The organism is Niveispirillum sp. SYP-B3756, from assembly GCF_009495745.1.
Lineage (GTDB): Bacteria > Pseudomonadota > Alphaproteobacteria > Azospirillales > Azospirillaceae > Niveispirillum.
Genome location: NZ_WIDQ01000010.1, coordinates 57,672 through 115,342, shown reverse-complemented (window position 1 = coordinate 115,342; position 57,671 = coordinate 57,672). Strand labels below are relative to the sequence as shown.

The 57,671-nt window shown below is 62.8% G+C and carries 39 protein-coding genes (2 of these 39 cut by a window edge); 18 read left to right on the top strand and 21 right to left on the bottom strand.

Features of this window, described 5'->3' with window-relative positions:
- A protein-coding gene (gene fliI, locus GE253_RS18305) for a flagellar protein export ATPase FliI (RefSeq protein ID WP_153205589.1) crosses the window boundary here: on the top strand, positions 1-1,065 show its 3' portion. Its footprint begins 333 nt before the window's first position; 1,065 of the gene's 1,398 nt are visible here — the last part of the coding sequence; its start codon lies beyond the left edge, outside the window; it ends in the stop codon at positions 1,063-1,065.
- Between the two features lie 6 nt (positions 1,066-1,071).
- Here fliI and GE253_RS18300 read toward each other — a convergent pair whose 3' ends face one another.
- The 7 genes from GE253_RS18300 to GE253_RS18270 form a co-directional block, all read right to left on the bottom strand.
- On the bottom strand, positions 1,072-3,531 hold the full coding sequence (locus GE253_RS18300) for a membrane-bound PQQ-dependent dehydrogenase, glucose/quinate/shikimate family (RefSeq protein WP_153205588.1): 2,460 nt from the start codon (positions 3,529-3,531) through the stop codon (positions 1,072-1,074).
- 83 nt (positions 3,532-3,614) lie between these two features.
- Positions 3,615-5,114 (bottom strand): DUF1217 domain-containing protein, encoded by a 1,500-nt coding sequence (locus GE253_RS18295; RefSeq protein ID WP_153205587.1) that lies wholly within the window; start codon positions 5,112-5,114, stop codon positions 3,615-3,617.
- A complete protein-coding gene (locus GE253_RS18290; protein ID WP_153205586.1) occupies positions 5,111-5,425 on the bottom strand; it encodes a hypothetical protein in 315 nt (104 codons plus the stop codon). Before GE253_RS18290 ends, GE253_RS18295 begins: the two co-directional genes overlap by 4 nt.
- A 69-nt stretch (positions 5,426-5,494) precedes the next feature.
- Entirely contained in the window at positions 5,495-5,935 is a 441-nt protein-coding gene (locus GE253_RS18285; RefSeq protein ID WP_153205585.1) for a flagellar biosynthesis repressor FlbT, read from the bottom strand.
- A 323-nt stretch (positions 5,936-6,258) separates the two neighbouring features.
- Positions 6,259-6,612, bottom strand: a complete 354-nt coding sequence (flaF, locus tag GE253_RS18280) for a flagellar biosynthesis regulator FlaF (RefSeq protein ID WP_153205584.1) — start codon at positions 6,610-6,612, stop codon at positions 6,259-6,261.
- Positions 6,613-6,805: 193 nt separating this feature from the next.
- Positions 6,806-7,756 (bottom strand): flagellin, encoded by a 951-nt coding sequence (locus GE253_RS18275; protein ID WP_153205583.1) that lies wholly within the window; start codon positions 7,754-7,756, stop codon positions 6,806-6,808.
- Positions 7,757-8,120: 364 nt separating this feature from the next.
- On the bottom strand, positions 8,121-10,844 hold the full coding sequence (locus GE253_RS18270; protein ID WP_153205582.1) for a TonB-dependent receptor: 2,724 nt from the start codon (positions 10,842-10,844) through the stop codon (positions 8,121-8,123).
- A gap of 499 nt (positions 10,845-11,343) precedes the next feature.
- Between GE253_RS18270 and GE253_RS18265 the strand changes: the two genes are divergently transcribed.
- From GE253_RS18265 to GE253_RS18250, 4 genes are all read left to right on the top strand, one after another.
- Entirely contained in the window at positions 11,344-12,318 is a 975-nt protein-coding gene (locus GE253_RS18265) for a LysR family transcriptional regulator (RefSeq protein ID WP_153205581.1), read from the top strand.
- A gap of 104 nt (positions 12,319-12,422) precedes the next feature.
- Positions 12,423-13,712: a 4-aminobutyrate--2-oxoglutarate transaminase gene (gabT, locus tag GE253_RS18260; RefSeq protein ID WP_153205580.1), complete on the top strand. Its 1,290-nt coding sequence runs from the start codon at positions 12,423-12,425 to the stop codon at positions 13,710-13,712.
- Positions 13,713-13,740: 28 nt separating this feature from the next.
- Complete coding sequence (locus GE253_RS18255; protein ID WP_153205579.1) at positions 13,741-15,201, top strand: NAD-dependent succinate-semialdehyde dehydrogenase; 1,461 nt, start codon at positions 13,741-13,743, stop codon at positions 15,199-15,201.
- Positions 15,202-15,225: 24 nt separating this feature from the next.
- Complete coding sequence (locus tag GE253_RS18250) at positions 15,226-16,128, top strand: LysR substrate-binding domain-containing protein (RefSeq protein ID WP_153205578.1); 903 nt, start codon at positions 15,226-15,228, stop codon at positions 16,126-16,128.
- Between the two features lie 49 nt (positions 16,129-16,177).
- Here GE253_RS18250 and GE253_RS18245 read toward each other — a convergent pair whose 3' ends face one another.
- Positions 16,178-16,612, bottom strand: a complete 435-nt coding sequence (locus GE253_RS18245; RefSeq protein ID WP_153205577.1) for a helix-turn-helix transcriptional regulator — start codon at positions 16,610-16,612, stop codon at positions 16,178-16,180.
- 589 nt (positions 16,613-17,201) lie between these two features.
- On the opposite strand from GE253_RS18245, the gene GE253_RS18240 reads away from it, so the two are divergent.
- The 7 genes from GE253_RS18240 (at position 17,202) to GE253_RS18210 (ending at position 24,070) form a co-directional block, all read left to right on the top strand.
- Positions 17,202-18,878: a methyl-accepting chemotaxis protein gene (locus GE253_RS18240; protein WP_173012715.1), complete on the top strand. Its 1,677-nt coding sequence runs from the start codon at positions 17,202-17,204 to the stop codon at positions 18,876-18,878.
- Positions 18,875-19,078: a hypothetical protein gene (locus GE253_RS18235; RefSeq protein ID WP_153205575.1), complete on the top strand. Its 204-nt coding sequence runs from the start codon at positions 18,875-18,877 to the stop codon at positions 19,076-19,078. The genes GE253_RS18240 and GE253_RS18235 overlap by 4 nt, the downstream gene beginning before the upstream one ends.
- Before the next feature lie 84 nt (positions 19,079-19,162).
- Positions 19,163-19,573 carry a hypothetical protein gene (locus GE253_RS18230; protein WP_153205574.1) on the top strand — a complete coding sequence of 137 codons (411 nt, stop codon included), beginning with the start codon at positions 19,163-19,165 and terminating at the stop codon, positions 19,571-19,573.
- A 72-nt stretch (positions 19,574-19,645) separates the two neighbouring features.
- The gene (locus GE253_RS18225; RefSeq protein WP_153205573.1) at positions 19,646-20,197 is read left to right on the top strand and encodes a cupredoxin domain-containing protein; all 552 of its coding nucleotides are present in this window, start codon (positions 19,646-19,648) and stop codon (positions 20,195-20,197) included.
- 12 nt (positions 20,198-20,209) lie between these two features.
- Positions 20,210-21,901: a copper resistance system multicopper oxidase gene (locus GE253_RS18220; protein ID WP_153205572.1), complete on the top strand. Its 1,692-nt coding sequence runs from the start codon at positions 20,210-20,212 to the stop codon at positions 21,899-21,901.
- Between the two features lie 14 nt (positions 21,902-21,915).
- Positions 21,916-22,629 carry a copper resistance protein B gene (locus GE253_RS18215; protein WP_153205571.1) on the top strand — a complete coding sequence of 238 codons (714 nt, stop codon included), beginning with the start codon at positions 21,916-21,918 and terminating at the stop codon, positions 22,627-22,629.
- Positions 22,630-22,726: 97 nt separating this feature from the next.
- On the top strand, positions 22,727-24,070 hold the full coding sequence (locus tag GE253_RS18210; protein ID WP_153205570.1) for a glycoside-pentoside-hexuronide (GPH):cation symporter: 1,344 nt from the start codon (positions 22,727-22,729) through the stop codon (positions 24,068-24,070).
- A gap of 201 nt (positions 24,071-24,271) precedes the next feature.
- Here the strand turns inward: GE253_RS18210 and GE253_RS18205 are convergent, their stop codons facing one another.
- Entirely contained in the window at positions 24,272-25,897 is a 1,626-nt protein-coding gene (locus GE253_RS18205; protein ID WP_153205617.1) for a tyrosinase family protein, read from the bottom strand.
- A 366-nt stretch (positions 25,898-26,263) separates the two neighbouring features.
- Here GE253_RS18205 and GE253_RS18200 point away from each other — a divergent pair, with 366 nt between their 5' ends.
- A complete protein-coding gene (locus GE253_RS18200; RefSeq protein ID WP_153205569.1) occupies positions 26,264-26,686 on the top strand; it encodes a hypothetical protein in 423 nt (140 codons plus the stop codon).
- 35 nt (positions 26,687-26,721) lie between these two features.
- Here GE253_RS18200 and GE253_RS18195 read toward each other — a convergent pair whose 3' ends face one another.
- Positions 26,722-27,561 carry an IclR family transcriptional regulator gene (locus GE253_RS18195; RefSeq protein ID WP_153205568.1) on the bottom strand — a complete coding sequence of 280 codons (840 nt, stop codon included), beginning with the start codon at positions 27,559-27,561 and terminating at the stop codon, positions 26,722-26,724.
- A gap of 366 nt (positions 27,562-27,927) precedes the next feature.
- On the opposite strand from GE253_RS18195, the gene GE253_RS18190 reads away from it, so the two are divergent.
- Both GE253_RS18190 and GE253_RS18185 read left to right on the top strand, forming a co-directional pair.
- Positions 27,928-28,938, top strand: coding sequence for a sulfotransferase family protein (locus tag GE253_RS18190; RefSeq protein ID WP_247878732.1), 1,011 nt, complete (start codon positions 27,928-27,930; stop codon positions 28,936-28,938).
- A 65-nt stretch (positions 28,939-29,003) separates the two neighbouring features.
- Positions 29,004-30,692, top strand: a complete 1,689-nt coding sequence (locus GE253_RS18185; protein ID WP_153205567.1) for a methyl-accepting chemotaxis protein — start codon at positions 29,004-29,006, stop codon at positions 30,690-30,692.
- A 52-nt stretch (positions 30,693-30,744) separates the two neighbouring features.
- Here the strand turns inward: GE253_RS18185 and GE253_RS18180 are convergent, their stop codons facing one another.
- The 10 genes from GE253_RS18180 to GE253_RS18135 form a co-directional block, all read right to left on the bottom strand.
- Entirely contained in the window at positions 30,745-32,049 is a 1,305-nt protein-coding gene (locus GE253_RS18180) for an oligogalacturonate lyase family protein (protein ID WP_153205566.1), read from the bottom strand.
- Positions 32,046-33,560 carry a glycosyl hydrolase family 28-related protein gene (locus GE253_RS18175; RefSeq protein WP_153205565.1) on the bottom strand — a complete coding sequence of 505 codons (1,515 nt, stop codon included), beginning with the start codon at positions 33,558-33,560 and terminating at the stop codon, positions 32,046-32,048. The genes GE253_RS18180 and GE253_RS18175 overlap by 4 nt, the downstream gene beginning before the upstream one ends.
- Positions 33,557-34,543 (bottom strand): family 43 glycosylhydrolase, encoded by a 987-nt coding sequence (locus GE253_RS18170; RefSeq protein WP_153205564.1) that lies wholly within the window; start codon positions 34,541-34,543, stop codon positions 33,557-33,559. The genes GE253_RS18175 and GE253_RS18170 overlap by 4 nt, the downstream gene beginning before the upstream one ends.
- A gap of 121 nt (positions 34,544-34,664) precedes the next feature.
- On the bottom strand, positions 34,665-35,630 hold the full coding sequence (locus GE253_RS18165; RefSeq protein ID WP_153205563.1) for an alpha/beta hydrolase: 966 nt from the start codon (positions 35,628-35,630) through the stop codon (positions 34,665-34,667).
- Between the two features lie 207 nt (positions 35,631-35,837).
- Complete coding sequence (locus GE253_RS18160) at positions 35,838-37,106, bottom strand: rhamnogalacturonan acetylesterase (RefSeq protein ID WP_211101508.1); 1,269 nt, start codon at positions 37,104-37,106, stop codon at positions 35,838-35,840.
- A complete protein-coding gene (locus tag GE253_RS18155; protein ID WP_153205562.1) occupies positions 37,103-38,014 on the bottom strand; it encodes an amidohydrolase family protein in 912 nt (303 codons plus the stop codon). Before GE253_RS18155 ends, GE253_RS18160 begins: the two co-directional genes overlap by 4 nt.
- Before the next feature lie 190 nt (positions 38,015-38,204).
- Positions 38,205-39,686: an MFS transporter gene (locus tag GE253_RS18150; RefSeq protein WP_153205561.1), complete on the bottom strand. Its 1,482-nt coding sequence runs from the start codon at positions 39,684-39,686 to the stop codon at positions 38,205-38,207.
- A gap of 165 nt (positions 39,687-39,851) precedes the next feature.
- Complete coding sequence (locus GE253_RS18145; protein ID WP_153205560.1) at positions 39,852-40,958, bottom strand: glycoside hydrolase family 88 protein; 1,107 nt, start codon at positions 40,956-40,958, stop codon at positions 39,852-39,854.
- A 230-nt stretch (positions 40,959-41,188) separates the two neighbouring features.
- The gene (locus GE253_RS18140; RefSeq protein WP_211101507.1) at positions 41,189-45,025 is read right to left on the bottom strand and encodes a beta-galactosidase; all 3,837 of its coding nucleotides are present in this window, start codon (positions 45,023-45,025) and stop codon (positions 41,189-41,191) included.
- A gap of 14 nt (positions 45,026-45,039) precedes the next feature.
- The gene (locus tag GE253_RS18135; protein WP_153205559.1) at positions 45,040-45,360 is read right to left on the bottom strand and encodes an L-rhamnose mutarotase; all 321 of its coding nucleotides are present in this window, start codon (positions 45,358-45,360) and stop codon (positions 45,040-45,042) included.
- A 1,124-nt stretch (positions 45,361-46,484) separates the two neighbouring features.
- Here GE253_RS18135 and GE253_RS18130 point away from each other — a divergent pair.
- The gene (locus GE253_RS18130; RefSeq protein ID WP_173012714.1) at positions 46,485-49,415 is read left to right on the top strand and encodes a TonB-dependent receptor; all 2,931 of its coding nucleotides are present in this window, start codon (positions 46,485-46,487) and stop codon (positions 49,413-49,415) included.
- A 148-nt stretch (positions 49,416-49,563) separates the two neighbouring features.
- Here GE253_RS18130 and GE253_RS18125 read toward each other — a convergent pair whose 3' ends face one another.
- Positions 49,564-51,528, bottom strand: a complete 1,965-nt coding sequence (locus GE253_RS18125; RefSeq protein ID WP_173012713.1) for a rhamnogalacturonan lyase — start codon at positions 51,526-51,528, stop codon at positions 49,564-49,566.
- Between the two features lie 143 nt (positions 51,529-51,671).
- Here GE253_RS18125 and GE253_RS18120 point away from each other — a divergent pair, with 143 nt between their 5' ends.
- Positions 51,672-54,434 carry a Tat pathway signal sequence domain protein gene (locus GE253_RS18120; RefSeq protein WP_153205557.1) on the top strand — a complete coding sequence of 921 codons (2,763 nt, stop codon included), beginning with the start codon at positions 51,672-51,674 and terminating at the stop codon, positions 54,432-54,434.
- Positions 54,435-55,058: 624 nt separating this feature from the next.
- Positions 55,059-57,671, top strand: partial view of a non-ribosomal peptide synthetase gene (locus GE253_RS18115; RefSeq protein ID WP_173012712.1) — the 5' portion only. 11,670 nt of this gene lie beyond the right edge of the window; 2,613 of the gene's 14,283 nt are visible here — the first part of the coding sequence; the start codon lies at positions 55,059-55,061; the stop codon falls past the right edge of the window.

Sequence of the window (57,671 nt, the reverse complement as noted above, 5' to 3'; positions counted from 1 at the left end):
ATGGACGGCAAGGGCAGCCTGCTGCGCGGGGATGACAACCGCAGCCTGCGCGCAGCCCCGCCGCCCGCCTTTGACCGCCGCCGCATGGGTGCACGGCTGGAAACCGGCATCCGGGTGATGGATAGTTTCGTGCCGCTCTGCCGGGGCCAGCGCCTGGGTATCTTCGCCGGGTCGGGTGTGGGTAAATCCACCCTGCTGGCCATGCTGGCCCGGTCCAGTGCCGCCCAGGTGAATGTGATCGGCCTGATCGGCGAACGCGGGAGGGAGGTGCAGGAATTCATCCAGGATGATCTGGGGGAAGATGGGCTGGCCCGCTCCATCATCATCGTCGCCACCGGGGATGAACCGGCGCTGGCCAGGCGACAGGCCGCCTATCTGACCATGGCAGTGGCGGAATTCTTCCGCGACGCAGGGCATGACGTGCTGTGCATGATGGACAGCGTCACCCGCTTTGCCATGGCCCAGCGCGAAATCGGCCTGTCGGCGGGGGAGCCGCCGACCACCAAGGGCTATCCGCCCAGTGTCTTCGCCGAGCTGCCCCGCCTGCTGGAACGCGCCGGGTCGGGGCGGGAGGGCCAGGGTGATATTACCGGCGTCTTCACCGTGCTGGTGGATGGCGGCGACCATGATGAACCGGTGGCCGATGCCGTGCGCGGCATCCTGGATGGCCATGTGGTGATGGATCGCAAGATCGCCGAGCGTGGCCGCTATCCCGCCATCGATGTGCTGAAAAGCGTCTCCCGCGCCCTGCCCGGCTGCCATTCGGAAGCGGAAAACGCCACCATGAATGGTGCGCGCAGCCTGCTGTCGCGCTATGAGGCGATGGAGGAGATGATCCGCCTGGGCGCCTATCGCCTGGGCAGTGATGCGGAGGTGGATCAGGCCATCAAGGCCAACCCGTCGCTGCAGGAATTCCTGCGCCAGCGCAAGGGCGAGAGCACGCCCAGCACCACCAGCTTTGAGGTGCTGGGCCAGATCGTGGCGGAAGTCACCGCCCCACCCCCACCACCACCGCCGGAACCGGAAGCGCGCAAGCCGGGTGCGCCAAGGGGCAAGCGGGGGTGACGTATTTTACTGCGGCGGCAGGGCATAGGCGATCAGCTCATCGCCGATGGGGGTTTCCATGAAATGATGACCGCCAGCCATGATCACCAGAAATTGCCGCCCCTCTATCTCATAGGTCATCGGGGTGGCCTGACCGCCAGCGGGCAGCGTATCCTGCCAGACGGTTTCGCCGCTGCGCAGGTCGATGGCGCGGATCAGGTTATCCGTGGCCGCCGCAATGAAGATCAAGCCGCCCCCGGTCACCACGGCCCCGCCATTATTGGGCGTGCCGATTTCAAATGGCAGACCGGAGGGGATGCCGAACGGACCGTTGCGGCGGGCCGTGCCGAAGGGCCGGTCCCACAGGGTTTTGCCGCTGGCAAGATCAATGGCGCGGATACCGCCATAGGGGGGCTGCTTGCACAACAGACCGGTCAGGGGCAGGCGCCAGCCGGCATTGACATTGATGGCATAAGGTGTGCCCGCCTGCGGATCGCCTGCGCCTTCAGCGCCGCTGCCCATATCGCCACCGCGCTCCTGGCCGCGCGGCGCCCAGCCCAGTCGGTCTGCCTCCGCGCGGGGGATCAACTCATTATGGTTGGGCATGTCGTTGTAATTGGCGATGATCAGCCCGCGCACGGGGTCCACCGCCACCCCACCCCAATCCGACCCGCCATTATAGCCCGGATATTCGATGGAATGCCGGCCCGAGGTCGGCGGGGTATAGAAGCCCTGGTAATAGGCTTGGCGGAACTGGATACGGCAGATCATTTGGTCGATCGGCGACATGCCCCACATGTCCCGCTCGGTCAAATCCGCCTTTCGCAATGTGTGATATAGTGAGAATGGCTGGGTCGGTGAGCGCTGTTCCGGTTCCACCCCGCCCTGGGGAACCGGTCGTTCTTCCACCGGCGTCAGCGGCTGGCCGGTGCGGCGGTCCAGAATATAAATATCGCCCTGCTTGCTGGGCAGCACCAGGGCCGGCACAGGCCCATTGGCTGTGTTAAAATCCACCAGCGTGGCCTGCGAGCCCAGATCATAATCCCAGACATCATTATGGACAGTCTGGAATGACCAGGCGACGTGGCCGCTGGTCACATCCAACGCCACCAGGGAGGTAGAGAAGCGCTTTTCCGCCTCCGTGCGCGACCCGCTCCAGTAATCCACGGCGGAATTGCCCAGCGGCAGATAGACCAGCCCCAGTTCTTCATCCCCGCTGGCGGTGGTCCACATATTGGGGGTGCCGCGCGTATATTGATCGCCTTCCACCGGCAGGCCGGTCAGGTCCGGGCGGGCCATGTCCCAGGCCCAGCGCAATTCCCCCGTCACCGCATCATAGCCACGGATGACACCAGACGGGGCCGACCGTTTCTGCCCATCCAGCACCTGATGGCCCAGCACCACCACGCCACGCACGATGGTGGGGGGTGAGGTGACGGAAACCATGCCGGGCACCACCTCCCCCATGCCTGCGGTCAGATCAACCGTACCGTTGGCGCCAAAACCGGTGCAGGGCTGGCCGGTGGCCGCATCCACCGCAATCAACCGGGCATCCAAGGTGCCTTCAATGATGCGTTCGGCGCACAGACCCGGCTGTGCCGGTGTCAGCGGGGCCGGGGTGTTTTCTGCCGTGGTTGCGGGAGGTACCGCATAATAGGCGACACCCCGGCAGGCAGCGGTATAGGGAATGGCGGCATCCGGTACACGCGGATCATGCCGCCAGACCTGCTTACCGGTGGCCGCATCCAGCCGGATCAAGATGTTCTTGGCGGTGCAGAGATAGAGGGCGTCACCGATCTTCAACGGCGTCGTTTCCGCCCCATACTTGTTTTTCGCCAGATCGCTCTGCGGCAAGTCGCCCGTATGATAGAGCCAGGCACGCTGCAGCGTGCCAACATTATCAGGCGTGATCTGGTTCAGCGGGGAATAACGCCGGGCACTGTAGCTGCCGCCATAGGCGGGCCAATCGGCCCCCGGGTGCAGCGGGGCCGGATCGGCCATGGCCTGCCTGCCAGACGGCGGCAGGGCGGCTGGGGCCAGCGGTCTGTCCCACCAGGCGATGCCGGCGCCACCCAACAGGGTCAGCAGCAGAATGGCTGAGACAGCGCCGAACACATGGGAGAACCGGTAACGGCCCGGCGCCAGCCCCGGCAGTGCCAGCACCACCAGGATGAGCAACACCAGCGGGCCGGCCAGACGCGGCACCAGCGCCCATTTGTCCAGCCCCACCTCCCAGAAGGCCCAGGCCAGCGTGCCCAGGAAGACCGGGATATAGAGCCAGGTACCCGCCGCCCGACCGGTAACGATCAGGCCACCGGCCAGCAGCAGCCCAATCCCCGCCGCCAGATAATAGGGCGAACCGCCTAGTGCCAGCAGCCAGCCGCCCCCGCCAGTGAGCACCAGCCCGATCAGAGCCAGCAGCAGCCCCAGTAGAAAGGTCAGCGGATTACCGCCGCGCCCGCGTATCTGTGCATCCCACACCATCATCCATCTCCCTGTCCCGGCAAAGCGATACAAGGGGAAGACAGGGGAAGATGGATCGTTCCATGACCAGGGAGCGCAGCCGCCCCCTATCGCCGTCCGCGCGGCAGGGTGACCGCTGCCATCAGCGTGTCGGCGTTGATCATCGACCGGCCGGAGAAAAGCTGAAGCACCGGGGATGTGCCGGTGCCCACGGCCCCCTTGCCCTGCACATCCCACATCATCATGAATTTCTCCACCAGCCGCTTCACCTCGGTGGGATCTTTCAGCTTCTTGATATCAAGCCGCTTTTCCAGCATTCCCACCTGCCGGTCGATATCGGCGCGCGCCACCTCCTCCGGCAGGCCAAAGGCGGTGCGCACCACCTGGGACAGGGCCTTGTCCGCCAGCACGGAATACCAGTTGCTGATGCTGCCCGCCTTGCGCTCAAAATAAAGCCCCAGGCGCAGCGCCTCGTTGGTGTTGCCGGCGGAGACTTCAAAGCTCATCCGCTCATACCGGCTGACGATATCCTTGATGAAGGGCGGGCTGCCGCGCCGCATGGTACCGGTATTATGGAGGCTGAAACTGACAGCCAGGGCCGTTTCCTTGGCGCCTGCCTTGACCGCGAAGGAATTGCTGTCGCTGGGATTGCTCTCCAGCACCTGGCGCAGATATTTCGTATCCGCCGCACGATCCCCCAGATCGAAGGCGGCCAGCACGATGCCGCGCAGCTTGGCATCCTTCAGCAGTTCATCCGCCCCGGCACCGGCCGACAATTTCTGCTGCACATAGCTGACATCGCTGCGCACCTGCCAGCGGGCGGCAAAGGCCCTCTTCTGCTGATCATAGCTGCGCATCAGCATGGTATATTGGTTGGCGCTGGACAGCGCACCAGTATTGCCCTTGGCCGTGTCCCAGGCGGTGAAGAAGGCATCGCGCAGCCGGCCCTGATCAACATCATTGCCCTTGTATTTGCCAAAGGGCATGGCCTTTTCCAGCGTGGCCGCCTGGGCCTTCACATCGGCCGGACCATAGGGCTCGGGCAGGCCAAAGGCCGTGCGGGCCACCTTGGCCAGCTTTTCATCGGCCAGCACAGCATCCCAATCCGCCTTGCCCGTCACGCGCCGGGTGAAATCCAGCATCATGCCCAGGGCTTCGTTCTTCTGACCCACATCCGCCTCGAACGCCTTGGTGACATAGGCGTCGGAGATCTGGCTGACGAAGGAGCTTTTCACCGTCGATCCGCCAAAATTGAAGGCGGCGGCCAATTGCTTGAAACGGGTATCGTTCAGCCGGCTGGCATAGGACCGGCTGTCCGACAGGTCGCTTTGCAACACCTTGCGGATCAGTGCCTGGGAATTGACCTGATCCTCCAGCCCGAAGGCCCGCATCACATAGGTATAAAGCCGCCGGTCCGCCATCAGATCATCGACGGACGCCACGGTTGGCAGCTTCTTGCGGGCATAATCGGCATCCGCCTTGTTCTGCTGGTCATTGCGCACCAGCCCCATCTGGCGGTCAAGGGTGGAGTTCAGCACCTGCCATTGTGACAGGGTGGAGCCATAACCGGCCGTGATGGTTGCAGCGCCATAGCCGGTGATGCTCACAGCTTGATCTCCCGGCTGGGGCTGTCCGCCGGCTCTTCCTGCAAGGCATAGCCAGGGGGAATGCGCAGCAGGATATCGCCGGTGCGCGGGTCGATCACTTCGGTGAAGATGCGCTGGGTCTGCGGGTCCAGCACCACACGATAGGGGCGGCGCTCGCTGGACGGTTCAGGCGGCGCTGCCGCCGCTTCCTCCTGGGCAGCGCTGGTCCCCCGCGCCTCATCCGCACGCGCCGACGGCTCCACCCGCACCAGCCGGTAAAGGCGGGACGGGTCGGACCCGGAAACGGGTTCGATCGGCTTGGCTTCTCTCATGGTCACTCCTTCCGCAGGCTCTGGCGTGCGGCGACGGGACCGGCCTTGCAGCCCTTCGAATGCGGGCGCCTACGCACCCACCGCCGCTTCTGACGGGGGTTCGACCGGGACAGCCGCCATAGACGGCGGCAGCAACATATCCTCATAGGCAATGACCGGCCGCAGGGCCGCCAGTGCCTTGTAGAAATCGCCTTCCCGCACATGCCGGTCGGCATCCGCCAGATGATGGGTCATCTCCGGATCGCGGATAGCCAGCCGCAGCTGGGTGATGAAGGTGGCATAAAGCGGCAATTGCTCTGCCGCATGTTGCGGGTCCAGCAGCATGGCCTGGATGGTGTAATAGGTGCGCTTGACTGGGGTGACGGCATCCTGCGGCTGCAGGATGCTGCGCCCGGTCATCACCTGGGCATGGTTGGCCACGGTGACCGTGTTGCGGTGGCGCCCGTTCTCGATCACCACCCCATTGACGATGAATTTTTCAAAGGGTTTCAGCTTCAGCTTCAATCCCATGATCTATCCCCCAGAAATCGGCGTCATACCAGGGGGCACAATCTGTGGCCCCTGGTACGGCGGCGACTGCCGCCGCGCCGCTCATGCGGCGTAGCCAAGCCAACGGATGTTGGCGCCGGCGATTGAGGCACTGCGAAGCTTGGCCATCGGTCAAGATTCGCAGCCTTTTGTATCATACCAACGGTCATAATTCATGACCGTTGGTACGGCGGCGACTGCCGCCGCGCGGCACGTGCCGCGTGAAGCCAAGCCAACGGATGTTGGCGCCGGCGCCTGAGGTGCTGAAAATATTGACTGACGGTCAATATTTTCAGCCGCTGGTATCAGTCGGGCCGGCGGTCGGTCAGGCCCTGGATAATCGCCCGGTTGACATCCACCAGGGGTGCCAGCGGCCGATCCGATTGCAGGGCCTGGCCGCTATAGCGATCCACCCACAGGCCCAGCGAGATCAGGTTGGCCCGCAGTTCAACCGGCAGCAGGTTCCCCTCCTCCCCCAGATCAGCGACCAGCGTGTTCCATAACATGCGATTGCGGGAAACGGCATGGATGCGCGCCTGGCGATCCTCCCCCCGCCCGGCGGACTCCAACTGCAGGGTGACCTGCTGGAAAACCCGTCGCTCCAGCTCCCGAGGGGCGGAGGTGTCCTTCATGGACTGTCGATAGGCCGTAATGCTCATGGACGCACCGTCCCTGGTTTTCAAAAAAATGGCCTGATCACCTTACGCGGCACATATTAAATGGCGATAAAGTATAGAATTAATCCGGGATTAAAATCACGGTCAGGAAATTTAGTATCATTCGAAAACGCACAATAAACGGAAAAATGGGGCCACCGTTTCCGGTAGCCCCAGACGCAAGAACAGGCTGCTATTAACGGAACAGCGACAGGATGTTCTGCGGGGCCTGATTGGCGATAGACAGCGCCTGGGTACCCAGCTGCTGCTGCACCTGCAGGGCCTGCAGACGGGCGGATTCTTCATTCAGATCCGCATCGACCAGGGCGCCGATACCGGTATTCAGGCTGTCCACCAGCTTGCTGGTGAAGTCCTGCTGCAACTCCAGACGGGTACCGACAGCACCCAGCTCGGCGGCATAGGCGGTGACCGTATCCATCTGGGTGTCGATTTCGGCCTGGATGGCCTTGGCCATGGCGGCGCGGTCAACCGTGGTGCCGCCGGCCTTCAGCGCGGCAGAAATGCCGGAGATGAAGTCGGTAACGGTCCCACCAGCACCCGCGGTGTAAGCAGCCGTACCGGTGGTAACACCGGTCACCGGATCGGTGGTCTGCTGCGTCACCGTGGGAGCCACCGGGGTGGCGCTGGCACCCAGGTTCTGCGCCTTGATGCTGTCGGTCACGGCCGACACGCCGGTATCGTCACGCTTGACCGAGACGACCAGGGTGGTGGTCTTGACGTTGTCCAGCAGGTTTTCGCCATTATAGCTGGAAGCCTTGATGGTGGACGTCACCTGGGCGACCAAGCTGTCGATTTCGTTGGCGATCTTGTCGTGATCGACCGAGGCGGACGTGGCCAGGGTCAACTGATCGTTGATCTTGGTCATCAGACCATTGATGTTTTCCACACCCACGCGGGCGGTGGAGACCGTGGCGGCGGAGAGCGAGATATTCTCGTTCAGCACCTTCAGGGCCGACACGTCGGACTTCATGGTGGTGGCGATCGACCAGTAGGACGAATTGTCCTTGGCGGTCGACACCTTCATGCCGGTGGAAATACGGTTCTGGGTGGTTTCCAGATTGGCGGTGGTGGAGCGCAGCGTCTGCAGCGCAACCATCGAGCCGACGTTCGTCAGAATAGAAGCCATGATCAATTTCCTTCGTGGATGGATTTGGATCTAGCGCCTTCTGACGCTGCCGCCCTGGCCCTGGGGGCCATCTGGCAGATGCCCACCTGTCTGGGACCGGGGCTGGGGCCTACTCTGGCAGGGAAAGATTAAACCCGGTTAAAAAAAGAAACCCCGCCGGCAAAACCGGCGGGGGTGGGAGGCGGGGAGGGCAAAAAGGCAGAACCGATGCGGAAATTTCTTCGTTTTCCCATCCGTTTAACCGTCATTCCCGCGTAGGCGGGAATCCATACGACAGCGCGGATTTTGGATTCCCGCCTTCGCGGGAATGACGGTGGTGAAATGCTCAGGCCTCGAAAAACACAGCTTATGTCTGGATACCCCCTCAAAACTTGTAGGAGACGCCCAGCAGATAGCGGCTGCCATATTTTTCGTAATTGATGGTGTTGCGGGTATCGTCATTCTCATAGGTCACAAAGGCCTCATCGGTGAGGTTGTAACCCTGGAGAACGATGGACAGCCCTTCCAGATCGCCTTCCTGGAACTCATAACCGATCTGGGCATCAACCAGCGTCTCGGCCTTGCCATTGCGCAGGGTGCGGCCTTCACCAAAGCCATTCACCTCTGCCCGGTACTTGGAGCGGTGCGAGACGGAGACACGGGCGGAGATGCCGTTCAGATCGTAATAGAAGGTGCCCTGCGGAGTCCATTTGGAGAAGCCGGGGATCGGCTGGCTGGAACCGGGGCCATCGGGCGCAATGCTGGTCTTGGTGTAACCGACATTGGCCGTCAGGCCGAACCCTTCCAGGGCCGGGTGAATATCCTCAAACGGCAGGGACAAGGCCAGTTCCACGCCCTTCAGCGTGCCGCCATCGCCGTTGACGGGGTAGGTATTGAGACCCAGATTGGTCGCCGGCGCCCGGTTGCCGGTATAGGCAAAGCCGGTAAAGTCGAAGACCGTCGCCTGCTTGTAGATATAGGTCTTCAAATCCTTGTAGAAGCCGTTCAGGGCAACATAGCCGGCCTTGCTGAAATAATATTCGTAGGTGACATCCAGCGCATTGGCCATCCAGGGCTTCAGCTGGGCATTCCCGCCTTCCGCCTTCCAGGCCGAGACATCGGGGTTGGTGTTATTGACGCGGGTTTCATCAAACGTGACCTTGGTGGAGGCGCGCAGCTCATCCGGCCGGGCACGCGCCATCTGCCGGGAGAGGCCAACGCGGATCTTATGATCCGGGTTGGGCAGGGCAAAGACCAGATTGGCCGAGGGCAGCAGCTCGGTATATTTCAGCCCATCGGTCCGCATGACGAACAGGCCGGGGCCGGTCACGGCAGCGCCATAGCTGCTCTGGTCGGTATGTACCACCTGCAGGCCGACATTCCCGGTCAGGGTGACATCGCCCAAATCCTGTTCGATATCGGCCTTGATGAAGCCGGTGACGATATCCTCGCTGAGATCCCAGGGGCTGACGGCGCAATCCACCCGCGGGCAGGCGATCTGGGTGTAAAAGCCATTGCCCAGCAGATAGCGGGGATCATAGGCAATGACATTGCCCACCCCGATGAAGGAAAGGTCGGCCGACCCACCGACCAGGGCGGCGGCGGGAATGGGGACGGACGTGTTGTGCTTGGGGTCTTTCACATTGGCGGTCAGCGCCAGATAGAATTCATCCTGACGATAGCTCTTGTCGCGGGAGGAATAATTGACCCCCAGCTTGACGGATTTCACCGCGCTGTCATCGAACTCCTTGGTGATGTCGCCACGCACGGCCCACAGCTTGTCATCAACATGCGGCTTGTTGAGATAGCCATCCTGGCCACCGGGCACCACATCCCCACCCCAGCCCTGCGGCCCGGTCAGCAGGATCAGCGACGGGTCGGCATAGTTCAGGCGGCTGGTCAGGCGGTTGCCATCATTGCCAGTGGTGAAATCCACCCGGTCGGTGGCCCCCACCCCGGCACGGCCGGTGCCGGCATAGGTTTCCAGCCGCTCGCTGTCGCGCTTCACCTTGCTGTAGCTGGCATCCAAGGCCAGGGTCCAGCTATCCACCGTATATTTGCCGTTCCAGCCGGCGGAGAACAGGTCGGACTTGGTGGTGCGCATATCGTTGCGGATGACACCCTTCACATTGTTGAAACTGCCCGCCGTCACCAGACCATTATCGACCGAGCCGACCACCGGGGTCAGACCACCCCAGTAGAACGGCATCTCCACGCCGCGCTGAATCTGGTCATCATCGAAATGGGAGTAATAGACATCCAGCGTGGTGGCGAAATTGTCGGTGGGTTCATATTCCACCGTGGCGGTCACGCCGGTGCGCTTCAGCGTTTCGGAATTCACCCGGTTCTCGATCCCGCCCAGCACGCGCGGCGGCGTGTCCTTCGGGCCGGCGAGCGGATAGCCCCAGGCACGGGAATATTTGGTCTGGGTCGGCTGGTTGATATGGGCCACACTGATGGCTACGCCCAGCGTATCATTGGCGAACTGGTCGACATAGGCACCGGTGACGCGATAGCCCAGCTTGTCGCTGTCAGGATTCAGCTTGCCATTGCCGGCCAGTTCGGCGCGGGCTGACATGGCCATCACCCGCTTGCCATGCTGCAGCGGGCGCATGGTGCGCAGGTCCACCGTGCCGGCCAGACCCTGGCCGACCACGCCGGCCTCCGGTGATTTATAGACCAGCACGCTGCTCATCACTTCCGACGGGTACTGGTCGAACTCGACAGAGCGGTTATTACCGGTGCTGACCTGTTCGCGGCCATTCAGCAGGGTGGCGGTAAAATCCGGCCCCAGGCCGCGCAGGCTGATCGACTGGGCGCGGCCATCGACGCGCTGGGCAGCGATACCCGGCAGGCGGGCAATGGCCTCCGCAATGGAATTATCCGGCAGCTTGCCAATATCCTCGGCCGAGACGGCCTCAACGATCTGGCTGGATTCCCGCTTCAGGGCGATGGCATTTTCCAGCGACTGGCGATAGCCGGAGACCACAATCTCATCAAGCGCATCCCCGGCCGGAGCCGTCTGGGCCAGCGCCAGACCGGCCGGCAGCAGCGAAATGGCGGCAACCGTGGCGCCCAGCGCCAGGCGCAGATTCTTGTGCTTGGACATTCCTACTCACTCCCCAAAGCGTCGGCGACGCCGCTTGTTCTTCGTTGAACCGTTGATTGGCCACCTGACACACAGGCAAACCGGCACCATTCCCGCCGGGGAGCGCCCTGCCCCTTCGGCGAATTGTCACGTCTTGTTTGGAAGTTGCTGAACATAACAGGGGTCAGGACCAAATATTACGGCCACCTCTGTTTACTTATTGTCAAACACTCCCCAGATTTCCTTGAATGGTTAACAGGACGGGTCGCTTTCTGCGGCCAGCCTTTGCCATTCCTGTTTCTTTGTCACCCCCGGCAAATGTCGGGGGAACTGGCTTGATCTGGGGGTAGTTTAGATAAAAAGCCCCTTCCATCGGGAGCATGAAAATACGTATGCAGTGATTTGTTGCAATGCGACGCATACGTATTCAGTTACCGACCAGCAATAAACTGGCGTCGGCTTGCAAAGTGCAGCCGGGATGCCCACTCTTCTGCCCTGGTTTCAGCAAGGGGTGGCGGCCATGGACAGGCTTCAGGCGATGCAGGTTTTCGTGCGGGTGGTGGATGCCAATGGCTTCGCCCGTGCCGCCGATACGCTGGGCCTGCCCCGCGCCTCCGTCACCACCATCATCCAGAATCTGGAAGCCTATCTGGGCGTGCGGCTGTTGCAGCGCACCACCCGGCGGCTGAACCTGACACTGGATGGCGCCGCCTATTACGAGCGCGCCCAGCGCATCCTGGCCGACATCGAAGAGGTGGAGGGCTCCTTCTTCGATGAAAAACGCAAGCCGCGCGGACAACTGCATGTGGATATGCCGAGTTCCATCGGGCGGTTGATCGTGGTGCCCTCGCTCTGTGCCTTCAATACGCTCTATCCCGATATCGAATTGAAGCTGGGGATGAGTGATCGGCCCATCGACCTGATCCAGGAAGGGGTGGATTGCGTGCTGCGGGTGGGCGATCTGCCCGCCTCTTCCCTGGTAGCGCGGCGGATCGGGCTGCTGTCACGGCTGACCTGTGCCAGCCCGGCCTATCTGGCGCGTTATGGCGTGCCGGCCTCGCCGGATGATCTGGCCCTGCATAAGGGCGTGCGCAAATTCACCACCCAGTCCAGCCGGCTCAGCGAGTTCCACTTCACCATCGATGGGGAAAACGCGGAACGGCCGATCCGCAGCGCCATCGCCGTCAATGACAGCGAAGCCTATGTGGCCTGTGGGCTGGAAGGATACGGGTTGCTGCAGCCGGGTCGCTTCATGGTGCTGCCCCATCTGCAAAGCGGCGCGCTGGTGGAAGTGCTGGCCCCCTGGCGCCCCGCCCCGGTGCCGGTGCATGTGGCCTATCCGCAGAGCCGGCAATTATCCCCGCGCGTGCGCGTCTTCATCGACTGGATCATCGGTATTTTCCAGGGCTGCCCCCTGTTGCAGGGGGAAGACGGCATGGCGGAGTGCGGAAAGGAGCTGATGGCAGCAAAGGATGAAAGCTGCACATTGGCCTGAATCGTGGTGCATCTGATGCACCACAGATGACGCATTACGCACTTTAAGCGACGGCCGATCCGGCGTGTTATCGGGACATCTTCACCCATCGCCGGACCTGACCGATGCCCACGCCCACCGCCAGCAATGCCGATCTTCTCCGCCGCCGCAGCGCCGCCGTGCCGCGCGGTGTGGCCACCGCCTTCCCCATCTATGCCGACCGGGCGGAGAATGCGGAATTGTGGGATGTGGAAGGCAACCGCTTCGTCGATTTCGCCGGCGGCATTGCCGTGCTGAACACCGGCCACCGGCACCCCAAGGTGATGGCGGCCGTGGCCGCGCAGGCCGAGCGTTTCACCCACACCGCCTTCCAGGTGACTGCCTATGACAGCTATATCGAGCTGGCAGAGGCGCTGAATGCCCGTGCCCCCTTCAAGGGTCCGGCCAAGAGCATCCTGTTCACCACCGGGGCGGAAGCGGTGGAAAATGCGGTGAAGATCGCCCGCTGTGCCACCGGCCGCAACGGCATCGTCACCTTCAGCGGCGCCTTCCATGGCCGCACGCTGATGACCATGGCGATGACGGGCAAGGTGCTGCCCTATAAGCGCGGCTTCGGTTCCATGCCGGCGGAGGTCTATCACCTGCCCTTCCCCGTAGCGCAGAATGGCGTCACGGTGGCCGACAGCCTGAAGGCGCTGGATTTCCTGTTCGCCGCCGATATCGGCCCCGACCGGGTGGCCGCCATCGTCATTGAGCCGGTGCAGGGCGAAGGCGGGTTCCACCCGGCCCCGGTGGAACTGCTGAAGGCCCTGCGCGAGATTTGCGACCGTCACGGCATCCTGCTGATCGCCGACGAGGTGCAGTCCGGCTTTGCCCGCACCGGCCGGCTGTTCGCTATCGAACATAGCGGCGTGGAACCCGACCTGATCACCATGGCGAAGTCGCTGGCCGGCGGCTTCCCGCTGTCCGGCGTGCTGGGCAAGGCGGAGATCATGGACAAGGTCGAGCCGGGTGGGCTGGGCGGCACCTATGCCGGCAGCCCGCTGGCCTGCGCCGCAGCCCTGGCCGTGCTGTCGGTGATCGAGGAAGAGGGGCTGTGCGCCCGCGCCGATGCCATCGGCGCCCAGATCAAGGCCCGGCTGGAAACGTTCGCCACCCGCAATGATCTGGTGCCGATCAGCGCCATCCGTGGCCTGGGCGCGATGATCGGCTTTGACATCGTCACCGACCGTACCGGCGGCGCGCCGGACAAGGAGACGACGGCGCGGGTGACCGCCAAGGCGCTGGCCGAAGGGTTGATCCTGCTGTCCTGCGGCACGCATGGCAATGTCATCCGCATCCTGGTGCCGCTGACGGTGGGCGATGCCGTGCTGGCGGAAGGTCTGGCCAAGCTGGAACGCGCACTCACCCTGTGACCCGCAGCACCTACCGGAGACGATTGACATGAGCAGTTTTCTGAACGATCCGGCGCTGCTGCGCGGGCAGGCCTTCATCAATGGCGTCTGGTGTGATGCCGATGATGGCGGTCGCTTCGATGTGGCCAACCCGGCCAGCGGCGCCGTGCTGGGTCAGGTACCCGCTATGGGCGGGGCGGAAACCGCCCGCGCCATCGCGGCGGCCAACGCCGCCCTGCCCGCCTGGAAGGCGCGCACCGCCAAGGATCGCGCCGCCCTGATGATGCGCTGGCATGATCTGATCCTGGCCGCCAAGGAGGATCTGGCCCGGCTGCTGACCCTGGAGCAGGGCAAGCCGCTGGACGAGGCGCGCGGCGAAATCGGCTATGGCTTGAGCTTTATCGAATGGTTCGCGCAGGAAGCCCGGCGCGTCTATGGCGATATCGTGCCGACGCACAAGCCGGGTGCCCGCCTGCTGGTGCTGAAGGAGGCTGTGGGCGTGGTGGGGGCCATCACGCCCTGGAACTTCCCCAACGCCATGATCACCCGCAAGATCGCCCCCGCCCTGGCGGCCGGCTGCACCGTGGTGCTGAAACCAGCGGAATCCACCCCGCTGTCGGCCCTGGCCCTGGCGGTACTGGCGGAACGGGCGGGCTTCCCGGCCGGCACCATCAATATCGTCACCGGCGATCCGGCGGGCATCGGCCGGGAACTGACGGCCTCGCCCATCGTGCGCAAGCTCTCCTTCACCGGGTCCACCCGGGTGGGCAAGCTGCTGATGGGGCAGAGCGCCGACACGGTGAAGAAACTGTCGCTGGAGCTGGGCGGCAATTCCCCCTTCATCGTCTTCGATGATGCCAATCTCGATACCGCCATTGCCGGGGCCATGGCCTCCAAATACCGCAATGCCGGGCAGACCTGTGTCTGCACCAACCGTTTCTATGTGCAGGATGGCATCTATGATGCCTTCGTGGACCGACTGGTGGCGGCGGCGGAGGCATTGACGGTGGGGGATGGCTGTCAGCCCGGCATCCAGCAGGGGCCGATGATCAATGCGGCCGCCATCGCCAAGGTGCAGGAACTGATCGCCGATGCGGTGGCCAAGGGTGCCCGCGTGCTGACCGGTGGCAGCCCCCATGCGCTGGGCGGCTGCTTCTTCCAGCCCACCGTCATTGTCGATGTGACGCCGGAAATGCGGCTGGCGCGGGAAGAGATTTTCGGCCCCGTCGCCGCCATCCAGCGCTTCCAGGACGAGGGCGATGTGGTGGCCCGCGCCAACGACACGGAATATGGTCTGGCCGCTTATTTCTACAGCCGCAAGCTGGCCCGCATCTGGCGGGTGGCGGAAGCCCTGGAATATGGCATGGTCGGTGTCAATGAAGGGCTGATCTCCACCGAATCCGCACCGTTCGGCGGGGTGAAGCAGAGCGGGCTGGGCCGTGAAGGCAGCAAATATGGCATCGATGAGTATCTGGAGACCAAATATCTCTGTCTGGGTCTGGATGAGTGAAGCGGCTGGCGGGCGGGGGGGGAGATGAAAATCCCGCCCCTGCCCGCCCTGCGTGCCTTTGAAGCCGTGGCCCGGCATGGCAATGTCCGCCGGGCCGCCGAAGAGCTGGGCCTGGACCATACGGTCGTCAGCCGCCATCTGCGCAGCCTGCAGGAATTGGTGGATGCCCAGCTGGTCCGCACCTCCCGCCAGGGGGTGGTGCTGACCCAGGCCGGCAGTGACTATGCCGGCCGAATCCGTTCAGCGCTGGCCGATATTGCCGATGCCACCCGCGATGTGTCGCAGGAAAAGCGGTCGGCCAGCCTGACCATCGGCTGCCTGCCCGGCTTCGCCCTGCGCTGGATGACGCCCCGCCTGCCGGATTTTCAGCGCCTGCACCCGGAAATCGATCTCTCGTTGCGGCCAGGGGATATCAAGCCCGATCTGGCCGATGATACGCTGGATGCCCAGATCGGCTATGGCGCCCCGGCCGCCGGGGATATGCGGGTCGCCGTGCTGGCGCGGCCGCGCGTCTTCCCCGTGGCCAGCCCCTTCTGGCTGGAAAAGCACCCGACCCTGGCCGATGATCTGGGCGGGCTGGCCAATGCCCCGCTGATCCATGAGGAAAGCCATGAGCAATGGCGGGTCTGGTTCGCCGCCGCCGGCCTGACGGCGCCAAAGGAACTGCGCGGCCCGAAATTATGGCACGCGCATCTGGCGGTGGAGGCTGCCCGGCTGGGCCAGGGCGTGGCCCTGGCCAACGAGTTGATCTGCGGCGCCGATCTGGCCAGCGGCGGTCTGGTGGAACTGGGCGCTACCAGCGTGGTGATGCAGCCCTATGTACTGATCGCCCGCCCCCGCCGCTGGAACGAGCCGGCGCTGGCCCGATTCCGGCGCTGGCTGGTGGCCCAGGTACGCCAGGATATGAGCGGCGCGCGGCGCGCGTGATGGGTGCGACGATTTTTCATCCCAATATAGCGGAAAATCGGATTCGGCGTCAGTCGCCCGCCACCGACTCATCCAGACGCGCCGGCCCCTGCGGAATGCTGGCCGCAGCGTGCTGCAGCGTCATGGTGTAAAGCCGGGCAACCAGCTGGCCTTTCTCCTGCGCTGTCAATGGCTTACCAGCACCCTGCTCCCGTCGCTCCACCGTATGGATCATAGCCGCCAGCAGGATATCATCGATCACCACCGGCGCGGTGTCGTTGGGCATCTGGCCGTGCATCATCTCCCCTACTCCTGAGAGCAGCCAGTTAATATCCACCCCCATGGCCGCCAGTTCGGTCAGCCATTCCAGCTTGGGTGGACCTTGGTCGGTTTCGTAGCCATTATAGGTGGAGGCTGGCAAATTCAGCCTTTCCGCCATCTGCGCACGGGTGGAAAAGCCGAAATGACGTCGAATGGCCCGCAGCCGGGCGGCGACTCTGTTCATTGCACGCCCCCCCACGGGTGGTGGCCGAATATATGCCTGCCAATGATTCCTCCCGTTAGGAGGGAGTGAAAATTTAGTTTAAAATCGAAAAATGAATCCCAATTTCCGTTGCGATTCGATTTTTTGGTTTGTAAGCTGCACGCCATGGCATGGATCTTCAACACAGGGGATGTGATGGCATCTGCCAGGTGGCAGGACCGAAACAGGGAGCAATCATCAGTATCGCGCTTCATGAGGCAGCCAGTCACCTTGGCGGCAGCTTGTTGCATTGCCTGCCTTGGCGGTTAGCACGCCCTGGTTTTTCCAACTGCGGTAGAGGCTTGCCGTTGCCAATTTGATGCGTCTATCCCGGTCGCGTGTAAATTGGTCCTGATGCCTATTTCGTATAGCAGCAGGCCGTCTCCTGAATTTAGACCGGTTTTCCGCCCGTTCAAACGGTTAAGCGGTGGCGGACCTCCGTGTCTGGTCAACAAACAAAAATCCAGCCAGTGGGAACCAAGGAAACTTGGAAAAGGCGATGGGGTGCGACCGCATCGACGCCGCAGGCTCCTCCCGTGTCTGCCGTCGCTGCACGAGGAAGGGCTGGAGAATGTTGGACAATATTCGAATCAGATCGAAAATCCTGCTGGTTCTGGTGTTCATGGCCGCTGTGGCGGGCATCATAACCGTGACCGGTACAGTGGGGTTAGGCAATATCGCCGCCGCAGTGGAGGGCATCAGCGTTACATCCGATGAAATCCTCTATGGCGCCCGCTTCCGCCGCATTGCGGTGGAAATGCAGCAGCAGGAATATCGGCTGGCGCTGAAGCCGGACAGCCTGTCGGAAATCCGGCAGAATCTGGTGAAGATCCGCCAGGATTTCATGGAACAGCATCAGGCTGCCAAGGCCACCGGGGATTCTGAACAGCAAAAGAAGCTGGCCGAAATCCTGCGCACCTTCGGCGACTATGAAAAAATCCAACGCAAGACACTGGAACTGGCGGCAACACCGGGAACCCGTCAGGACGCGTTGCTGGCCGCCATTGATGCCGATGCCGGCGCCCAGGCGGAATGGACCAGCGACGTCATGGATTATGTCAATTACACCAACGCCAAAGGCAAAAAACTGGCCGCCTATGCCGATGATACGGCCGACACGGCCTTGCTGTTGATGATCCTGGTGGCGGTCGGCGGCATTGTCCTTGGCATCGCCGGCGGCATCTGGGTGGCGCAGACCGGCATCATCACGCCGATGGCCGCCATTGTCGGCTGTCTGCGCCGACTGGCCGATGGTGACAGCAAGGTGGAGCTGTTCGGCACCAGCCGCCAGGACGAAATCGGCGCCATTGCTGGGACCGCAATCGTCTTCAAGCAGAACGCCCAGGCACGCGAGACGCTGGAAGCGCAACAGCGCCAGGAACAGGCCGCCAAGGAAGAACGGGCTCGCGCCATTGATGCAATGATTTCGCGCTTCGACAACGAAATTTCGCAGGCCCTCGGCGTGCTCAGCGGCTCCGCCACGGAGCTGGAGGCGACGGCGCAGTCGCTCTCTTCCGCCTCTGAACAGGTTTCCCAGCAATCCGGCATTGTTGCCTCTGCCACCGGGCAGGCGGCGGCCAATGTGCAGACGGTGGCCGCCGCCACGGAGGAGATGACCGGATCGATCCAGGAAGTGGCGCGCCAGATGACCGGTGCCCGCGATATCGCCCGCACCGCCTCGCAGGAGGCCGAGCAGGCGCAGGAAAGCATCCAGGGCCTGAACGAGGCCGGCCAGCGCATCAATGACGTGATCGCCCTGATCGAAAGCATCGCCGGGCAGACCAACCTGCTGGCCCTGAACGCCACCATTGAGGCGGCGCGCGCCGGGGAGGCCGGCAAGGGCTTTGCCGTGGTGGCGTCGGAGGTGAAGACCCTGGCCAACCAGACCGCCCGCGCCACCGACGATATCCGCAGCCAGATTACCCTGATGCGCGACAGCATTGACGGGTCGGTGCAGGCGATCAGCCGCATCGCCGAGGTGATTTTCCGCCTGAACGAGGTCTCCGCCACGGTCGCCGGCACGGTGGAGGAACAGACCGCCGCCACCGGGGAAATCAGCCGCAATGCGGCCGAAGCCGCCACCGGCACGCAGGAAGTCTCCCGCACCATCAGCGGTGTGCGTGAGGCGGCGGAAAGTTCGGCCGCCGGCTCGGTGCAGGTGCTGGGGGCATCGCGTGAGTTGGCCCAGCAGGCCGCGACCCTGCGCCAGGCGGTGGAGACCTTCATCCGGGGCGTGAAGGCGGCATGAAGAATCTGCCGGCACCCAAAAGAATGGCGGGGGCAGACAAAGCCCCCGCCAGCACCCCGCGCCGTCAGCACAGTTTCAGTCTGGCGGAACGGGTGGCCCGGCTGGCCTGGATGGAATGCGCCGATGGCGCCACCCGTCGTGACCTTGCCGCCAGCGCTGCCCGGAAGGCGGCGGCGGATAAGGCCGACAAGGCGGATTAGCCGGGGGGCTGGTCCCCCCGTGGCACCATGCCGCCACCGGCCCAGGCTTGCGATCCGTCCCAGGGCAGCCTATCTTTCCCAGCGATGAGACGGTTTGATCGGATATGGCGGCGCCATGCCGCCTTGCGCCTGCTGGTGGCGCTGCTGGGGTTGCTGGCCCTGGCGGCGATGCCGGTGCGCGCCCTGTCCGTCAATGCAGCCCACCATGCGGCACCGATACCCGTCGGCACCATGGCCACCATGGAGGATCAGGACTGTCCGCTGCATCAGGCGGCCCGACAGGCCATTTCCCATCAGGACCATGGCAAGGCCATGGCGGATAATGCCGGCAAAGGGGCCGGCCCCTGCTGTGTGGCCTGGTGTGTAGCCGCGGCCCTGCCGGGATCACCGTTGCCGGTGCTGTTCCCGCCGCCGGCCCGGCTCAGCCCGCCGGCAGCCCTGGCCGACCATGATGGTCGGCACCCGGCCCCGCCTTTGCGGCCGCCGCGCGGGTGATGTGCGGGGGTGGCTTGCCGCCGCCCCGCCCTTCGCCCACCGCCAAAACCTGCATAAGACGGAGCCTTTGCCATGAAGGCCATTCTCCCCGGCGCCTTGCTGGCGCTGAACCTGTTTGCCATTCCGGCTGCCCTTGCCCAGCATGAGGCACACCAGCACGCCGCCCCCACAGCCACGGCCGCCATCGGCCAGCCGGGCAAGGCAGGGGCCGCCAGCCGCACCATCGCCATCACCCTGTCCGACATGGCCATCGATCCGGCCAGGATCGCCGTGCATCCGGGTGAAACGGTGCGCTTCCAGATCACCAACAAGGGCCAGTTGCTGCACAGTTTCGTCATCGCCAGCCAGGACGGCCATGGCGAGCGGCAGGCCATGATGGGCATGATGCTGGACCATGGCATGGTCACCGATACCGCCATCGTGCCCGCCATGATGAACATGAAACATGATGGGCACGAGATGGCGCATGACCATACCGGGCTGGTGCTGGTGGAACCGGGCAAAAACGCCGAGCTGGTCTGGACCTTCCCGCAGGGCGGGGTGATCGAGGCCGCCTGCGACATGCCCGGCCATTATGAAGCGGGCATGGTCTCCCGCCTGACCATCGACCATGACGGTCATTGAACGGGGGCCGATATGCCGATCAAGCAAACGGGCCTGTCGCGGCGCGACGCCCTGAAACTGACCGCCTTCGCCGGGCTGGCGGGGGTGGCCATGGTCTATCCCGGCCGCCGCGCCTTTGCCGGGCTGAAGGAGACCACGCTGCTGGTGACGGAAGGTCGCATCACCATCGATGGCGACAGCTTCCCCGCCATCACCATGGGCGGTGGCGTCCCCGGCCCGACGCTGTACTGGCGGGAGGGAGAGGAAGTGCTGGTGCAGGTGGAAAACCGGCTTTCCGAACCCACCTCCATCCACTGGCACGGGCTGCTGCTGGAAGGGGTGATGGATGGGGCGCCGGGCTTCAACGCCTATAGCGCCATCGCACCGGGGGAAAGCTTCACCTATCGCATCAAGCTGCGCCAGTCCGGCACCTACTGGTATCACAGCCATTCCGGCGGGCAGGAACAGCGCGGCATGTATGGCGCCATCGTCATCGCCCCCGCCACGCCGGACCCGGTCAAGGCCGACCGGGATCATGTGCTGCTGCTGTCCGACCATACGGCGGACCACCCGGACCATATCCTGCGCAAGCTGAAGGTCAGCGAAGGCTATTACAACCGGGGCAAACGCACCCTGTCCGACCTGTCGGCAGATATCGGCCGCGACGGGCTGGCCGCCGCCTGGAAAGACCGGCAGGACTGGGGCGATATGCGCATGGACCCGACCGATCTGGCCGATGTCACCGGTTATCGCTTCCTGGTCAATGGCAAGGGCATCGGGGATAACTGGACGGCCCTGTTCAAGCCGGGGGAACGGCTGCGGCTGCGCATCATCAACGGATCGGCGATGAGCATCTTTGACGTGGCCATCCCCGGTCTGGCCATGATCGTGGTGGCCGCCGATGGTCAGAATGTGCTGCCGGTGAAGGTGGATGAATTCCGCATCGGCGTCGGTGAGACCTATGACGTGATCGTGCTGCCGACGGAGGATCGCGCCTATACGCTGATGGCGGAGCCGATCGACCGCAGCGGCTATGCCCGCGCCACCCTGGCCCCCCGGGAAGGGATGCAGGGGGAGATTCCCCCGCTGCGGCCCCGCACCCTGCTGACCATGGCCGATATGGGGATGCATGGCGACCACGGCAGCATGGATCACAGCACTATGGATCATGGGGCGATGGACCATTCATCAATGGACCATGCGGCCATGGGGCACGCCATGCCGATGACACCAGCCGCCCAGGAAGGGTCACCCAGAGGCTGGGAGCAGGCGGGCACGCCGCCGGGCAAACGGGCCCTGCGCTATGCCGACCTGAAGTCCTTCACCCGCAACCCCGATGCGGCAGCGCCAACGACGGAAATCGCCCTGCGGCTGACCGGCATCATGGAACGCTATATCTGGACCCTGAACGGCCACAAGTTCGACCATGGCGACCCGATCCGGGTGCGCTATGGGGAGCGGGTGCGGCTGCGCTTCATCAACACCACCATGATGGCCCATCCCATGCACCTGCATGGCATGTTTTTCGAGCTGGAGAACGGCCAGACCGACCGGATGCCCCGCAAGCATGTGGTGATCGTGCCACCGGGCAAGGAAGCATCGGTGGTGCTGACAGCGAACGAGCCGGGGGACTGGCCGCTGCATTGCCACCTGCTGTTCCATATGAATGCCGGCATGATGACACGTTTCATTGTCGATCCCCCCGCCCCGGCGGCGCGGTCATAACGGGAGGGATGAAAATGATGAAAAGGATGATCAAGGCCACCCTTGCCATGGCGGCACTGGCCCTGCCCCTGCCCGCCACGGCGATGGAAGGGCATGGCGACATGCTGATCTGGCAATTCACCATGGATCAGTTGGAACAACGCTGGCATCAGGGCCAGGACAGCACCGCCTGGAAAAGCAATGGCTTCATCGGCGGTGATGTCAGCAAACTGCGGCTGAAAAGCGAGGGCGATGTCAGCGATGGCACCGTGGAGCATCTGGAAGTCCAGGCGCTGTACAGCGTGATGGTGCATGATTTCTGGGATTTCCAGGCGGGCATCCGCCAGGATTTCCGCCCCCAGCCGCAGACAACCCATCTGGCCATCGGCTTCCAGGGGCTGGCCCCGCAATTTCTGGAGGTGGATGCCCAGGCCTTCCTGTCGCAGCGCGGCGATGTGACGGCACGGCTGGATGTGGAAACCGACCTGCCGCTGACGCAGAAACTGATCCTGCAACCCCATGCAGAGGTGGAACTGGCAGCACAGAAGGTGCCGGAGACCGAGACCGGTGCCGGGGTTTCAGAGATGAAACTGGGCCTGCGGCTGCGCTATGAGCTGGTGAAGGAATTCGCCCCCTATATCGGCCTGGCCTGGGAACGCAAGCTGGGGGAGACGGCGCGGCTGGCAAAGGCCGACGGGCATGATCCGGACGATCTGCGCTTTGTCACGGGCCTGCGTTTCTGGTTCTGAGGCCTTCCCCTTGATACCAGCGGTCATCTTTGATGATCGCTGGTATAGTCCCCTTGATAAACCCGAAAACGGGTAGGGCGATCAGGGGTGGAACGCGATGCAGGCTCTCGGGCTTGGCGGCAAGATCGGCTATGGGATCGGGGATTTCGGGCTGAACCTTTATTGGCAGTCCATCCTGGTCTTCATCGTCTTTTTCCATGTGGATGTGTTGGGGCTTTCCGCCTGGACGGCGGGGGTCTGTTTCTTCATCGCCGGTCTGTGGGATGCCGCCATGGACCCGTTGATGGGGACCTTGTCTGACAAGGCACGCAGCCGATGGGGGCAATATAGGCCTTTCATCCTGTTGGGGGCGGTGCCGTTGGCAGGCGCCTTCACCCTTTGCTTCAGCCCGCCATCCTGGCTGGTGCCAGGCAGTGCGGCCATGGTGGCTTTCGCGCTTGCCAGCCATATGCTGCTGCGAAGCTGCTACAGCGTGGTGGGCATTCCCTATTCCTCCCTGACAGCGGCAATCACCAGCGATACGGAGGCACGGGCCAGCCTGACCGGGTGGCGGATGCTGTTCGCCTTCATGGGCTGTACGGCAGTGACGGCGCTGCTGCCATTGCTGGCGGCCTGGTTCGGCCAGGATGGCGGCAATGGCTATGGGCCGGCGGCGGCCATCATCGGCGCCATGTCGGTGGTAGCCCTGCTGATCTGCGGGCTGTCCGTGCGTGAACAGGCACGGCCGGCCGTGGTGATGCCGGCAGAAGCACCAACAGGCGGCAATGGTTTTTGGGCTGCCATCGGGCGCAACGGGCCCTTGCTGCGGCTGATGGCGGCCACGCTGGTGATGCAGCTGGGGCTGGGGGTGCTGCTGCGCAACCTGCCCTATCTGATGAAATATGATCTGGGCAATGCCGCGCTTTCAGGCACGGCCCTGCCCTGGCTGACGCTGCTGGGGGTGGCCAGCGTGCCGGTCTGGGTAACGGTGGCCAAACGCTGGAACAAGCGCATCCTCTGGCAATGGGGCAGTGCGGTGGCAGCGCTGGGGGCGCTGGGGCTGATGCTGGGCAGCGGGTTGTGGCCGACGCTGATCTGCCTGGGGCTGGTCTTTATCGGCCATACCGCTCATGGGGTGGCCACCTGGTCGATGCTGCCGGACACGGTGGATTATGGCCAGTGGCGCAGCGGTCGGCGGGATGAGGCGAAGATTTACGGCATCGCGTCCTGCGTGCTGAAACTGTCGCTGGGGGCATCAGGCATTGTCGCCGGCTGGGCTTTGGATCTGGTGGGCTTTGTGCCCAATGCCGATCAGGCCCCGCAGACGCTGGAACAGTTCCGCCTCCTGGCAGGGCTGCTGCCGGCAGCGGGGCTGGCAGCATCGGCGGCGCTGATCTGGCGCTATCCGCTGGATGCCCAGTCACACCGGCAGATTCTGGGACGGCTGGCAGCCGGGGCGTGAGGGAAGGCCCCCACGCCCCAACGGATCGGCCCATCCCTTTATACCAATCTCCCTTGATCGTGACCGATCCAGGGAGATTTTGTGTTCCCTCACGCGCCGGGCGCTGCCATCCGGCAGCTTGGCTTCACGGGGCGCATGAGCGCCGGGCTGGCGGTCGCCAGCCTCCAATCTGCCAAGGGTCAAGCCCTCGGCAGATTGGTATTACTGGCTGTGAATTTCCACCTCCAGCAGCTTGGGCGCCGGGAAATCCGGCTGGGTGGTTGGCGGGGCCAGACGGATATCCAGCTTGGCACCCGGTGAGCGGGCGAAGCGGGAAGCGGCCAGCCGGCTGGGCAGCGGCACCACGAAGGTGACACGATTGCCCCCCGCCTTCGCGGCATGGGCGGCATGGGCCGGACCATGCGCTGCCACCCCGCCAAAGAAGGAAACGGTACCAGCATAATAGGGGCTGTCCGCCCCCACCGTCTTCACATCCGCTGGAGCGTTGACCAGCACATCATACTGGCGCGGCGCATCACCGTCAGAAGGCCGTTCAAAACTGATGGTCGCCAGCAGCCGGCCAGCCGGGGCCGACAAGGTGACCGGGCCACCATCCTTGGCAGCGCCCAGCAGAACCGGGGCCGCCCCTTCCGCCACCAGAGTGGAGACCGGGACATATTTCACCAGACTATCATAGCGATAGCCGAAACGATGAGGGTCGATATAGTCACCCGCCTTGCCGTCCAGCACATAGTTTCCTTCGGCATCGACAAAGAACAGGAACGGATCTTTGGCGAATGCGACAAAATCGTTGCCTTGCGGCAGGAAAGGCAGATGATATCTCTTCTGCTTGGCCGTCCAGCTTTCCCACAACCGATCCATATTGGCATGGTGCAGGAAGAAGATCGGATCAACCGGGGACAGGTTATTGGTCATATTGCCAAAGGGGCCCGGCGACCAGTTACCCGGTCCATCAAAGGCGCCACCGATGAAATTATGCACATGGTTGTGCGGCTGCCCCTCCAGAATGGAGAAGAAATCCCCCTGGTGGCTCATCGGGGCCGCATTATGGGAAGCGGTGCGAACGCTGGTAAAGCTGGTTTCTTCGTCCGACGCATTGAAATGGACCGGCGCCAGCCCCCGGTTCACATTGTCCGTGCTGCATTCCAATTTCAATTTTTCAGGCAAGGCGCGGTTATCAATCGGCACGTAGCGCGCCTTTTCGGTGATGGCAAATGCCTGATCGCCAATATTATATTTCTGTTTGACGGGATCCCACCCCATCACCGCCTTCCACATATCATCGAAGCTTTCATAGCCGCGCAGCTTTTGCTGAGCCAGCTGTTCCGCATTCAGTGTCTTCCAATAGGCTTCCAGGCCCGGCTTCACCTCCCGCTCGAAAGTCGGCAAATCCTTGGCAAATTTGGCAAAAGCCTCATTCGTCGGCGTCAGCACATCGGCGAACATGGAAAGGGGCAGTTCCTGCAACTGCGACCAATCCCAGTAGGGGAAGGCAAAATTCGGGTTCTTGGAATATTTGCGTACCGTCTGTTCAAAGTAACCGACATAGCCCCGGTGCCAGACATAGAACCACCAATTGCCATGCGGGCAATCCATCATATGCACAAAGGCGTTACGGAACCAGTTATGCGGATGCGAGATCGGCAGCTCCAGCATCTTCCGCACGGCCACGGCATAGCTTTTCAGCATTTCCTGGCCCATTTTGCTGGTCACATTAAAGCGCACCCAGCGGGAAGGGTTTGGCAATGCCTGGGCCGGCACGCTCAGCGCGCCCAGACCAGCAATAGCAGCCGTACCGGCCAACAGGCCACGACGTGAAACACGCATCTGCGACTCCCCCTCTTATTTCCATAAGGGCGCAGAGAATATTCCATACTCTCCAATAAGTCACATGCATTTACACGCTTGGGTAGATTTTTGCACCCAACCAATACGACTGAAAGAGGATTTTTTGTAGGCAATGTTGTCTGCTACGCCAGATGGGCAGGGGCAGCCCCCCGCCATGAGACACGCGGCGGCTGACACGCTCCCTCTTGAAGGCGAGAACCCATTGTCTTACTCCTCCAGCAGCCAGTTCCGTTGCGAGAGACCATGCCCTTCTATCAGGATGAACAGGATCATCTGTTCTGGCACGGCGCTTTCCAACCCGTGATTAGCCCCGGCCTGGCGGATGAGGAGCGGCGGATTTGGCCCGTGATCCGGCAAATCCGCCCGGAGCGTCAGGGGGCATTCCTGCGCCTTTGTCAGGTCAATGCAGCCCTGTGTGCAGGGCTGTCTCTGGCGGGGCTTTGGCTGCTGCTGAATGGCCAGGAATTCTGGGGGGTAGAGACTGCCATCGCTGCCTTAATGCTCGCCACAGCAGGTCCAAGCACATTCAGCATGTGGGCTGGGGACGACGCGCGATTTTCCCAGCCCGTGCGGCTGACCGCAGACAAGGTGAACCCCTTGTTGCAGGCGATGCTGGCACTCGCCTCAGGCCCGGTGATGTTTGCCTGTGCCCAGCATTTCACCGGTGATGCATTCTGGGCGGGACTGGCCGCCATGGGCCTGATGCTGGTGCATGGCCTGCGCTTTGCCCGGATCTGGCAACAGGCGCAGGCACAGGGAAGACAGTGAAAAAGCGGGGCGCATTTCCATACCCCGCGCGGTGATCAACGCCGCCGGGCGCCGCCCTCGCTCCAGCCCATGCCCCGGCTGATCTGGCGGGCTGTTTCCTTCACCGTCTCCACCAGTTCCTGCATCCGCGCATCGCTCATATATTGTGCGGCGCTGGACAGGCTGATGGCGGCGATGATCTTGCCATTGGCGCCCCGGATGGGGGCGGCAACGCAGCGGATACGGTCTTCATTTTCTTCCAGGTCAAAGGCATAGCCGCCGGCGGCATAGGCCTGCATCCGCTTCAGCCAGACCGGCCAATCATCCATGGCCCAGTCACGATCCGCAAAGAAATGCTGCCAGCGGGCCTCTGTCTCATCCAGAATCAGGGCCTTGCCCAGACCGGTGGAGGCGATGGGATGACGTTCCCCAACGCGGGAGCCGATTTCGATGCGGCGGCGGCCGGGGATCTTGTCCAGATAAAGCGCATGGTCGCCATCCAGGATGCCCAGATGCACCGTGTCTTCCGTGGCGGCGGCCAGATCTTCAATATGCGGGCGGGCGACACGGGGAATGTCCATCTGCCGCTGCGCCAGATAGCCCAGTTCCAGCAGCTTCGGCCCCAGCTGATAGCCTTCACGCGGAGTCAGCACCAGAAAATCCCGCTCCACCAGGGCCGCGGCCAACCGATGGGTGGTGCTGCGCGTCAGGTCCAGCCGCTGGGCCAGCTTGGCCAGGCTGATCGGCCCCTCTGCCACCGCTTCCAGCACATCCAGGCCGCGCAGCAGGGTCTGGCTGCCGCTGGGGGTGGCCTTCTGCTGGGCCTCTGCCTCTTCATGGGCACCATTGCCAAGGGCGGTCACACTGGTCATCGGGTTCGCTTTGCTATCTCTCATTTTGCGGAACAACATCCCATAAATCCGCCAAAACAACAAGCAATGGCGCGACGCAATCGCCCCGGTCGCTCAGGTCCGCCCGCGCAACACCCGGTCACAGCCGTCCGCGCGGCCGGCTGTGACCACAGATGGCCATGTGCTTTCACGACAATATGAAGACGCTCTGTTTCCCACATTGAAACAAAACTCACGGATCGGAACGATATATTTCCAAGAAATATTCCCATCCGGAACCGAATATTGAAATACTCAAAAGAGTGTATTTTTCCTAATTTGATCCATTAAGTTTGCGTTAACTAACGACACCTAACATAAAATAGAAACATGTATTTCGTACACGCGTATGCAGTTGAACCCCGAGAGGTGATGATGACCGCGCGTTCAAACCCCTATAGCGACCTTTCTGCGCTGGCAGCACGAATCGAGGGGGAAGATCCCCAACTCTACAATCTGCTGCTACCGGCCGATGGTTTCTTTCAGAAGGCAGAGACCTGCCAGCGCCGACTGACAGATCAGGTGGCCGCGGCGCTGCGGGAAAGTTTCGCCGGCTGGAATGCTGCGGATTTTCCCACCCTTTACTGCGCCTGGGGCCGGGCGCGCACAGGCTCCACCGCGCTGGCCAACCTGTTCGGCACAGCGGGGCTGCCCTCCTATTACCAGCCCGTAAAGGCGCTGATGCGCCAGTTCCTGGCTGGCGATGCCGTCAGCCCCTGGCAACCGCCGCGGGAGAACTTTTTCTGCAAGGATGTGGCCGGTCCCTATACGCTGGCGGAATGCCTCTATATCCCGGCACAGATGCTGGTGGAGGCGGGATATCCGCCCGAGAAGCTGCATCTGGTGATCCTGGACCGCCAGCCGGAACGGTCGCTGGGATCATGGCTGCGCAAATGGTCGGGCCGGCTGGAGCGGGAGCGGCTGCTGGCGCATTTCGTCTGCGCCTCGCTGAACACGCTGCGGGTAGAGGCCCATGCACGGCGTTACGGGATCGCCGTCACCCATTATGTTTATGAAGCGGCACAGGAACCGGCCCTGGCGATTCCGGCCCTGTTCAACCGGCTGGGCCTGGAGCCGGCTGCCATTGCCGCCGCGCTGAAGGAATGGACACCGCTGGACAGCCTGGATGCCGAAGGCTCCCGCGTCATCTTCCCCGTGGAACCAGATGCCTATGTCGTGCCGGGGCTGCATCGGGCCGATGCCGATGGTTATCGCTACCGCCCCGGCACCTGCGACGGGGTGACGCAGGAGGACCGGGCGCTGCTCTACGCGCTGGGGGTAGAGGCCGCCTATCAGCGCAATGCCCGGGCCTGCCGACATGAGCTGGGCCTGCCAACCCGCCTGTTGACACAGACCATGCCGCCCATCGCCGCCGTGGCGTGACGCCCCCTCCCCTTGTCTTATGCCGCCCAACCGCCTGTTCCCCCCCTGAGCAAGGAATCGCCATCATGCTGAGCAACCTGAAAATATCGCATCGACTGCTTCTCTTCGTGCCAGTATTGGCCGTGGCGCTGATCCTGGCTGTTGGCTCCGGCCTCAGCACCCTGCGCACCACCCTGGTGCAGGACCGCCAACAGGAGTTGATCCAGATCCTCACCATTGTACGGGGCATCGCCCAGAACTGGCATGACCGCGAACAATCCGGTGAGATGACCCGAGAACAGGCGCAAAAGGGGGCGGGTGACGATATCCGCAAGCTGCGCTTCGGCAATGGCGAATATATCTATGTCAATAATTACGACGGGATGACCGTCGTCCACGCCAAGCGGGACTTCGAAGGCAAGAACCGTATGGGTTTCAAGACCGCCGACGGGGTGGAAACCGTGCGGCTGGGCGTGGAGGCGGCCAAGAAGGGCGGCGGCTTCTTCACCTACAATTTCTCGCGCCCCGGTGTGAATGGCGGGGAGGCGGTCAATGTGCCGAAGCTGAGCTACAGCCTGGGGTTTGAGCCCTGGCAGTGGGCCCTGGGCACCGGCGTTTATATTGACGATATTGACGAAACCTTTAATGCCATCCTGGTGAAGATGCTGCTGCTGGCCGCTGCCATCCTGCTGGCGGGCAGTGTCGTGGCCGTGCTGCTGGCCCGCTCCATCGCCCGGCCGCTGACCATGATGACCGACCGCATGGGCCAGTTGGCAGATGGCGATCTGGCTGTCGAAATCCCGCTGCTGAGCGACCGCAACGAAATGGGCCGGCTGGCCCAGGCGCTGGAAGTGTTCAAGCGCAATGGCCTGCGCGCCCAGGAACTGACCCGTGCCCAGCAGGCCGAACAGGAAGCCAAGGAGCGCCGGCAGGTGGCGGTGGAGAAGTCGCTGGCCGACTTCCAGGACAAGGCGGCCCATATTGTCGGCAATCTGGTCGATGCCTCGGAAAAGGTGCGCAACCATTCCTCCGGGCTGGCCGGCATGGCGCAGCAGAGCCGCGGCCTGATCGATGGCGTCAATCAGGCGGCATCGGAAACCACCAGCAATGTGCAGATGATCGCCAGTGCGGCCGAAGAACTGGCCGCCGCCGTCGGCGAAGTGAACCAGCAGGTCACCCGTTCCACCGACATTGCCGAACGCGCGGTGCATGAGGCGGGGCAGACCAGCGCCACCATGGGCGGTCTGTCCGAAGCGGCACAGAATATCGGCTCCATCATCCAGGTGATTTCCGATATTGCCAGCCAGACCAACCTGCTGGCACTGAATGCCACCATTGAGGCGGCGCGCGCCGGGGAGGCCGGCAAGGGCTTCGCCGTGGTGGCGTCGGAGGTGAAGACCCTGGCCAGCCAGACCACCAAGGCCACCGACGAAATCCAATCCTATGTCACCGGCATTCAGCGCGAGACCCAGCGCGCGGTGGAGGCCATCGACAATATCGCCCGTGTGGTGGGCGACATGCGAACCATCGCCGCTGGCATCGCCTCGGCCATGGAACAGCAGGGTGCCACCACAGCCGATATTGCCCGCAATATCAATCAGGCCGCCATGGGCACCCAGCAGGTTTCGGCTAATGTGGTGGGCGTTGCCGGTGCGGCGGAACAGACGGCCCAGTCGGCCAATTCGCTGAACGAGGCGTCGGAGGATCTGCGTCACGACGCGGAAACGCTGAATACGGAGATTACCAGCTTCTTCAACCGCTTGCGGGCGATCTGATGACGGGCGGCGGCGATGGGCCAGCAATACCCCAGCGCCGCCGCACCCTCACCTACCGCACTGCCCCCTTCGCCACTTCAACGGCGTACGTGTAAACCTCCCCCTGCATGTTGGCGCGAAAGACCACCCATTTGCCGTCGGGCGTGAAGGTGATGTTTGGTTCCATCCGGTAATCATGGTCCTTCATGTTCACCAGCTTTTCCGCCCGCAGCACGCCGGGGCGGATCAGGTTGGCGGCATCCGGCGCGCTGATGCCGGCCACGTCGGGAATATTTTCCGGCCGGAACAGGTAAATCCACTTCCCATCCTTGGCCTTGGCCACCATCTCCGCATCGCCGCCATCGCCGGCGAACAGGGTGCCGTCGCGGCTGACATTATAATGCACGGACCATTCATCGCGGGTCAGGTGGTACCAGGTGCGCTTCCCCGTGGCGATCTCGTACCCGGCTAGCCAGAAATCCTCCCCGCGCGGGGTTTGCAGATCGTACCAGATCATCTTGCCGTCATGGCTGAAGAACTCATGACCGGCGATTTCCATATTCATGCTGCGATTATGCACCTTGGTCAGGCCCGTGCCATCGGTGCGGATCAGCCAGATCCGGTCCACCTTGTGCCACGGCCCTTCATGACAGAACATCAGCAGGTTGGGATCGTTGGGCGAAAACTGCACATGGTTCAGCCAGTCCTTGGCGGCGTGAACCACCTTTCGCTCACCCGTCTGGATGTTCAGGGTGAAAATCTCCATCGGGATGCGGGCTTCCAGCCGGTCATTCAGCCGCACCTCCTTGGCATCGGCGAAGCTCAGCGGTTTGCCGTCCGGGCCGGTGGCGGCGTAATGATCGTCGAACTTGGTGGTGTTCTGCTTCGGCGCACCCGGCTGCAGCGCAAAATCCCGTTCGGCCCAGGTGCCCAGCAACAGGGTTTCATCGGCATTGATGGACTCGATCCGCCCGCTTTTCACATGCGTGATCTTGGTAGGCTTGCCGCCTTTGCTGTCGATCCAGAACAGATCATAGGGGCCGCCCTGCTTCACATCATCATTGGCGTAATAGACGCGGCCCGTCTTGGGGCCGACAAACAGCACCGCCAGATGCTCCCCCTTCACCAGTTCGGTCTGTTTGCGCGTGTCGAGTTCGATGATGGAAATGGTGGTGGCGGTGCTGACCACCATGCGCTTGCCATCAGGCGTATAGGCATTCTGGTGGAAATAAAGGCTGCGGCTGCCCGGCTCGCTGGACAGGCGCACCACGCGGTGGCCGGTATCCGGGTCCACCCATTCGCGCGGCGGCTCAGCCGCGGTCACGGCGGTGCTGACCAGCAGGGCCAGGGCGGCCAACCAATGCGTCCGCTTCTTCATGGTGTTTCTCCCTCATCATCCGTCAGCCCGCGCACATCCCGGCAGACCAGCCGGGGGGTGGGCATGGCGTTTCTGGTTTGCAGATTGTCGATCCGCCCCCCCTCCACATCCTCCAGCCAGACAGCCGGACGGCCATCGGGGGAGAGCGTGGACAGATGGATATCGCGCAGGTGCAGGCCCCGCGCGTGGCGGACATACAGCCCATAGGAAGGCAGGGTGCCGAACATGCTGGGTTCCGGATAGGCATCGGGCTTTTCCGGCACCGGGTCCGCCACCGCATCCAGCCCGCCGGCATAGGTGATGCGGATATCCTGCAACGACACATCCTCAATGGGCTGTTCCGGCAGGCCAGCGATGAGGGAGGCATAGCGCGGGTCCACATCATAGGCATTGATCTGGGCGAAGCGGATGCGGCGCATCGGGCCGGGCTTCGTTCCCTCCGGTGCGCGCAGCCGGGCGCCGATGCGCAGGAACAGGGCCGCCGTCGTCACCTCCCGCATGGTGATGTTGCTGATGGAAATATCTTCCAGCACGCCACCATCCACGGTTTCCAGCGCCAGCCCGCGGGAGCGTACCACCGTGCAGTTGGCAATCACGATGTTGCGGAAACCGCCATGGCTTTCCGTGCCCAGCTTGATCCGCCCCGTCACCCGGTCCCGGTCGGGTGACACCTCTTGCGTGCGCCCATAGGTGCCATCCAGCAGGGTGCCCAGGTCAAAGCCGCTGACATGGCAATTGCTGATGGCGACATGTTCCGTCGCCCGCGCCACGCCCAAGGCACCGGAGCTTTTCAGCACCAGCGCATCATCATTGGGTGCGTTGATCTGGCAATTGCTGACGCGGACATAGCGCACGGAATCCAGGTCAATCCCGTCGCGCTCAGTATCGATGCGCAGATTATCAATGGTCAGATTGTCGGTGCCGGTGGCCAGGATGGCGAAATGCCCGCCCTTGAAGATGCTGAAATCCCGCAAAGTGATGTTGCGGCAATTCTTCAGGGCAATGGCCTTGTTGCCAAGGCCCCGCATCAGCGCTTCATCCGGGTCTTCGGCGGCCAGTTCAGCCGCACTCATCCCCGCCATGCTTTCGGGGAAATAGCCTTTGCGCTTGGCCCATTTCGCCCCCGGCCCCTTGGAGGTCAGCCCGGCCCCGTCGATCAGGCCGGGGCCGGTAATGGCGATATCCGTGACCCCATCGCCCCAGATCAGGCTGTTGTGCCAATGGGAATGGCCAAAATCCTGATAGAGATCATGCGGGTTGGGCTCCGGCGGGTCATAGGCACCGCCATCCTTCGCCGGGTCCGCCGCCAGCAGCACGGCCCCGGCATCCAGATAGAGCGCCACACGGCTGTAAAGCCGGATGGAAAAGGACAGCCAGCGCCCCGCCGGCAGCCAGACAGTGCCACCCCCCGCCCCCACCGCCGCCGCAATGGCGCGGTTGATGGCGGGGCTGTCCAGCGCCACGCCATCACCCACAGCGCCGAAACGGCGAATGTCGAAGATGGCCGTCATTGCGGCGGCACCAGCTTCACCGACGTCGGCTGCTCCCGGTCGGCGGTAAGCCAGCCATCCTTCTCTTTCAGCTCCACCACCTGGATGACGGATCGGCGCTTCCAGGTGGGGTCTTTGGCCTGTTCCGGCTCCCCTTCCTGTTGCACGAAATAGAAGAGATAGGCGCGGTCGCCGCTGACCAGTACATCGGGATGGCCGCCCTTGGCCCGGTCGGTCAGCGCCGTGCCGGGCTGTGCCAGCAGATTATAGGGCTGGTGTTCCCAATGGGTCAGGTTTGTGGAGCGATAGACGCCCAGCCCCGCCCAGGCATCCAGGATCAGCCAGTAATAGCCCTTCCATTCGATGATCTGCGGGCCTTCGCCACGCTGTTTCACGGCGATGCCGCCTTGGGTCCAGCTTTTCCGGTCGTGGCTGTCGGCATAGTGGGTGGCGCTGCCGTCGCGCTCATCCTTGTACCAGAGCCGCCAGCCACCGCCGGGCAGCGGATGCAAGGCGGCATCAATCACCCGGTCTGAACCGAGATTGAGCTTGTCGGCAAAATCCCAGCGTTTCAGATCGGTGCTGGTCAAGTGGATGATCTCACGCGGGGCGTTCCAGTCCGTGAAGATGCCGGGCACGATGGTCAGCCACATATGATAGGTGTCGCCGATCCGCTCCACATTCGGTGCCCAGAAGGTGACGGGCTGGCCCTCGCCATAGCGGATATCGGCGGTGCCCTGATAGGTCCAGCTATTGCCGCCATCCTTGGACCGCGCCATACCAATGGCCGTGCCATGCACCCATTCCACCCCCTGGGCATTGGGCAGCGTGGCGCGGCGGTTGGTGTAGAACATTACCCAGTCACCCGCCTGGCGGTCATAGATGATGGAAGCGTCGGCCGCCCCGTCAAAGATGGGGTCACGGAACAGCGGTTTGGCGGCGGTATCGGCGGCGAGGGTGGTGGTGGGGAGGAGTAAGAGCGCCGTCAGCACGAAGACGATCATTCTCCATTTCTTGCCGTCATCCCGGCGAAGGCCGGGATCCAGTTTAGTAGAGCGATGCGCCTGTGATCCTGGACCCCGGCCTTCGCCGGGGTGACGGTTGTTTTTGCGATAACGCACCCCCTCACACAAACCCATGGCTGCGGCTCCATTCGATGAACAGCGACGGCCAGGCGGCTACCGGGGCAGCTTTCGGGCTGCGCAGGCCAAAGCCGTGGCCGCCGGCTTCAAACAGATGCATCGCCACCTTGGTCCCCGCCTTGCGCAGGGCGGCATAGATCAGCAGGGAATTTTCCACCGGAACCACATTGTCATCCGCCGCCGCCGTGATGAAGCTGGGCGGCGCGTTGGCCGGCACGCCCTGATCAGCGGAGAATTCAGCAATGCGATCCGCCGCCGGGTTTTCGCCCAGCATCTGCTTGGCTGAACCGGCATGGGCGATACCGGGCACCATGGAAATGACCGGATATCCCAGTGCTGCGATATCCGGGCGGGCCGAGACCTGATCGGCACCATCCACCGGCCTGTACGTCACCTTGTCGAACCGGGTGGCCGCCATGGCGGCCAGATGCCCGCCGGCGGAAAAGCCCATCACCCCGATGCGGGCGGGATCAATGCCCCAGCCCTTGGCCCCCGCGCGGATCAACCGGATGGCGCGTTGGGCATCCTGCAACGGCGCATCCGGCCCGGCCGCCCAGCCATCGGCGGGCAGACGGTACAGCAGGACGAACACCGTCACCCCTTCACCGGCCAGCCATTGGGCAATGTCATAGCCTTCCTTGCCCACCACCACGCGCTGATAGCCACCGCCGGGAATAATCAGCATGGCGGCCCCATTGGGCTTGGCCGGGCGGAACAAGGTGAGGTTGGGCTGAGTGACATTCATGATCGCCACATCGCGGAAACGCGGATCATCCGACCGCGCTACCTCCGACTGTTTCACTGTCACTTTTTCCCCGCCGGGCGGCTTGTCACCGGGCCAGAGCGACAGGGTCTCGCCCTTCACATCGGCGGCTTGGCTGGTGCCGGGCAGACTGGCCGCCAGCAGGGCGGTGGCAGCAGCGGCGGTGAACAGGGTGCGGCGTTGCATGATGGTGTTTCCTCGAATGAGCTTTTTTCGTTCTGCTAAGTCCGTCACCCCGGCGCAGGCCGGGGTCCAGTTTCGAAGAGCGAGGCGCTTGGCATTCTGGACCCCGGCCTGCGCCGGGGTGACGGTAAAAGCGGGGAAAGTCACTTCATTGGCCCTGTCGCAACGTCACGTACTTTCGCCGGAATGACGCCGGGCAAGGTGTCCCCCTCAATTCCCCCGCGGCGTCACATCCGACCGCATCGGGCTCTCTGCGATCCGTACCGCGTCGGGCAAGGGCGGATGGGCGGGGTCGAAACGGCTCACATCCGCCCTGATATGATCCTTCAGCGGCAGGGCCGACGCCCGGATGCCTTCCACCACGCAGCGCGCCAGCAGCCAGGCGCCGTAATTATTATGGTGGGTGGCATCCTTGCCATCGGCGGCAAAGGCGCGGGGGGCGATTTCCGGCCCCAACGCCTCGTACAAAACCTTGCTCATGGCGGTCAGGTCGATCAGCGCCACCTTTTCCTCTGCCGCCACCCGGCGCACGGCATCGGGATAATCCCCATGGCTGTTGGTGATCTGGCCCTTGGCATCAAAGCTGCGGCGATGCATGGGGGTGACCAGCACCGGCGTCGCCCCGCGCCGCCGCGCCTCGGCAATGAAGACGCGCAGATAGGCCGGGTAGGTCGTGGCCGGGTCGGCATAGGTCTGCGGCCAGCCCTGTTTGCTGTCATTATGGCCGAACTGGATGAACAGATAATCGCCCGGCTTCATCCGGCTCAACAGCTTGTCCAGCCGCAGACCGGTGATGAAGCTTTTCAGCGTCTCCCCGGATTCAGCATGGTTGGCGACCGCCAGATCCGGCGTCAGGAACGCCGTCAGCATCTGGCCCCAACTGGCACCCGGTTCCGCCGGCTGGTCGGTGACGGTGCTGTCACCGGCCAGATAGAGGGTCGGCACCTCTGCCCGTTCGATCGACAGGGCCGCCAGTTTGGGGGCCTTGCCGTCAAATTCCAGCGTCAGCTTGTCATCCCAATCCAGCTTGCCCACTTCCCGCTCATTGATCCGCACCGCCGCACCGCCGGGGGCGTTGGGCGGCGGGGGCGGCAGGCCGGTGTCGCGCACATTCACGATGAAGCTGTGCGTTTCGAACCGACCCTTCGCCGTCGCCACGTCGGCCAGCATCAGCCGCCGGCTTTCCGCCTTCACCGTCGTGTCACCCGCCGCCCGGGCATCGCCCAGGGTGACGGTGACCCGGTAATTGCCTTCCGGCACTTTCACGGAGAACAGAAAGGGCTTGTCCGCTTCTGGCCGATAGGAAGGTTCAAACCCGAAGCCCTTGGACGGGTCATAAAGATCGCCGCTGGACACCGCCACCGCCTCGGCCGGGGCCTGGGCGGCGGGGCTGAAGCGGAAATCCCAGCGCTCCCGCGCCTGTGCCGGCAGGGTGGAGAGCAGGCCGATAGCGACCATGGCCAGCAGCCGCCCCCTCATAGGCCGGCGATCCCCAGACGATAGAGACGATTGGCATTGCCGGCGAACATCGCCCGGCGCTCCGCCTCGGTGAAATCCGCCGTGATGGCATCATAGGCAGCGTAATGCGTGCCGAAGCTGCCATAAAGCTTGTCGACCGGAAAATTGCTGGCAAACATGGCCCGGTCGGTCCCGAACGTCTCAATGGCGTGCAGCACGAAGGGGCGCAGGCTGTCGGTGGTCCAGGTCCGGTCGATCATGGCCAGGCCGGATATCTTGATCGACACATTGGGCTGGGCCGCCAACAACGCCAACCCGCGCCGCCACAGGGCCAAGCCATCATCGTCGTGGTCGGTCGGCATCCCGGCATGGTTCAGCATCACCGGAATATCCGGGTGCCGGGCCGCCAGTTGGGCCGCCAGTTCCATCTGGCTGGGATAGATCTGCAGGTCGAAGGACAGGCCATATTTGGCCAGCAGGGCGTAACCGGCCTGCCAGTCCGCATCGCCGATCACATCGCGGGCCGAATAGGTCTTGGCCGGATCGGTATGGAAATTGATGATATGGCGGATGCCGCGCACGGCGCCGTGCTCCGCATGGGCGGCCAGCAGCCGTTCCACATCCGGGTCATTCAGCGCGGCAAAGGCCACCAGCCCCATGGGCAACCGCCCCTCATCCGCCACGCCCTGCAGCCATTGGGTTTCTGCCAGCGATTGGGCGGTGCTGGCCCCCGCCTCCACATGCACCACACCGCGCACATCGAAGCCGCTGGTGTCGGCCAGATATTCGGCCAGCCCATAGGGCTTGGCGATGGGGGCCACGTCACCCGCCGCATTGGGCGGCAGCGGATCATCCATCAGCCAGGAATAATGCTGACGGGTGAAATCCCACAGATGCATGTGGGGGTCGATGATCGGCAGGCTGGTCATGGGTTCCTCCGCGAGATTTTTTCTGCGCTGCTCTTACTCCGTTCCACCGTCATCCCGGCGAAGGCCGGGATCCAGCTTCGTAGAGCGATGCGCCTGTGATTCTGGACCCCGGCCTTCGCCGGGGTGACGGGAGAGAGGGCGACAAGCGATTAAGACAATCCTTTAAATTACTTTGTCGTTCAGATGATCCTCACCGCCCCCGACCCCACAGCGTCTCGTAACGCCAGCCGGTCAGGTCTTCCAGGATGGCCTTGCGGTCCGGTGTCGTCTCCATCTTGCCTTCCTTGAAGCGGGCGATTTCCTCCATCAGGATGGCATGGCGCGGGCCGTCCAGCTTGAAGCGCAGGGAAACCAGGAAACCGCCGCACAGCACGGCGATGGTGCCGATGCCCATCACCAGCAGGATGGTGTTGATGGCCGCATCGCTCTGCACGGGGGCCTTGGGCAGGAAACCACCAGCCTCTAGGATCAGGCCCACCCCCATCACGGCGGCGGCCTGGGTGGCCTTGCGGATGAAGGTCATCACCCCGGCGAAAATGCCCTCGCGGCGCTTGCCGGTGACCACCTCATCCACATCGGCCATGTAATTATAGGTGTTCCAGGGAATGTAGTTCAGGCCACCACGGCCCATACCGGACAGGGCCACCGGCACGAACAGCCACAGCGCCAGATTCTCCGGCTTCACCGCATCCAGCAGCAGGAAGCCCACAACGCCCAGAATATAGAAACACACCGCCACCCGGTAAGAGGGCGCGGGGTGGAAGCGCAGGCAGAGCTGGATGAACAGGGCCACCGCGAAAAGCTGCACGATATACATGCTGCCCAGCATGGACGAGGCCACAGCGACCGAGCTGCCCATGGCGAAAACGATGAAATAGGTGAAAACGGCGTTGAACACGTCCTGGCTGATATAGCCACCCAGATACATGCCCAGATGCAGCCGGAAGGCGCGGATTTTCAAGGTGGAGAACAGGTTGGCATAAAGCGTCTTGAAACTGTCCCCCAGGCTCAGCGCCGGTTCGCCCGCCTTCATCTGCTCCACTTCCGCCACCGAACGCTCGAACGTGAAGGCCCAGGTGAAGGCCAGCACAATGGCAAACGCGACGGCGAAGATGACACCCATGATGAAGAAAGTGTCGGCGCTGTCCTTGCCACCAACCCAACTGATAATGGCCGCCGGCAGGAAGCCGGCGGCAATGGCGGAGCTTTGCGCAAACAGGATGCGGATGCCGGCCAGCTTGGCCTTGATCTTGTAATCCTTGGTCATTTCAGCGGCCAAGGTTTCATAGGGGATCAGGACGACGGCATAAATCGTCTCAAACAGGACGTAAGTGGCCAGATAATACCAGAAGCTCTGCCCCCCCACCCACATCAAGGCGAAAGTGGGCACCAGCGGGATGGCAATCAGCAGGAAGAAACGGCGGCGACCGAAGCGGCGGCCCAGCGCCGTGCGATAGAAATTATCGGACAGATGCCCCACCATCGGGCTGACAATGGCGTCCAGCAGGCGGGCAATGGCGAAGATCGCGGCGGCCTGCGTGGCCGACAGCCCGCAGAAGGTTGTATAAAAATAAAGGATCCAGCCGCTGATCACGGCCATCGACCCCGCGCCTAAGATGTCGTTGGCACCATAGGCGAGGTAGTTGATCGGTTTGACGGGCCGTGCGGTCATGGGCGTTTCCTGGGGTTTTTATGGATTTGGCCCTACCCCTACCGTCACCCCGGCGAAGGCCGGGGTCCAGGTTCGTAGGGCAATGTGCTTGTGACACTGGATCCCGGCCTGCGCCGGGATGACGGGAGGGGATGGGGAACATGTCTGCCCCCACCCCCGCCCCGATCAGATAAACCGGCGCATCAGCTCCGTCAGGCACAGGATGGCCAGGGACTGGCCATAGGGCATGGAGGTCAGCTTGACGTCGCGGTAGTACTGGAGATCGGAACCCAAAGCGGTGCCGAAGGACACGTCCTGCAATTCCCCATCCGGCGCGATCTTGGCCAGCACAGCCTTCACCGCCTTGATGGCCATCGGCTCATACTCGGCGGAGATGTAGCGCTTGCGCACCGCCTTCATGATGCCATAGGCGAAGCCGGCGGCAGCCGAGCTTTCCAGATATGAGGACGGATCGTCGATCAGCGTGTGCCAGCGGCCCTCTTCGGCCTGGTACTTGGCCAGCGCCTTGACCTGATTTTCCAGCGTATCGATCAGGAAGCTGCGCAGCGGGTCGCCCTTCTTCAGGTCCAGCAGCTCGATGAATTCCGGGATGGCGATGGTCACCCAGCAATTACCCCGCGCCCACAGCGCGTTGGCGAAATTGTGCCGGCCGTCGAAGGTCCAGCCATGGAACCACAGGCCGGTCTTGGTATCGAACAGATACTTGATATGGATGAGGAACTGGCGCTTGGCCTCTTCCACATATTCCGGGCGGCCCAGCAGCAGGCCGATCTTGGCCAGCGGCAGCACGCTCATCATCAGCGTATCATCCCACAGCTGCTGCGGGTTCTCGCTGTTGAAGACGATATGCTGGAAGCCGCCTTCCTCGGTCTTCGGCAGCCCATCCATCACCCATTCGGCCCAGGTATCCAGATAGGGGATGTAGGACTGGTCGCCGGTCTTCTCATAGAGATAGGCCAGCGTCAGGAAGGGGCTGACGGTGTTGATATTCTTGGTCGGCGTGCCGGCGGCGAACCGATCGCGGAACCAGTCCAGCATGATCTGGAAGGCACGGGCATTGTTGGTCTGCTCGTAATATTTCCACATGCCATAGAGGCCGATGCCATGGGTCCATTCCCAATCGTTCCAGCCCTTGGTGTCGATGACGCGGCCATCGTCCAGGCGCAGCAGGAATTCGCCGGTCTGGTCCTTGATATCGACCAGATTGCTGATCAGCAGATCGATGGTCTTGGTGACATCCGCGGCCTGGATGCCATGGGCGAGGTTAGGCATAGGTCTCTATCCTTGAAGAGAGGCTTGTGTGCTGGTGTTTGGGGTAAGGCCGGGGGCCTTTTAAGGGAGAACATTGTCGCTCTAATTTACCGTCACCCCGGCGAAGGCCGGGGTCCAGGTTCGTAGAGCGAGGCGCCTGTGGCCCCTGGACCCCGGCCTTCGCCGGGGTGACGGTGGAGAGAGGCGAAGCGCTTCCCTCTCCTGAAAAGGGGTTGAGCAGCGCAAAACCATCACCGCATCACCTCCTTGAAGGCAGGCGACTTCACCATTTCCACCTTCAACGGGCTGCGCGCGGTGCGCATATTCACCAGCCGGACGGCTTCCAGCGCGTCGCCCGGCTTGCCGTCACTGGTCACGGCCAGGGCCAGCGTGTTCTTGCCATCGGGGTTCAGGATACCGGTCGGGATCACGAAGGTGCGCTGAGGCCCGACATTGGCGATGAATTGGCCCATGTTCCAGCCATTGACGAAGAACAGCACCCGGTAATTGCCGGCCGAACGGACCGTCGAGGTATCGCCAATCGACAGGCCCAGGGACAGGTCATGGCCCTTGGGCGCATCCAGGGTGAACTGGGTGCGATACCAAACCGTGCCCGGTCGGGCCTGCTGGGCCGGCACATTGGCCTTCTGCCAGCCGCCATCATCGAAGCCCGGCAGATACCAGCCGGCACGTTCGCCATAAAGGCCGCCATTATTCATCGGCCCGCGCACCGTATCCTGAATATCCTCGCCACCCAGATTGCCCTGAATCTTCCAGGAAATCGGCAGCAGGAAGCTCTTGGAGGTCGGATTGCTCAGCGAGGCGGAGATCAGGCCGCGCGCTTCCTTATGCAGATCGTCGGCGTCCAAGTCCCAATGGTGGGAATTGTTGCGCACCATGACGGACAGCACCCGGTCGCCGGGGGCCTGCAAGGCTTCCGGGATATCGAAGCTGGCCACCCCCTGGCCCGGCGGGCGGGCAAGACCGGTGGGCAGCACATTCTGGCCCAGATATTGACCATCCAGCCACACCTGCACCATGCCGGCACCACCGGCACCATAATGCAGGTCCAGCTTGGTCACCGACCCATCGCTGCTATAGCGACCGCGATACCAGACATCGCCGTGATGGAAGCCGTAATCATCCATGTTCAGCAGCGGCTGACCGGCGGGCGGCTTGACGAAGCTGGCCGTGCGGCCAGAGCGCACGCTCTGCCAGGAACTATCGTCGAAATCCTTCGCCGCTTCCGGCGATCCGGCCTGGATGCGCCAGTCGGCCTTGGTCAGATCCGGCAAGGCAATCTCAACCGGACCCTTCAGCGCCGCCTTGGCGATCAGGCTGCCACCCACACCCTTTTCCATCGACACGGTGTCACCGTTCCAGCGCACGCGGGAGATGGAAGCCGGTGCCCAAACTTCCAGCGGGCTTTCGGCATTGGTGTCCCCGGTCAGTTCCAGCGTGCGGCCATCCAGCTTGGCGGTGCGCACCAGTGCCGGCCCGCGCTGCAACAGCACGCCGTCGGCTGTTTCCTGACGCCAGAAACTCTGTGCCGTCTCCACATCGGCCAGCAGCAGCACCATGTCGGCACGGCCCCCGCCGGAGATGCGCACCCGCGCCAGACCATCATGGACATAGTTCAGCCGCAGGTCGCCCTTGGCGGCGTCGAAGCTGCTCTCCACCTTGCCGTCCAGCACCGTGACGGTCGGCGCACTGACATAGCGCAGCACCGTCTCCCCATCCTCCCCCTTGCGGCCATAGAACAGGGCGACATCGCCCTCGCCCTGGCGCAGATGGGTGAACAGTTCCGACGTGGAATAGACCAGGCGCTGGCGTTCCATGTCATAGCCGGCCAACCACATCTTGGCGTCATAGCCATTGATGCGCAGCGTGCCGGCCTGCGGGATCGCATAGTCACCATCCGGCAACTTGGCCTTAAACGTGAAGCTATCGTCGGTCCTGGCGTTGGGCGGGTTGTGCATCGCCACCAGCAGCCGGGTGCCGGTGCTGGGATTGACATTATGATAGAGCTTGATCTTCTCCGACGAAGGCTGCAGCCCCTCGGCCTTTTCCATCTGGGCCAAATCTTTGACCGTGTTCAGGAAATGGCCCATCAGCTTCATGGTCTGCGCCTTTTCGCGCAAGCCCCGCGTCTCGTCGATGGCCGAACCGTAATCATATGACGTAAACACCACCGGTGCCGGCAGCCAGCCCCAGCTTGTACCCCCGAACGTCATATAGAAGCTCTGGATCGTCAGGCCATTGGCGATGTTGGTGCCATAGAACACCCGCTGATAGGCCGACCCCGCCCGCTGTGCCGTACAGGGATAGGTATCGTTGCTGCCCCAATAATCGAACCAGCCGCCGCCGAATTCCGCCGCAAAGCCGGGCGTATTGGGCGATGCCGATGCCCCGCCCTTGGCCCCACCCGGCCCATACAGGCCCCAGTCCGGGGCCACGGTCGGGTTGCCGGTGGAACCGTCCACATTGCACGACCCGCCGGGATAGCCATCGAAGGCATAGAGGTCGTTCGGCCCTTCCACCGTGCCCGGCACATTGCTGCCCTTGGGCACCCAATAACCGTTGCGGCCCTTGTCATTATGGAAGATCGGCACGGTGATGCCGTCGGCCCGCACCTTGTCATACAGATGCTGCATGTAGCGCTGGTGCGACGGGGTGGTCATGTCCAGCTCATTCTCGATCTGATAGAGAATGAGGCTACCGCCATTGTTGATCTGGTGCTTGGCCAGGATGGCGTTGATCTGCGTCAGCCATTCGTCAGCAGCCGCCAGATATTCGGGATTGTCGGTGCGGGCCTTGGCCTGCTGGTTGACCAGCCAAGACGGGAAGCCGCCGCGCGTCACCTCGGCATTCATGTACGGCCCCGGCCGGGCCACCACATAAAGCCCCGCCTCCTGCGCCATGGTCAGCATCCGGTCCATGTCGCGGATGCCGGTGAAGTCGTACACGCCCTGCTTAGGCGAGTGATAGCCCCAGTCAAAATAAATGGCGACCGTATTATAGCCGCTGGCTTTCATCTTCTGGAACACGTCCCGCCACAAATCCGGGCTGGGCAGGCGGAACGGGTGCATTTCCCCGCCCCAGGAGAAGATGCGGTTGCCGTCGATCTTCAGGGAATATTTGTCGTAGGTCACGCGCTGCGGACCAGGGGCGATGGCCTGCTTATCCTTGGCCGCCTTGTCCTCCCCCCCTTCCTTCAGCACGGTGAAATGGCGCACAGTGCCGGACAGACCGGGCAGTTCCACCTTGGGCGACCATTTTTCAATGCCGTCGATGCTGTCGCTGTACCAGTAGCGCTTGTCCATATATTGGTCGAAATAGATGCGCCAGCCACCATCGGGACGCTTCACCAGCGCCGGCCCTTCAATATGGCGACCCCAACCGGCCCAATCGCCGGACCGGATCACGCTCCACGGCCCTTCCAGGCTGGTCGCCGTCGCCAGTTCGATGAACTTGGTCGTCTCGTTCTTGGCAAAGGCGTAGTAGCGGCGATCCTGCTTGATGATGAAGGCGTCGATATAGTTCGGGCCCAGCCCGCTCAGCAGTTTCGGGGCCGACCACTGCGTCAGCCCGATATCCTGTGCCGTCAGGAACCAGGGCTTGAACAGCCCCTGGGTGCCGTTGCTGGACACAGACAGCACGACATGCACGCTGCCATCATCATCGCGGAACCATTCCGGTGCCCAGGCATTGGTGATACCCGGCACGGCGATTTTCTGGTTACCCAGGAAGCTCCAGCTTTCCAAATCGGCGCTGCGGGCAAAGCCGATCTCATCCCCGGTCCAGTTGGTGGTGTAGACGACATAATAATTGCCGTCGCTGTGCCGCATGATGGACGGATCGCGGATCAGGCCGGCGGGCGGCTGATAGGCCAGTTCCTTCACCGGCTTGAAATTCAGCGCATCATCGGCGCGATAGACATTCATCGCCGCCGCATTGCCATTGCTGAAGCTGGTCAGCGTATAGGTGGGGCCGTCCTTGGCCACCACCGGGGCAGCGGTCAACAGGAAAGGCAGCGTGGCCAGCGCAAGCGCCAGGGCCAGCTTCCGGGGGCAGCTGTGCTTCTTCATACCGATGCCACCGCTCAGGCGAAGTGGAACATCGGCGCCAACGGCACCTCGACCGGGGAATTATCCGGGTTCACATCCATGATATCGGCCATATAGTCCCACCAGCGCCGCATCACCGGCTGTTGCGGCAAGGCGGCGCGCGGTACCTCGAAGCCGGGCTTCAGCTTCAACACAGCGAACAGGGACAGGCTCTCTTCATCCAGGAAAATGGAATAGTCGTAGATGCCCGCCTCGCGCAGGGCCAGGGCCAGGTCGGGCCACAGCGCATCATGGCGGCGCTTATATTCTTCGACAAAACCGGGCTTCAGCTTCATGCGGAACGCGGTGCTGGACATCGACCCTCTCCTTGGTTTTTCGTTATTGTTCACCCTGGCGCAGCCTTGCGGCCGGAGTGCTCCCATGGCGAACCGGTTTCCTCCCCGTCGACGCTGCCACGCCGTCACGGCCTTACTGGGGTGAATGAAACGGGCAGGCAGGGTCGGAACCCCGACGGGAAACCAGCACTGATTTACCCAGGCACCCCGCCCCCTCCCTGGTGTATCACACCCACTCTTCTTAAAAGACTTGCCCCTTCTCGTCAGGGGCCAGCTCGACTAGTAATATAATATGGACAGTGATTGCACAATATGAGATTTTTTCCAAAAAGCCGGATGTGCTTTGCTGCCGCCTGACGGAACGGAAGGGCATTTTTCCGCCAAAACAATGGCTTATTCCATAATATGAAACCATATATCGGGATATGAAAAATTCCGCTTGCCTTTTGTATGATGATTAGCCAATCTATACACAAGAATGAAGAACATGCGACGTGGGGGAACGGAAAGGGCCTGGGATTTTCAGACAATCATCGTCAGGGTTTGGCGTCAGACGCGTTGTCACCGGTGTCAACACGATGGCGGCAGATGCGGCGACACAAACATGCCAACGTAGTCACTTTAACAGAATATGGATCGCCATATTCCTTCTCAAAAAGAAGGAATATCGATCACGAAATTCGGTGTCATAGTTTGAGAGAGATCACAAATCTTGCCGCCGAATCCCCGGGTCTCCTAAACTCAAATCGAATAGATTGAGTATTATGGCGACCTTATATCGTGCTTTTACTTCTCCCTAGACTCAAAACCCGTTATAACGATTTGTCGTTGTAACGGGTTTTATTTTGCAAATCTGCAACACAAAAGATGATCTCTCTTATTTTTTGGCAAAATCCCAAAATATGCGGTTGATCACCACATAGTGGCAATATACTCTTCTCGACAGGCTAGGAGGCCCCGCCCTCCCGGCCATCAATAAAGCGCAAGTTGGGGAAAGCCCGGCACATCCTGTGCGCGGGAAATCGCATGACGAAAAGCGTCCGGCCCGGTCGGCGAACGACCCGGTGAAGGATGGCCATCGGTGAAGGTATGGGAGGATTCGGATGTCATACCGTAATGGTCGCATGGCGCGGCCCGGGAAGTTGTTGTCTTGCGCGGCGGTTGGCCTGGCATTGGCCAGCCTGGGGCAATCCGCCCTGGCACAACAGACCGCACAGGTCGCCCAGCAGAATGCAGCCGTGGAGCTGGAAGAGATTATCGTCGTCGGCACCCGCGCCAGCCTGCAGTCCGCGATTGAGCGTAAGAAGCGCGCCAATACGGTGGTGGACAGCCTGGTGGCGGAAGACGTCGCCTCTTTCCCCGACAAGAATGTCGGTGAGGCCCTGCAGCGCATCACCGGCGTGCAGTTGAGCCGGGCCTTCGGCGAAGGCGAATCCGTCTCCATCCGTGGTGTCGAGCCTGACCTGAACCGCGTTGAAATCAATGGCGTTTCAGTGCTGGGCAATGCGGGTACAGGCTCGCGCGGTGCCGACCTGCGCGATATGGCCTCAGAACTGATCAAGTCCATCGACGTCTTCAAGGGCTTCACCGCCGACATGACCGAAGGCGGTGTCGGCGGTACGGTTTCGGTGCAGACGCGCCGGCCGCTGGAGCTGAAGAAGACCTTGTTCTCCACCTCCATCGCTGGCCAGTATCTGGACCTGATGGATAAGGTGACACCGCGCGGCAATGTCACCTATGGCGACAAGTTCCTGGATGACCGGTTCGGCGTGCTGATCAACGCCACCTATGACAAGGTGCAGACGCGCGGTGACTTCCTGCGCAACACCGAATGGGTATCCCTGGCCGATTTCGACAATTCGCCGGACAAGACCCGTACCGTCGCCGGCTATGAAACCTACGCGACCAAGGCTTCGTGCAGCAGCATCACCAATTCGACCAACCGCAATAATTGCCTGTCGCAATGGAACGACCTGTCACCGCGCATTCCGCGTTACGGTCTCTGGGAACGCGATGACAAGCGCATCTCCGCCATGGCAACGCTGCAATATCAGGTGACGGATGATTTTGATGTCTATGTGGACGTCAATTACAATAAGCGTGATCAGTTCCTGACTGATTACAACTATTCCATTGATCTGACCTCTTCCTCCCGTATCAATGCTGCCGGGGCTGTGGTCGACGCAAACCACAATCTGGTCGAATTTGATACGTCGAGCACCGTGCCGTCGGGCACGGGTGGTGCCAAGCAGATTTTCGGCAGCCAGATGCGTGGCTTCGACTATACGCTGGAGTCTAAATATTACACGGCGGGCTTTAACTGGAACGGCGACAATTGGCGCCTGAACGGGTTTGGCACGACGTCCAGTTCCACGATGAACAGCAATTCCAACTCGGTCGCCATCACGGCAACGGTGCCGGGGATTCATATCAAGCTGTCCGATAAGGGTATTCCCTCCTTCACCTTCCCCAGCAGCTTCGACCCCAGCAATCCGGAAACCTACCGGACAGGCACGGCGGCGATCCAATATCGGCCGGAGGAGGTGGAAACCAGCGAGGATGCCGCCAAGCTGGACTTTGATTACGATCTGGACCGCTGGTTCCTGACCACGCTCGAAGCTGGTGGCCAATGGCGCAAGGTCGGCTCCGTGCGTTATGCCGGCGGTGGCTATACGGCCTTGGATGGCACCGTCGTTCCCAGCGCCAATATCACGCAGAATGTCGCGTTGGGCACCACCACCAACGGATTGACATGGTCGCCACAACGGCTGGTGGATTTCGTCCGCGCCACCGGCAAGCTGACGCCGCAGAATTTCTATGATGGGTATGGCGGCAATATCGGATCGGTGCCCAGCGGCTGGATGGCCCCCGATGTCAGCCAGATCGGCGATTGGTTCGACACATCCGGCTTCAACCATGATCTGCTGCGCGAGGCCAATGGCTACGCCCAGATCCCGGCCCACGATATTTCGGAGGAGGTTTCCGCCGGCTATCTGAAAGCCAATTTCGAGTTCGACCTGTTCGGCATTCCGGTCTCCGGTAATGCTGGCGCCCGTTATGTCGAGACCAAGATCGAGGCGTCCGGCGCTTTGACCCGCCAGGAACGGGATTATGTTCGTGATGCCAACGGCAATATCGTGCGAACCGACCTGGGTGTCGCAACGACAGCGGTGACGACCAAGGGCGTGGCACCCGTTTCGATCGACGAAAAATACTCCGACATTCTGCCGGCGGTAAACTTCAACTTCACCTTGTCGCCGGATGAGGTCTTCCTGCGGCTGGGCTATGCCAAGGTCATGGCACGTCCCAAGCCGACCGACTTGGTGCCAGCAGCCAATTGCATCATTGATGTCACCGCCGAAGGCAAGCAGGATGATCTGAACGACACCTGCTCCTCCGGCAACCCGGACCTGGACCCCTATCGGGCCGACCAGTACGACGTTAACCTGGCTTGGTATGTCAATCCCGACACCCTGTTGAGTGCCGCCTATTTCTACAAGGATGTGAAGAGCTTCATCCTGGCGCGCACCCTGGTACGCAATGTCGACCTGTTTAATGACGGCACCCTGTTTGACGTGTCCATGCCGATCAATGGCAAGGGTGCCAAGATCAACGGTATTGAACTGTCCGCCCAGACCGCCTTCACCTTCCTGCCCTCCCCCTTCGATGGGTTGGGTCTGAATGTGAATTACACTTACTCCGACGCCAAGAATGTCGGTCTCACCAATTCCCTGACGGGTGGGGATCTGCCCTTCCCCGGTCTGTCCAAGCACAGCTACAACCTGATCGCCTATTACGACAAGGATGAATACAACCTGCGTGTCGCCTATAATGGCCGTACCAAGTGGCTGCAGTCGGCGGCGGAACGGTCGGGTAACCCGGTATTCCGCGATGGTACCGGTTACCTGGATGCCAAGTTCACCTATCGTCTGCTCGGCAGCGGCATGTCCTTCTTCGTCGAAGGCAAGAACCTGACCGGCGAAGCAGAGCGCACAACGTCGGGCGACGATGTCCGCCTGGGCGAGCTGGCCTATTCCGGCAAGCGTTACTATGTCGGTGCATCCTACAAGTACTGATCCTGATCCCCCACCCGGGCCGGCAACGGCCCGGGTGGGCTGGATAAAAAGAAGGGCGGCATCCAGAACGGGTGCCGCCCTTTTTCATGGACTTTGGTGAACGACCAAAAGAAGGGGGCGGTTTGGTACCCCGCCCCCTCCCCGCTTCTTACGGCGTGCGGATATGCGGGGCCGGCGGCGGGGCCATACCATGGCCTAAGAAGAAACTGGTATGGGGCGGCTGGTTATAGGCGACATTCTGCCAGGCCACCCCCAGCCGGTAGACCGGATCATGCATCAGGGTGACGAAGCGGTAATCGGTGGGCCAGGGCGTGGTGTAGATGCGCAAAGCGCTGTTATCCTTGGTCCGCCAGATCACCTCTTCCCGCCAGTCCCCCAGAATATCGGCGGAAAGTGTGGGGTTGGCCTTGGTACCATTGTTGGAGGAAACGCCATCGGCGGCCAGCAGGGTGACGGTGTCGCCCTTCTGCCAATCCCATTTGGCAATCTCTTCCTTATCCAGCAATTCCCGCAGCAGATCGCCATCCCACCAGATGCCGAAATTCATCTGTCGCGGATGTTTGGGGGCGATCAGGGAGCCTTGCGCGCTGTAAAGGCCGGGGGCATTGCTGGCCCAGGCTTCGGCCCCCGGTGAGCGCGGATCAATATCGAAGGCGACGCCGCGCCCGGTATCCTTTTCCGTCGGCGTGGTCCACAGTATCTTGCCGGTGGCGGCATCCAACATGGCGGCCCCGATGCCGCCATTGCGACCGGGGCTTTCATGCACACCGAAGCGTTCCAGGCCGGGATGCAGCGGGTCCAGATCAGACACATGCAGCGCGTCGCCATGGTAAAGCTTGGCCGACCACAGGCCCTTGCCATTATCATCAATGGCCATGGAGCCATAGATGATCTCATCCTTGCCATCGCCATCCACATCGGCGACGGAAAGCTGGTGGTTGCCCTGGCCGGCATAATCCTGATTGCCGGGAGCGGAACTGTCGAAGTACCAGCGCTCGGTCAGCTTGCCATCGCGCCAATCCCAGGCGGCGAGCGTGGTGCGCGCGTAATAGCCGCGCGCCATGATGATGCTGGGCCGTTCCCCATCCAGATAGGCAACCCCGGCCAGGAACCGGTCGGACCGGTTGGCATAGCCATCGCCCCATACCTGCGTCATGCGTTCCGGCGTGGGGGCGTCGGTTTCATCGTCGCGGCCCGGCAGATAGGGCTGGCTGGCCAATGCCTTGCCGGTCCGCCCGTCAAACACGGTCAGATATTCCGGGCCTTTCAACATACGGCCTTCCAGCCTTGCCACCTTGCTGCCGTCCGCCTTGGTTTCAGCCCCCGTGCGGTCGGCCTGGGGAACGTCACCGGCATGGCCGCGCCAATCGGCATTGGCATCACCGATCACGGCACCGGTGCCATCCACCGTACCATCGCTGGTGCGGGCCACCAGTTCGGCCCGCCCATCGCCATCGAAATCATAGACCAGGAATTGGGTGTAGTGGGCACCAGCGCGGATATTGCGGCCCATATCAATGCGCCACAGCCTTGTGCCATCCAGGCGATAGGCATCCAGGATCACCGGCCCCGTATAGCCGCCAAAGGCATTATCCTTGGAATTGCTGGGGTCCCATTTCAGCACGATTTCATACTGGCCATCGCCATCCAGGTCACCGACGCTGGCATCATTGGCGTTGTAGGTGAAGGCCTCCCCCTTGGGGGTGGTGCCGCCCGGCGGCTGTTGCAGGGGAATGGTCAGGTAACCCTGCTGCCACACCTTGGCTGTGCTGGCCACGGGCTGTTCCGCCCCGCCTTGCACCGGGCGCAGCGTATAGGTGCCGCTGCCATCGGCCCCTTTGTCCAGAAAGCTGGTGGGGCCGGTCAGCGGCTTGCCATTCAGCTTGCGCCCGTCGCGGTAAAGGTTGAAGGCCAGATCGGCCGGATCGGTGCCCAGCAGACGCCAGCCCACCAATACCCCACCCTGGGACGGCACGGCCACCATGCCGCGATCCAGCTTTTCCATCTGCCGTGGCGTTGCGGCCTGAATGGCCGGGCTGGCAAGCGCCACGGCGGCGCAGGCCAATCCCATCGACAGCATCACCGCGCGGCTGGTGGGGGTAAGCATTCTCATATCCACTCCCTGGGCTGGTTTTGGGCACTATATGCCGATTGATCTGACAATTAAATTCCAATATAGAGAACATAAAATCACAATATGGAACAAATCGCCTCCCTAAGGGCGATGGCACGCGGCAGGAAACGGGAGGAAGCGGAATGCCTTTCAGCACGCCCAATCGGCGGGACTTCATGCGCGCAGGTGCCGTTGGTGCAACGGCCACAGCGGCCCTGACATTGGCCAGCACGGGCGGCAGTGCTGCTGCGACAGAAAAAGCGCCCACCACCAACCTGCGCTGGATCGATGGCAAGGTGCCCGCGCTGCATCTGGGCCAAAGCTTGGGCGTTCCCTGGCCCAGGGGTCTTTATAAGACCAGCCAGAATTTCCGCCTGCGCGATGCCAGCGGGCGGGATGTGCCGGTGCAAAGCTGGCCGCTGGCCACCTGGCCGGACGGGTCGTTGAAATGGTCGGCCCACAGCATTCCCGCCGGGGAAACCCCGGCTGAAACTTACGAATTGCAGGCTGGCAAGCCCGCTAGCCCGGACAGCCCGGTGAAGCTGGTGGAAAAGGCCGATGCCATCACCATCAGCATCGGCCCCCGGCAATGGGTGGTGCCCAAACAGGGCGGCCAGTTGATCGCCAGCGCCAGCGTGGACGGGCGGGAGGTTTTGCGCGGCCTGCATCTGGTGGCCATCTCCCAGGATCAGCCGGACCTGTCGGACACCGGCAGCCTGACCCAGCGCAATTTCACCAGCGCCATCGGCAAGGTGACGGTGGAACAATCCGGCCCCATCCGCGCGGTGGTGAAGCTGGAAGGCAGCCATCGCGGCACCGGCGCCGATGGGCTGCGCGACTGGCTGCCCTTCACCGTGCGGCTTTATTTTCAGGCCGGTGCGGAATCCGTGCGGGTGATGCACAGCTTCATCTTCGATGGGGATGAGAATAAGGATTTCATCCGCGGTCTGGGCCTGCGCGCGTCCGTGCCGCTGGCCGATGCCCCGCATGACCGGCATATCCGCTTCGCCGGGCTGGATGGCGGCCTGTGGGGGGAGGCGGTGCGCCCGCTGACGGGCCTGCGCCGCGACCCCGGCAAGGATTATCGCGCCGCCCAGATTGCTGGCCAGCCCATCCCCCCCTTGTCCGGCATGGCGGAAACCGTCTCCAAGCGGCTGGACCTGATCCCCAGCTGGGGTGATTTTACCCTGTCGCAGGCCAATGCCGATGGTTTTGCCATCACCAAGCGCACCAAGCCCGGCCATGGCTGGATCCATGCGCAATCGGGCCAGCGGGCCGCCGGTCTGGGCTATGTCGGCGGGGGTACGGGCGGCGGGACCGCCTTCGCCCTGTCGCATTTCTGGGAAAGCCATCCGTCGCGTCTGGATATCCGTGGCGCCAATGGCGAGCTGGCGGAGGTGACGGTCTGGCTCTGGTCGCCAGAGGCACCGGCCATGGATCTGCGCTTCTATCACGACGGGATGGGGATCAAGGACCACCCGACCGAACGCGAAGCGCTGGAAATCACCTATGAGGATTATGAGGAAGGCTGGGGCCGCCCCTATGGCATTGCCCGCACCAGCGAGCTGCATTTCTGGTCCCTGCCGGCCACCCCGGCGCGGGACAAGCTGGTGCAGATGGCGGGGGCCGTGCGCGAACGCCCGCAATTAATGTGCTCGCCGGAACGGCTGCACGCCGTGCCGGTATTTGGTGACTGGGCGCTGGTGGACCGGTCTACCCCCACCCGCAAGCTGATTGAGGATCAGGCCGATTTCCTGCTGGACCTGTACCAGCGACAGGTGGAACAGCGGCGCTGGTATGGGTTCTGGCATTACGGCGACGTGATGCACAGCTATGACCGTGACCGGCATGAATGGCGCTATGATATTGGCGGCTATGCCTGGGCCAATTCTGAACTCTCGCCCGACCTTTGGCTTTGGTACAGCTTCTTGCGTACCGGGCGGGGGGACGTGTTCCGCATGGCTGAAGCCATGACCCGCCATACCGGCGAGGTGGATGTCTACCATATCGGCCCCTATCGCGGCTTTGGCACAAGGCACGGGGTGCAGCATTGGGCCGACAGTTCCAAACAGCCCCGCATCTCCAACGCCGCTTACCGCCGGATTTATTATTTCCTCAGCGGCGGGGATGAGCGGGTGGGCGACCTGATGCGCAGCCTGCTGGGGTCGGAAGAAACGCTGACCCGCGTGGATATCAGCCGCAAGCTGGGCAAGCCGCCGCCGACGGAGGTGATTGCCGGGTTCGGCACCACCTGGGGTTCCTTCCTGGCCATGTGGCTGGCGGAATGGGAACGCACGGGCGACAAGCGTTGGCGCGACCGCATCCTGGCCGGGATGAATGCCATCGGCCGGATGAAGCGCGGCTGGTTCACCGGGGAAGCGCCGTTCGATCTGGCAACCGGTGCCTTTAAAGACCCCGGCGACCAGATCGGGGTATCGCACCTGAACGCCGTGTTCGGCGCGGTGGAGATCAATTCAGAGCTGCTGACCCTGGTGGATGCGCCGGAATATCGCAAGGCCTGGCTGGAATATTGCGCCTTCTACAACGCGCCAGCGGCGGAACTGCGCAACCTGTTGGGCCAGGATGTGAAGGGGCGCGGCCTGACCGAATCCCATTCTCGGCTGACCGCCTATGCCGCCCGGCAATTGGGCGACCAGAAGCTGGCGGATCGGGCCTGGCAGGAATTCCTGACCGGCCATGCCAAGGCCGGTTACGGGCTGGGCATGAAGCTGACCCATATCGATGGGGCCGCCGTGCTGCACCCGGTGGATGAAAACCCGGCCATGAGCACCAACAGCACCTCCCAATGGGGTTTGGCCGCCTTCCAGAATCTGGCCCTGGTGGGTGACAGGCTGGAAGCGGTAGCGGCCCAGTTGGGGCCGGATGCCTATAGGACGAAAGGGTAATCCGAGCGGCGATGAAGACCCGCGTGCCCCCGCGCGCGGGCCAAGCAGCATGACGGTGGCATTGATTCAGAACCGTCTGTTCTGATACCAACCCGCCTAAAGGTTGACCTTTAGGCGGGTTGGAGGCTGGCGACCGCCAGCCCAGCGCACGAGGGAACGCAAAATCTCCCTGAATCGGTTACGATCAAGGGAGATTGGCATGAATCAATGCCGGTTGCTGTTATGGTTGACACCGTGAATGCTCCGCAAATGGCAGCCTGATTCACGGACTTCAGCCACCTCCGATCCCGGTGGGGTTCAGCCGGCAGGTTGGCGCTTTTCCTGGCATCTGCGTGCCTGCGGGCGATGACGCCCCCCTCCCCCTTTTTTCCGAAAAATCACGATAGCCGTTGTCCCCCTGTTAACGGGGATTCATGTCCTCTGCCCCACCAGCTTGCGGGCGGATAGGCCGGGCTTTAATCAACCAGACATAATCATATAATAGTAATGACTTTTATTTTCATGCGATCAAAGTTGACTTCCCGCGTTGGATGCGTATGGTGCGCACATCTTTGGGTTACATTTTTCATACCACTTGCCCGGCAAGCGGGCATGTAACCAATGACCCAACATGCGGGGAAGGACATGCCGGACAGTCTGAATGCGCCGATGATCGGCCCGGAATTGCCGGATTTCAGCCATGGCGCCCGCCTGCCACTGCCTGATCTTTGTCTGCACCAATCCTTTGAATCCTGGGTCGATCGTGATCCGGATCGGCCGGCCATCGTCACCCTGGACAGTATTATCAGCTTCGGCCAGCTGGATGATATGGGGAACCAGCTGGCCCACAGACTTTTGCAGTTGCAGATCGCAACGGAAGAGCCGGTGGGCGTGCTGGTGGACCGGTCGGCCGGCCTGCCCATTGCTTTCCTGGGCATCTTGAAGGCCGGCGGCACCTATGTGCCCCTGCTGGCGGATCTGCCGGAACAGCGTCTGGCCAATATGGCGGTCCAGGCCGGAATGCGCCTGCTGATCGCCCTGGATGGGCACCAGCCGCCGCCGGCATTGCTGACAGCATTGGCGGATAATGGCCAGGGCCGGCCGGTTGAGGTACTGCGCCTGCCGGGACGGGATGATGCCGATCGGCAGGATTTAGGCCGCCCGGACCTGCCCTGCCAACCCGGCCAGCTGGCCGCCATCCTGTTCACCTCCGGCTCCACCGGCAAGCCCAAGGGCGTACTGATCCAGCATGTCGGCTGCCAGAACATGGCGCTGGGCCATGCGCTGGCCCAGGGCATCCGGGAGACGGATCGGCTGCTGCTGTCCTCGACCCCCAGCTTCATTCTGGGCTTCCGCGAACTGTGTCTGCCCCTGGCGCTGGGCTGTGCCTGGGTGCCAGCCAGCCGCGCGCTGCTGGACCGGCCGGACGACCTGTTGGACAGCATGGCCCGGAATCAGGTCAGTGTCGCCCTGCTGACCCCGTCTTATCTGCGGCTGCTGGGCGGCGTGGTGCCCGCCGGGCTGCGCCTGATCCTGACGGCCGGCGAACGGCCAAATCCGGAAGATGCGCGCCACTATGCCCGCCATGTTGATTATTGGAACATGCATGGCGCCACGGAACTGTGCGGCACCTTTGCCATGCACAAGGTGTCGCCCACGGATGAAGGGGCGATCCCCAGCGGCCGGCCCTTCCCCAATACCACCATCCTGCTGGTGGATGAACAGGGGACACCGGTGCCGGCCGGGGCGGAGGGTGAAATCCTGGTGCTCAGCCCCGGCATCGCCCGTGGCTATCTGGACCAGCCGGACCTGACGGCTGACAGCTTTGTCGACACCTCCTTCGGCCACGCCTATCGCACCCGCGACCTTGGCCGCTGGACGCAAACGGGGGAATTGCTGACCCTGGGCCGGGCCGGCGATGTGGTGAAGGTTTCCGGCCAGTCGGTCGCCCTGGGGGAGATCGAACGGGTATTGCTGGCGCAGAATGGCGTTCGTGCTGCTGCCATCGTGCAGCATCAGGGCCGGCTGGTGGGCTTTGTGGAACCGAAGCCGGGCGCTGATCTGTCGGACATGGATTGGCAGACCGCACTGTCGGCCAAACTGCCCGCCTATATGGTACCGGCCCTGGTGCTGACAGTGCCGCAATTGCCGATTGCCAGCGCTGGCAAGGTGGATCGCAGCGCCCTGCTGGCCCTGGCGGAGGCAGACTGGAACCGGGGCCACGGCCAGGGCGGCCCGCCGCAGGGCCCGCTTGAAAGCCGTATCGCCGTCCTCTGGGCGGAGGTTCTGGGGCTGTCGGCAGCGCAGATCGGGCGGGAGGATGATTTCTTCCGCCTGGGCGGCAGCAGCCTGATCGCCATCCAGCTGGGCCAGCGCCTGCAGGCCGCCGGGTTGACGGCCAGCGTGCGCGATATTCTGGGCAGCATGACCATTGCCGCCCTGGCCGGCCGCCTGTCAGCGGCGGAAGAAGAGGCGGCAGGCGCAGCCCTGGAAGAAAACCCCGCCGCCACCCTGGGGCAGGTGGATTTCTGGGTGGCCGCCAGCCTGGGCCTGCCCCCCGCCGCGGCCCATGTCTCGCGGGTGCTGCGCCTGTCGGGCGCGCAGGCCGATGCCACCGCTTGGCAGAATGCCTGGGTCAGCCTGCTGCGCCATCACCCGGCCCTGCGCACCGGCCTGTTCAGCGACCATGATGGCACGGTGCGGCTGCGCAGCCTGCCAGCCGATGCCCCCGCCCTGGCCGTGACGCTGGAAACCCGGCATTTCAGCAGCGAGGCGGAAGCAGGCGCCTTCATGGCCGCTCAGACGGCGCAGCCCTTTGACCTGAGCCAGCCGCCCCTGTCGCGGGCCGGGTTGATCCGCATCGGGGAAGCGGCCCCCTTGTTCTGGTTTGTGCTGCATCATGCGCTGGTCGATGGCATGTCCGCCGGCCAGCTACAGCAGGATTTGCTGTCCATGCTGACCGGGCAGGCACTGCCCCCGGCGCTGGATGGCCCCCGGCTGGCCGCGCGGGCGGAACGGCGGCATCTTGCCTCCCCCAACGCCGACCGCGACCGCGCCTATTGGCTGGACAAGCTGGCTGCCCTGCCGGAAGAAGCGTTTGAGGAATTGCCCTGCGACCGCCGCCGGTCCGATGACGCGGGTGCGGTGCTCACCCCCGCCTTCCAGCGACAGCTGGATGCCGGGGTGGTGGCGCGGCTGACGGCCCTGGCCAACCGCCATGGCGCCGGCCTGCACGCGCTGTTGCTGGCCTTGCTGGCG

Coding starts and splice junctions, on each gene's coding strand:
- GE253_RS18300 (WP_153205588.1), bottom strand. CDS start 3,531: ATGATGGTGTGGGATGCACAGATACGCGGGCGCGGCGGTAATCCGCTG.
- GE253_RS18290 (WP_153205586.1), bottom strand. CDS start 5,425: ATGAGAGAAGCCAAGCCGATCGAACCCGTTTCCGGGTCCGACCCGTCC.
- GE253_RS18285 (WP_153205585.1), bottom strand. CDS start 5,935: ATGGGATTGAAGCTGAAGCTGAAACCCTTTGAAAAATTCATCGTCAAT.
- flaF (WP_153205584.1), bottom strand. CDS start 6,612: ATGAGCATTACGGCCTATCGACAGTCCATGAAGGACACCTCCGCCCCT.
- GE253_RS18275 (WP_153205583.1), bottom strand. CDS start 7,756: ATGGCTTCTATTCTGACGAACGTCGGCTCGATGGTTGCGCTGCAGACG.
- GE253_RS18270 (WP_153205582.1), bottom strand. CDS start 10,844: ATGTCCAAGCACAAGAATCTGCGCCTGGCGCTGGGCGCCACGGTTGCC.
- GE253_RS18265 (WP_153205581.1), top strand. CDS start 11,344: ATGGACAGGCTTCAGGCGATGCAGGTTTTCGTGCGGGTGGTGGATGCC.
- gabT (WP_153205580.1), top strand. CDS start 12,423: ATGCCCACGCCCACCGCCAGCAATGCCGATCTTCTCCGCCGCCGCAGC.
- GE253_RS18255 (WP_153205579.1), top strand. CDS start 13,741: ATGAGCAGTTTTCTGAACGATCCGGCGCTGCTGCGCGGGCAGGCCTTC.
- GE253_RS18250 (WP_153205578.1), top strand. CDS start 15,226: ATGAAAATCCCGCCCCTGCCCGCCCTGCGTGCCTTTGAAGCCGTGGCC.
- GE253_RS18245 (WP_153205577.1), bottom strand. CDS start 16,612: ATGAACAGAGTCGCCGCCCGGCTGCGGGCCATTCGACGTCATTTCGGC.
- GE253_RS18240 (WP_173012715.1), top strand. CDS start 17,202: ATGTTGGACAATATTCGAATCAGATCGAAAATCCTGCTGGTTCTGGTG.
- GE253_RS18235 (WP_153205575.1), top strand. CDS start 18,875: ATGAAGAATCTGCCGGCACCCAAAAGAATGGCGGGGGCAGACAAAGCC.
- GE253_RS18230 (WP_153205574.1), top strand. CDS start 19,163: ATGAGACGGTTTGATCGGATATGGCGGCGCCATGCCGCCTTGCGCCTG.
- GE253_RS18225 (WP_153205573.1), top strand. CDS start 19,646: ATGAAGGCCATTCTCCCCGGCGCCTTGCTGGCGCTGAACCTGTTTGCC.
- GE253_RS18220 (WP_153205572.1), top strand. CDS start 20,210: ATGCCGATCAAGCAAACGGGCCTGTCGCGGCGCGACGCCCTGAAACTG.
- GE253_RS18215 (WP_153205571.1), top strand. CDS start 21,916: ATGATGAAAAGGATGATCAAGGCCACCCTTGCCATGGCGGCACTGGCC.
- GE253_RS18210 (WP_153205570.1), top strand. CDS start 22,727: ATGCAGGCTCTCGGGCTTGGCGGCAAGATCGGCTATGGGATCGGGGAT.
- GE253_RS18205 (WP_153205617.1), bottom strand. CDS start 25,897: ATGCGTGTTTCACGTCGTGGCCTGTTGGCCGGTACGGCTGCTATTGCT.
- GE253_RS18195 (WP_153205568.1), bottom strand. CDS start 27,561: ATGAGAGATAGCAAAGCGAACCCGATGACCAGTGTGACCGCCCTTGGC.
- GE253_RS18190 (WP_247878732.1), top strand. CDS start 27,928: ATGATGACCGCGCGTTCAAACCCCTATAGCGACCTTTCTGCGCTGGCA.
- GE253_RS18185 (WP_153205567.1), top strand. CDS start 29,004: ATGCTGAGCAACCTGAAAATATCGCATCGACTGCTTCTCTTCGTGCCA.
- GE253_RS18180 (WP_153205566.1), bottom strand. CDS start 32,049: ATGAAGAAGCGGACGCATTGGTTGGCCGCCCTGGCCCTGCTGGTCAGC.
- GE253_RS18175 (WP_153205565.1), bottom strand. CDS start 33,560: ATGACGGCCATCTTCGACATTCGCCGTTTCGGCGCTGTGGGTGATGGC.
- GE253_RS18170 (WP_153205564.1), bottom strand. CDS start 34,543: ATGATCGTCTTCGTGCTGACGGCGCTCTTACTCCTCCCCACCACCACC.
- GE253_RS18165 (WP_153205563.1), bottom strand. CDS start 35,630: ATGCAACGCCGCACCCTGTTCACCGCCGCTGCTGCCACCGCCCTGCTG.
- GE253_RS18160 (WP_211101508.1), bottom strand. CDS start 37,106: ATGAGGGGGCGGCTGCTGGCCATGGTCGCTATCGGCCTGCTCTCCACC.
- GE253_RS18155 (WP_153205562.1), bottom strand. CDS start 38,014: ATGACCAGCCTGCCGATCATCGACCCCCACATGCATCTGTGGGATTTC.
- GE253_RS18150 (WP_153205561.1), bottom strand. CDS start 39,686: ATGACCGCACGGCCCGTCAAACCGATCAACTACCTCGCCTATGGTGCC.
- GE253_RS18145 (WP_153205560.1), bottom strand. CDS start 40,958: ATGCCTAACCTCGCCCATGGCATCCAGGCCGCGGATGTCACCAAGACC.
- GE253_RS18140 (WP_211101507.1), bottom strand. CDS start 45,025: ATGAAGAAGCACAGCTGCCCCCGGAAGCTGGCCCTGGCGCTTGCGCTG.
- GE253_RS18135 (WP_153205559.1), bottom strand. CDS start 45,360: ATGTCCAGCACCGCGTTCCGCATGAAGCTGAAGCCCGGTTTTGTCGAA.
- GE253_RS18125 (WP_173012713.1), bottom strand. CDS start 51,528: ATGAGAATGCTTACCCCCACCAGCCGCGCGGTGATGCTGTCGATGGGA.
- GE253_RS18120 (WP_153205557.1), top strand. CDS start 51,672: ATGCCTTTCAGCACGCCCAATCGGCGGGACTTCATGCGCGCAGGTGCC.